General features: G+C 65.5%; 50 protein-coding genes (2 of these 50 only partly in view). 41 read left to right on the top strand and 9 right to left on the bottom strand.

Annotated elements, in window-relative coordinates; all coding sequences use genetic code 11:
• The 10 genes from urtD to MUU56_RS14980 form a co-directional block, all read left to right on the top strand.
• A protein-coding gene (gene urtD, locus MUU56_RS15025) for an urea ABC transporter ATP-binding protein UrtD (protein WP_244768085.1) crosses the window boundary here: on the top strand, window positions 1–569 show its 3' portion. The gene continues 196 nt to the left of window position 1, outside the view; only the last 569 of its 765 coding nucleotides appear in the window; the start codon falls outside the window, past its left edge; the stop codon is at window positions 567–569.
• Window positions 562–1,257 carry an urea ABC transporter ATP-binding subunit UrtE gene (gene urtE, locus MUU56_RS15020; protein ID WP_244768084.1) on the top strand — a complete coding sequence of 232 codons (696 nt, stop codon included), beginning with the start codon at window positions 562–564 and terminating at the stop codon, window positions 1,255–1,257. Before urtD ends, urtE begins: the two co-directional genes overlap by 8 nt.
• An 11-nt stretch (window positions 1,258–1,268) precedes the next feature.
• Entirely contained in the window at window positions 1,269–2,303 is a 1,035-nt protein-coding gene (locus tag MUU56_RS15015) for an aliphatic amidase (protein WP_244768083.1), read from the top strand.
• Window positions 2,304–2,373: 70 nt separating this feature from the next.
• Complete coding sequence (locus tag MUU56_RS15010; RefSeq protein WP_244768082.1) at window positions 2,374–3,705, top strand: purine-cytosine permease family protein; 1,332 nt, start codon at window positions 2,374–2,376, stop codon at window positions 3,703–3,705.
• Window positions 3,706–3,763: 58 nt separating this feature from the next.
• Entirely contained in the window at window positions 3,764–4,783 is a 1,020-nt protein-coding gene (locus MUU56_RS15005; RefSeq protein ID WP_244768081.1) for an alpha/beta fold hydrolase, read from the top strand.
• Window positions 4,784–4,828: 45 nt separating this feature from the next.
• Window positions 4,829–5,641: a CbbQ/NirQ/NorQ/GpvN family protein gene (locus tag MUU56_RS15000; RefSeq protein WP_244768080.1), complete on the top strand. Its 813-nt coding sequence runs from the start codon at window positions 4,829–4,831 to the stop codon at window positions 5,639–5,641.
• A gap of 25 nt (window positions 5,642–5,666) precedes the next feature.
• On the top strand, window positions 5,667–7,856 hold the full coding sequence (locus tag MUU56_RS14995) for a nitric oxide reductase activation protein NorD (RefSeq protein WP_244768079.1): 2,190 nt from the start codon (window positions 5,667–5,669) through the stop codon (window positions 7,854–7,856).
• Window positions 7,857–8,129: 273 nt separating this feature from the next.
• A complete protein-coding gene (locus tag MUU56_RS14990) occupies window positions 8,130–8,786 on the top strand; it encodes an ABC transporter ATP-binding protein (protein WP_244768078.1) in 657 nt (218 codons plus the stop codon).
• Window positions 8,783–11,182, top strand: coding sequence for an ABC transporter permease (locus MUU56_RS14985; RefSeq protein WP_244768077.1), 2,400 nt, complete (start codon window positions 8,783–8,785; stop codon window positions 11,180–11,182). Before MUU56_RS14990 ends, MUU56_RS14985 begins: the two co-directional genes overlap by 4 nt.
• The gene (locus MUU56_RS14980) at window positions 11,172–12,218 is read left to right on the top strand and encodes a lipocalin-like domain-containing protein (RefSeq protein ID WP_244768076.1); all 1,047 of its coding nucleotides are present in this window, start codon (window positions 11,172–11,174) and stop codon (window positions 12,216–12,218) included. The genes MUU56_RS14985 and MUU56_RS14980 overlap by 11 nt, the downstream gene beginning before the upstream one ends.
• Before the next feature lie 495 nt (window positions 12,219–12,713).
• On the opposite strand, the gene MUU56_RS14975 is transcribed toward MUU56_RS14980, so the two are convergent.
• Together MUU56_RS14975 and MUU56_RS14970 are read right to left on the bottom strand one after the other, a co-directional pair.
• Window positions 12,714–13,601: a PfkB family carbohydrate kinase gene (locus MUU56_RS14975; protein WP_244768075.1), complete on the bottom strand. Its 888-nt coding sequence runs from the start codon at window positions 13,599–13,601 to the stop codon at window positions 12,714–12,716.
• 124 nt (window positions 13,602–13,725) lie between these two features.
• The gene (locus MUU56_RS14970; RefSeq protein ID WP_244768074.1) at window positions 13,726–14,814 is read right to left on the bottom strand and encodes a LacI family DNA-binding transcriptional regulator; all 1,089 of its coding nucleotides are present in this window, start codon (window positions 14,812–14,814) and stop codon (window positions 13,726–13,728) included.
• Window positions 14,815–15,075: 261 nt separating this feature from the next.
• On the opposite strand from MUU56_RS14970, the gene MUU56_RS14965 reads away from it, so the two are divergent.
• The 3 genes from MUU56_RS14965 (at window position 15,076) to MUU56_RS14955 (ending at window position 17,755) form a co-directional block, all read left to right on the top strand.
• Window positions 15,076–15,921 carry an ABC transporter substrate-binding protein gene (locus MUU56_RS14965; protein ID WP_244768073.1) on the top strand — a complete coding sequence of 282 codons (846 nt, stop codon included), beginning with the start codon at window positions 15,076–15,078 and terminating at the stop codon, window positions 15,919–15,921.
• Between the two features lie 125 nt (window positions 15,922–16,046).
• Window positions 16,047–16,970: an amino acid ABC transporter permease gene (locus tag MUU56_RS14960; protein ID WP_244768072.1), complete on the top strand. Its 924-nt coding sequence runs from the start codon at window positions 16,047–16,049 to the stop codon at window positions 16,968–16,970.
• Window positions 16,970–17,755, top strand: coding sequence for an amino acid ABC transporter ATP-binding protein (locus MUU56_RS14955; RefSeq protein ID WP_244768071.1), 786 nt, complete (start codon window positions 16,970–16,972; stop codon window positions 17,753–17,755). Before MUU56_RS14960 ends, MUU56_RS14955 begins: the two co-directional genes overlap by 1 nt.
• Before the next feature lie 93 nt (window positions 17,756–17,848).
• Here MUU56_RS14955 and MUU56_RS14950 read toward each other — a convergent pair whose 3' ends face one another.
• From MUU56_RS14950 to MUU56_RS14940, 3 genes are read right to left on the bottom strand one after another with little or no spacing between them, the layout of a single operon-like run.
• Entirely contained in the window at window positions 17,849–18,787 is a 939-nt protein-coding gene (locus tag MUU56_RS14950; RefSeq protein WP_244768070.1) for an ornithine cyclodeaminase, read from the bottom strand.
• Between the two features lie 10 nt (window positions 18,788–18,797).
• Complete coding sequence (locus MUU56_RS14945; protein WP_244768069.1) at window positions 18,798–19,508, bottom strand: GntR family transcriptional regulator; 711 nt, start codon at window positions 19,506–19,508, stop codon at window positions 18,798–18,800.
• Between the two features lie 18 nt (window positions 19,509–19,526).
• Complete coding sequence (locus MUU56_RS14940; protein ID WP_244768068.1) at window positions 19,527–20,528, bottom strand: SIS domain-containing protein; 1,002 nt, start codon at window positions 20,526–20,528, stop codon at window positions 19,527–19,529.
• Between the two features lie 151 nt (window positions 20,529–20,679).
• Here MUU56_RS14940 and MUU56_RS14935 point away from each other — a divergent pair, with 151 nt between their 5' ends.
• On the top strand, window positions 20,680–22,206 hold the full coding sequence (locus MUU56_RS14935; RefSeq protein ID WP_244768067.1) for an FAD-dependent oxidoreductase: 1,527 nt from the start codon (window positions 20,680–20,682) through the stop codon (window positions 22,204–22,206).
• A 41-nt stretch (window positions 22,207–22,247) separates the two neighbouring features.
• Complete coding sequence (locus tag MUU56_RS14930) at window positions 22,248–23,087, top strand: sugar phosphate isomerase/epimerase family protein (protein WP_244768066.1); 840 nt, start codon at window positions 22,248–22,250, stop codon at window positions 23,085–23,087.
• Between the two features lie 196 nt (window positions 23,088–23,283).
• Here the strand turns inward: MUU56_RS14930 and MUU56_RS14925 are convergent, their stop codons facing one another.
• Window positions 23,284–24,354, bottom strand: coding sequence for a LacI family DNA-binding transcriptional regulator (locus tag MUU56_RS14925; protein WP_244768065.1), 1,071 nt, complete (start codon window positions 24,352–24,354; stop codon window positions 23,284–23,286).
• 225 nt (window positions 24,355–24,579) lie between these two features.
• Between MUU56_RS14925 and MUU56_RS14920 the strand changes: the two genes are divergently transcribed.
• From MUU56_RS14920 to MUU56_RS14900, 4 genes are read left to right on the top strand one after another with little or no spacing between them, the layout of a single operon-like run.
• Entirely contained in the window at window positions 24,580–25,416 is an 837-nt protein-coding gene (locus MUU56_RS14920; protein WP_244768064.1) for an ABC transporter substrate-binding protein, read from the top strand.
• Window positions 25,417–25,472: 56 nt separating this feature from the next.
• Window positions 25,473–26,981 carry an amino acid ABC transporter permease/ATP-binding protein gene (locus tag MUU56_RS32670; protein ID WP_280531054.1) on the top strand — a complete coding sequence of 503 codons (1,509 nt, stop codon included), beginning with the start codon at window positions 25,473–25,475 and terminating at the stop codon, window positions 26,979–26,981.
• A 13-nt stretch (window positions 26,982–26,994) separates the two neighbouring features.
• Complete coding sequence (locus tag MUU56_RS14905) at window positions 26,995–28,002, top strand: Gfo/Idh/MocA family protein (RefSeq protein ID WP_244768063.1); 1,008 nt, start codon at window positions 26,995–26,997, stop codon at window positions 28,000–28,002.
• A gap of 45 nt (window positions 28,003–28,047) precedes the next feature.
• Window positions 28,048–29,172, top strand: a complete 1,125-nt coding sequence (locus tag MUU56_RS14900; protein ID WP_244768062.1) for an NAD(P)/FAD-dependent oxidoreductase — start codon at window positions 28,048–28,050, stop codon at window positions 29,170–29,172.
• Between the two features lie 6 nt (window positions 29,173–29,178).
• Here the strand turns inward: MUU56_RS14900 and MUU56_RS14895 are convergent, their stop codons facing one another.
• Window positions 29,179–30,174, bottom strand: a complete 996-nt coding sequence (locus MUU56_RS14895; RefSeq protein WP_244768061.1) for a LysR family transcriptional regulator — start codon at window positions 30,172–30,174, stop codon at window positions 29,179–29,181.
• A 162-nt stretch (window positions 30,175–30,336) separates the two neighbouring features.
• On the opposite strand from MUU56_RS14895, the gene MUU56_RS14890 reads away from it, so the two are divergent.
• The 12 genes from MUU56_RS14890 (at window position 30,337) to MUU56_RS14835 (ending at window position 43,665) form a co-directional block, all read left to right on the top strand.
• Window positions 30,337–31,917, top strand: coding sequence for an ABC transporter substrate-binding protein (locus tag MUU56_RS14890; protein WP_244768060.1), 1,581 nt, complete (start codon window positions 30,337–30,339; stop codon window positions 31,915–31,917).
• A 41-nt stretch (window positions 31,918–31,958) separates the two neighbouring features.
• Entirely contained in the window at window positions 31,959–32,681 is a 723-nt protein-coding gene (locus tag MUU56_RS14885; protein WP_244768059.1) for a maleate cis-trans isomerase family protein, read from the top strand.
• A 26-nt stretch (window positions 32,682–32,707) separates the two neighbouring features.
• Window positions 32,708–33,592, top strand: coding sequence for an ABC transporter permease (locus MUU56_RS14880; RefSeq protein WP_244768058.1), 885 nt, complete (start codon window positions 32,708–32,710; stop codon window positions 33,590–33,592).
• A 4-nt stretch (window positions 33,593–33,596) separates the two neighbouring features.
• Window positions 33,597–34,544: an ABC transporter permease gene (locus MUU56_RS14875; RefSeq protein WP_244768057.1), complete on the top strand. Its 948-nt coding sequence runs from the start codon at window positions 33,597–33,599 to the stop codon at window positions 34,542–34,544.
• Between the two features lie 11 nt (window positions 34,545–34,555).
• Complete coding sequence (locus MUU56_RS14870; RefSeq protein ID WP_244768056.1) at window positions 34,556–36,076, top strand: aldehyde dehydrogenase family protein; 1,521 nt, start codon at window positions 34,556–34,558, stop codon at window positions 36,074–36,076.
• A 23-nt stretch (window positions 36,077–36,099) separates the two neighbouring features.
• Window positions 36,100–37,125, top strand: a complete 1,026-nt coding sequence (locus MUU56_RS14865; RefSeq protein ID WP_244768055.1) for a dipeptidase — start codon at window positions 36,100–36,102, stop codon at window positions 37,123–37,125.
• Between the two features lie 119 nt (window positions 37,126–37,244).
• Window positions 37,245–38,009, top strand: a complete 765-nt coding sequence (locus MUU56_RS14860; RefSeq protein WP_244768054.1) for an ABC transporter permease — start codon at window positions 37,245–37,247, stop codon at window positions 38,007–38,009.
• Window positions 38,010–38,019: 10 nt separating this feature from the next.
• Window positions 38,020–38,799: an ABC transporter ATP-binding protein gene (locus MUU56_RS14855; protein ID WP_244768053.1), complete on the top strand. Its 780-nt coding sequence runs from the start codon at window positions 38,020–38,022 to the stop codon at window positions 38,797–38,799.
• Window positions 38,800–38,821: 22 nt separating this feature from the next.
• Complete coding sequence (locus tag MUU56_RS14850; RefSeq protein WP_244768052.1) at window positions 38,822–39,796, top strand: ABC transporter substrate-binding protein; 975 nt, start codon at window positions 38,822–38,824, stop codon at window positions 39,794–39,796.
• A 60-nt stretch (window positions 39,797–39,856) separates the two neighbouring features.
• Window positions 39,857–41,467, top strand: a complete 1,611-nt coding sequence (locus MUU56_RS14845) for a phytoene desaturase family protein (RefSeq protein ID WP_244768051.1) — start codon at window positions 39,857–39,859, stop codon at window positions 41,465–41,467.
• 11 nt (window positions 41,468–41,478) lie between these two features.
• Window positions 41,479–41,772, top strand: a complete 294-nt coding sequence (locus tag MUU56_RS14840; RefSeq protein WP_244768050.1) for a muconolactone Delta-isomerase — start codon at window positions 41,479–41,481, stop codon at window positions 41,770–41,772.
• Window positions 41,773–41,844: 72 nt separating this feature from the next.
• Entirely contained in the window at window positions 41,845–43,665 is a 1,821-nt protein-coding gene (locus MUU56_RS14835) for an ABC transporter ATP-binding protein (protein WP_244768049.1), read from the top strand.
• A gap of 167 nt (window positions 43,666–43,832) precedes the next feature.
• On the opposite strand, the gene MUU56_RS14830 is transcribed toward MUU56_RS14835, so the two are convergent.
• On the bottom strand, window positions 43,833–44,861 hold the full coding sequence (locus MUU56_RS14830) for a LacI family DNA-binding transcriptional regulator (protein WP_244768048.1): 1,029 nt from the start codon (window positions 44,859–44,861) through the stop codon (window positions 43,833–43,835).
• Between the two features lie 160 nt (window positions 44,862–45,021).
• Here MUU56_RS14830 and MUU56_RS14825 point away from each other — a divergent pair, with 160 nt between their 5' ends.
• From MUU56_RS14825 to MUU56_RS14780, 10 genes are all read left to right on the top strand, one after another.
• Complete coding sequence (locus MUU56_RS14825) at window positions 45,022–46,737, top strand: IlvD/Edd family dehydratase (protein ID WP_244768047.1); 1,716 nt, start codon at window positions 45,022–45,024, stop codon at window positions 46,735–46,737.
• A 63-nt stretch (window positions 46,738–46,800) separates the two neighbouring features.
• Complete coding sequence (locus MUU56_RS14820) at window positions 46,801–47,454, top strand: RraA family protein (RefSeq protein WP_244768046.1); 654 nt, start codon at window positions 46,801–46,803, stop codon at window positions 47,452–47,454.
• A 91-nt stretch (window positions 47,455–47,545) separates the two neighbouring features.
• Window positions 47,546–48,643 carry a substrate-binding domain-containing protein gene (locus tag MUU56_RS14815; protein ID WP_244768045.1) on the top strand — a complete coding sequence of 366 codons (1,098 nt, stop codon included), beginning with the start codon at window positions 47,546–47,548 and terminating at the stop codon, window positions 48,641–48,643.
• 11 nt (window positions 48,644–48,654) lie between these two features.
• The gene (locus MUU56_RS14810; protein ID WP_244768044.1) at window positions 48,655–49,725 is read left to right on the top strand and encodes an ABC transporter ATP-binding protein; all 1,071 of its coding nucleotides are present in this window, start codon (window positions 48,655–48,657) and stop codon (window positions 49,723–49,725) included.
• The gene (locus MUU56_RS14805; RefSeq protein WP_244768043.1) at window positions 49,718–51,424 is read left to right on the top strand and encodes an ABC transporter permease subunit; all 1,707 of its coding nucleotides are present in this window, start codon (window positions 49,718–49,720) and stop codon (window positions 51,422–51,424) included. Before MUU56_RS14810 ends, MUU56_RS14805 begins: the two co-directional genes overlap by 8 nt.
• Window positions 51,421–52,509, top strand: coding sequence for an aldose epimerase family protein (locus tag MUU56_RS14800; protein ID WP_244768042.1), 1,089 nt, complete (start codon window positions 51,421–51,423; stop codon window positions 52,507–52,509). Before MUU56_RS14805 ends, MUU56_RS14800 begins: the two co-directional genes overlap by 4 nt.
• The gene (locus MUU56_RS14795; RefSeq protein WP_244768041.1) at window positions 52,506–54,206 is read left to right on the top strand and encodes a phytoene desaturase family protein; all 1,701 of its coding nucleotides are present in this window, start codon (window positions 52,506–52,508) and stop codon (window positions 54,204–54,206) included. The genes MUU56_RS14800 and MUU56_RS14795 overlap by 4 nt, the downstream gene beginning before the upstream one ends.
• A gap of 49 nt (window positions 54,207–54,255) precedes the next feature.
• Window positions 54,256–55,038 carry an SDR family NAD(P)-dependent oxidoreductase gene (locus tag MUU56_RS14790; protein WP_244768040.1) on the top strand — a complete coding sequence of 261 codons (783 nt, stop codon included), beginning with the start codon at window positions 54,256–54,258 and terminating at the stop codon, window positions 55,036–55,038.
• Window positions 55,039–55,079: 41 nt separating this feature from the next.
• Window positions 55,080–55,733, top strand: coding sequence for an HAD family hydrolase (locus MUU56_RS14785; RefSeq protein ID WP_244768039.1), 654 nt, complete (start codon window positions 55,080–55,082; stop codon window positions 55,731–55,733).
• Between the two features lie 195 nt (window positions 55,734–55,928).
• Window positions 55,929–56,954, top strand: a complete 1,026-nt coding sequence (locus MUU56_RS14780) for a LacI family DNA-binding transcriptional regulator (RefSeq protein ID WP_244768038.1) — start codon at window positions 55,929–55,931, stop codon at window positions 56,952–56,954.
• On the opposite strand, the gene MUU56_RS14775 is transcribed toward MUU56_RS14780, so the two are convergent.
• On the bottom strand, window positions 56,935–57,671 hold the 3' portion of the coding sequence (locus MUU56_RS14775) for a nuclear transport factor 2 family protein (RefSeq protein WP_244768037.1). The gene runs 340 nt beyond the window's last position; only the last 737 of its 1,077 coding nucleotides appear in the window; its start codon lies beyond the right edge, outside the window — the gene reads right to left on this strand; its stop codon occupies window positions 56,935–56,937. The genes MUU56_RS14780 and MUU56_RS14775 overlap by 20 nt on opposite strands.

Genomic DNA, 57,671 nt, shown 5'->3' with positions numbered 1-57,671 from the left:
CCTTCCGCGGCGCTCCGATCCACGTTCTCAAGGAATTCCGGATCGCACGCACCGGCATCGGCCGCAAGTTCCAGGTGCCGAGCGTCTTTCGCGAACTGACCGTTCGGGAAAACCTGGAGATCGGCTGCTCGCGCGATCCGGGCGTCTGGCGCAACCTGTTCCGCTTCACCGGCGGGGTGGACACCGAGCGGCTGGAACGCCTCGCGGTCCTCGTCGGGCTGGAGGATCATCTCGAAACCCAGGCAGCGCAGCTTTCGCACGGCCAGACGCAATGGCTGGAGATCGCCCTCATCCTCGCCCAGGATCCGGCGCTCATCCTGATGGACGAGCCGACGGCCGGCATGACGGCGCAAGAGACCAACATGACCGCCGAGCTCTTCAACCGGCTGCGCGGCAAGCACACGCTCGTCGTCGTCGAGCATGACATGGGCTTCGTGCGCGACATCGCCGAGACCATCTCGGTCATGCATCAGGGCAAGCTGCTGGCGCAGGGCACTGCCGACGAGGTTTCGCAGGATGCGAAGGTCCGCGAGGCCTATCTCGGTTCGGGAGGCATCGGCCATGCTTGAGCTTTCCGATGTCGACGGCTTCTATGGCCGCAGCCGCGCGCTCCAGTCCGTCTCGCTCTCGGTGCGGGAGGGGGAGTTCCTGACGGTGCTCGGGCGCAACGGCGTCGGCAAGACGACGCTGCTGCGCACCATCCTCGGCCTCATGTCGCGCTGCGCCGGCTCGATCCGGCTCGACGGCGCGGAGATCAACCAGCTCCCCACGCACATGAGGGCACGTGTCGGGCTCGGCTACGTGCCGCAGGGGCGGGGCATCCTGCCGAGCTTCACCGTGCGCGAGAACCTTCTCATCGGCACATTCGCGGCGGAGAAGCCGGCGCGCACGATCCCCGACCACATCTTCGATCTCTTCCCGATCCTCAAGGAATTCCTCGGCCGGCGCGGCGGCAACCTCTCGGGCGGCCAGCAGCAGCAGCTCGCCATCGCGCGGGCGCTCCTGTCGGAACCGAAGATCCTGCTGCTCGACGAGCCGACGGAGGGCATCCAGCCCAACATCGTCGAGCAGATCGAGGACGTGCTGATCGACCTCAACCGCAAGCACGGCCTCGCCGTGATCCTCGTCGAACAGAACATCAAATTCGCGCGGCGGGCCTCGCACCGCTTCGCGATCCTCAATCGCGGGAGCGTGGCCGTGTCCGACGACATCGGCGCGCTCAGCGATGAGCTCATCCAGAGCCACCTCGTCGTCTAAGGAGACTTGAAATGTACCATGGTGACATCAGCAGCAGCAAAGATACCGTCGGCGTTGCTGTCGTGAACTACAAGATGCCGCGGCTGCACACCAGGGCCGAAGTGCTGGAGAACGCCCGCAAGATCGCCGCGATGGTCGAGGGCATGAAGATCGGCCTGCCGGGCATGGATCTGGTCGTCTTCCCGGAATATTCGACCCACGGGATCATGTACGATTCCAGGGAGATGTACGAGACCGCCTCGCAGATACCGGGCGAGGAGACGGCGATCTTCGCCGAGGCCTGCCGCAAGGCCAATGTCTGGGGCGTCTTCTCGCTGACGGGCGAGCGCCACGAGGAGCACCCGAACAAGGCGCCCTACAACACGCTCATCCTCATGAACAACAAGGGCGAGATCGTCCAGAAATACCGCAAGATCATGCCCTGGGTGCCGATCGAGGGCTGGTATCCCGGCGACTGCACCTATGTCTCCGAGGGGCCGAAGGGCCTGAAGATCAGCCTCATCATCTGCGACGACGGCAACTATCCGGAAATCTGGCGCGACTGCGCCATGCGGGGCGCCGAGCTCATCATCCGCTGCCAGGGCTACATGTATCCGGCCAAGGAGCAGCAGGTGCAGATCTCCAAGTCGATGGCCTGGGCGAACAATGTCTATGTCGCGGTCGCCAATGCCGCCGGCTTCGACGGCGTCTACTCCTATTTCGGCCATTCCGCGATCATCGGCTTCGACGGGCGCACGCTCGGCGAATGCGGCACGGAGGAGAACGGCATCCAGTATGCCCAGCTCTCCGTCTCGGCCATCCGCGACGCCCGCCGCAACGGCCAGTCGCAGAACCATCTCTTCAAGCTACTCCACCGCGGCTACACCGGCACGATCAATTCCGGCGACGGCGACCGCGGCGTCGCGGCCTGCCCTTACAACTTCTACGCCAGGTGGGTGAACGACCCGGACGGGACGCGCGAGATGGTCGAGGCCATGACCCGCGGCACGGTCGGCACGGACGAATGCCCGATAGACGGCATCCCGCACGCGGCCGCCCATCGCTGATGCCAGCCGGGCCATCCGGTCCTGGGAACCGGATGGCCTTCCTCAACAGAAAGACATGAGGGGAACGAACATGTCTACACACTCCAAAGGGCCCGGCGATCTGTCGCCGCTCGATGCCGACCATGTGCTCGGCGAGGAATACGAACATGCGCCGGTGCCGCTTTCGGCCCGGCACAGCCTGTTTTCCATGGTGACGGTGTGGGCCGGCTTCCCGGCGATCATCACCGGCTCCATGACCGGCTCGATCCTCGTGCTGGGCATGGGCTTTTCCCGCGCGCTCGCGGCGATGGTCATCGGCAACCTGATTATGTTCGCCTATGTCGGCGCGCTCGGCCTTTCGGCGACGCGGAGCGGCCGGAATTTCGCGCTGATCGCGTCGGAAGTCTTCGGCACGAAGGGCTATGCGCTCGCCTCGGGCCTGCTCTCGACGCTGCTGCTCGGCTGGTTCGCGGTGCAGACGGGTATTACCGGCGCGCTCATCGCCAGCACCTACGAGATGAACTATGTCGCCATGACCATCGTGGCAGGCCTGCTCTACATCGCCATCACCTTCATCGGCGTGCGCGGCCTGCACCTGATCGGCCTCGTCTCGGTGCCGCTGTTCTTCGTGCTCGGCCTGTTCGTGGTGTTGCATTCGGCTTCGACCACCACCTTCGACGCGATCTGGAGCTATGCCGGCAACAACGGCGTCGCCACCATGTCCATGGGGGTCGGGCTGACGGTCGTCATCGCCCTCTTCATCGATGCCGGCACGGTCACCGCGGACTTCAACCGCTGGGCCCGGACCGGCACCCATTCCCTCATCGCGACCTTCTCGGCCTTTCCGGTCTCCAACCTCGTCGCCATGCTGGTGGGCGGCATTCTGACCGCGGCCCTTGCCGTGCCGGATGCCAACCCGTTCGGGGCGGACAACATGTTCGGCTACATGAACACGCTGCAGATCGGCTGGCTGAGCGCGCTCGCCTTCCTGTTCCTCTACATCAACCTCGGCTCGGTCTGCTCGCATTGCCTCTACAATGCGGCGACGGGCTGGTCGCGCATCCTCGGCTCGAAGATGCGGCTGCTCGCCGTCGTGCTCGGCATCCTCGGCATCGTCATCGCCGCGGGCAATGTCTGGGCCTTCTTCATCCAGTGGCTGTCGCTGCTCGGCATCGTGGTCCCGCCCATCGGCATGATCCTGCTCGTCGAGGCCTACATCTTCAAAAGCGGCGGCGGGGTGGAGAAGGAATGGCGCTCGACGCCCTTCATCTCCTGGGTGATCGGCGCGGCCGTGGGCTTCATCGTCGAGTTCTATGCGCCGCAGCTTTCCACCGCGATCAGCGCGGGCATCGTCGCCGGCATCGCCCATTTCGCGCTCTCCTCGCTGAAGGACCGGCGGTCCGCCGTGGATGCATCCGCTTGAAAGCGGCGGCGCGCCTCGGCGCGCGCCGAACGCGCATTTTCAATGAAGGAAAACAGACATGACGCTCGATTACGAGATCTTCGAACTCGGCGATTTCGCCCTGCAGAACGGCGCGATCCTGCGCGAGGCCAAACTCGCCTACAAGACCTTCGGCACCCTCAATGCCGCGAAGGACAACGCCATCCTCTACCCGACCTGGTATTCCGGCCAGCACTACGACAACGAATGGCTGGTCGGTCCGGGCATGGCGCTCGATCCCGACAGGTATTTCATCATCATCCCCAACATGTTCGGCAACGGCCTCTCCTCCTCGCCGAGCAACACGCCGGAGCCCTACAACGCCGCCCGCTTCCCGAAGGTGACAGCCTATGACAATGTCCGCGCCCAGCACCGGCTGGTGACGGAGCATCTGGGGATCTCGCATCTGCGCCTGGTGACGGGCTGGTCCATGGGCGGGCTCCAGACCTTCCATTGGGGCGCGATGTACCCCGGCATGATGGACCTGCTCGCGCCCTTCTGCGGCTCGGCGAAATGCTCGCGCCACAACTTCGTCTTCCTCGAAGGCGTCAAGGCGGCCCTGACGGCGGACGGTGCTTTCCAGGACGGCTGGTACAAGGAGAAGCCGCACAAGGGCCTGCGCGCCGCCGCCCGCGTCTATGCCGGCTGGGGCTTCTCGCAATCCTTCTACCGCGAGGAGCTCGACTTGAAGACGCTGGGCTACGCCTCGCTGGAGGATTTCCTCGTCTCCTTCTGGGAAGGCTTCTTCCTGCCGAAGGATCCGAACAACCTGCTTGCCATGCTCTGGACCTGGCAGAACGGCGACATCTCGGCAAATACGCTTTACAACGGCGACTACAAGGCCGCGCTCAACGCCATCAAGGCGAAGGCCTATGTCATGCCCGGCAGAACCGACCTCTATTTTCCACCGGAGGACAGCGAGAACGAGGTCGCGAACATGCTGAATGCGACCTACGTGCCGATCCCCTCGATCTGGGGGCACTTTGCCGGCGGGCCAGGCACCAACCCCGTCGACGTCAAGTTCCTGGACGACAAGCTGAAGGAACTGCTGGCGTCCTGAAATCCCCCGCGCCGCGATGGCCGGGAGCATCGCGGCGCCAACTCCATGAGGTCTATCGTGACGAACCTGGATGCCTATCGCATTTCCAGCGAACCCTTCTATCGGCCGGTCGAAAGCGAGATCTCGCTGTTTACGGCCGCCCACAAGAGCCGCATGCCCGTCATGCTGAAGGGGCCGACCGGCTGCGGCAAGACGCGCTTCGTCGAGCACATGGCCTGGCGGCTGGGCAAGCCGCTGATCACCGTCTCCTGCCATGAGGACATGACCGCCTCCGACCTCGTCGGCCGCTACCTGCTCGATACGGACGGCACGGTCTGGCACGACGGACCGCTGACCCTTGCCGTGCGCGAGGGGGCCATCTGCTATCTCGACGAGATCGTCGAGGCGCGGCAGGACACGACCGTCGTCATCCATTCCCTGACCGACGACCGGCGTATCCTGCCGCTCGAGAAGAAGAACGAGGTGGTGCAGGCGCATCCGGATTTCCAGGTCGTCATTTCCTACAATCCCGGTTACCAGAGCGTGCTCAAGGACCTGAAGGAATCGACCAAGCAGCGCTTCGGCGCCATTGCCTTCGGCTATCCGTCGCCGGATATCGAGGCGGAGATCGTCGCCCGGGAGGCGGGCATCGACCGGCGCACGGCGGAGACCCTGGTGCGCATCGCCGAGCGGTCGCGCAACCTCAAGGGGCAGGGCCTCGAAGAGGGAGCCTCCACGCGCATGCTCATCAATGCCGGGCTGCTCGTTGCCGCCGGCATTGCCATCGAGGCGGCCTGCCAGGTGGCGATGGTCGTGCCGATCACCGATGATCCTGATCTGCGCGATGCGCTCTCCGGCGCCATCGCCGCCTGCCTTTGAACGTTTCATGCAGGAGGCGGCAATCATGAATGCGCCCGATGGATTTCCGCCCGAATGGCGGGAGCGCTGGCATGTCGCGCATGGCCGCATCGACCGGGCCGGTTACGGCGACCTCGTCGCCGATGCCTATCGCCGCGCCGGCCCCGCCCTTGCGGCGCTTGCCGGCCCGGCTTTTGCCGTTCGGCTCGCCTCGGCGGTATCGCAGGTCGCGATCCGCTCGGGCCGGCTGGCCGCAAGCCGCGTGCCGCAGGCGGCGCTTGTCGCATCGCGCCATTTCGATGAGTCGGGGATGAACGCCTGGGCGGCGGCGATTGAGGATGTCGCGCGCCGGGCGCCGGAGGCCGCGTTTCCCCTTCTGGAAAACACCGGCCGGCTCCTTGAGGCATTGGACGCGCCGGATTTCGTCGCCTTCGTGCGCATGGGCCTGCATATCGGCGCCAAGGACGTGGCGCGCCGGCGCGCTTTCTTCGCATTGGAAAGCGGCGAAGCGATCCGCCTGGTCGAGGGGCGCGGGGCGGGAGGCGGCCTTGCCGAATGGCGCCATGGCCTCGGCCTTTACCTCAAGGCTCTCTGGGGCATGGCGCCGCCGATTGCCGAAGCGCCGTCGGATGCGCCGGAGCAGATGCGGCGCAGGCCCGGCTTCGGCGGCGGCGGTGTGCGTCTGCCGGTCGCCTTCGCCGGCTTCGAGGGTGGCGAGGCGAAGCTGCTCTACCGCGCCGCCGTCGCGCATATCGGCGCGCACCATCGCTTCACGCGGACAAAATTTCCCGCCGCCGGGCTGAAGCCGCTGCAGATCGCCCTCGTTTCCCTCGTCGAGGACGCGCGTGTCGAAAGGCTCGCCGCCCGGACGATGCCCGGCCTTGCCGCCCTCTGGCGGCGTTTCCATGTCGCCCGGCCGGAAGGCCCGCCCATCGCGATCGCCCTGATGGCGCGGCTTGCGCGGGCGCTGGCGGACCCGGACTATGCCGATCCGCATGGCTGGGTGGAGAAGGGGCGGACACTCTTCGCCGAGGCCGTCCGCGAAAATATCGGCGACCAGCAGCTCAGCCGACGCATCGGCGGGCTGCTCGGCAACGATATCGGCCAGATGCGCCTGCAGTTCGACGCCAGGACCTATGTGGTTCAGCCGGCCTATCGCGACGACAATATCGGCATCTGGGATTTCGGCCCGGACGACAGCCAGGCGCCGGTCGAGATCGAGGCCATGCTCGAAGGCGCGCGGATCGAGCAGCAGGCCGGCGATGATGGCCGCCGCGAGGAGGGCGAGGATGGCGAGACCGCGGCCGGGCGGCTGGCCGAGGCGCAGGACGAGGACGGCCTGCTCGTTGCCCGCTACCCGGAATACGACCATGTCACCGGCCGCTACCGGCCCGAATGGTGCCGGGTGCGCGAAATGCCGGGCCAGATCGGCCCGCCCCGTGTCGCGTCGACCTTGAGCGAGGCGCGGTCCGACCTCGTCGACCGGCTTTCGACGCTCATCAAGGCCTCGCGGATCAGCCGCCAGCAGCGGGTCCGCGGCCAGACCGAAGGGGAATTCCTCGACATGGACGCGAGCATCGCCGCCATGATCGCGCGGCGGGCGGGCGAGGTGCCGGATACGCGGGTCTACGGCCGCTACGAGCGGCGTTCGCGCGATATGTCGGTGCTCGTGCTGATCGATTCATCTCGCTCCACGACGGAGAGGGTGCGCGGTTCGCAAGGCTCCGTGCTGGAGATGGAGCGGCTTTCGACGGCGCTGCTCGCCCGCGCGATGACGGATGTCGGCGATCCCTTCGCCATCGCCGCCTTCTGCTCCAATGGGCGGGAGGACGTGCGCTACATGCGCATCAAGGATTTCGGCCGACCCTTCGACCGCTTCGCCATCGCCCGCCTCGCAGGGCTCACGGGCGACTATTCGACCCGGCTCGGCACGGTCATCCGCCACGCCGGCAGCGATCTTCGCCGGCAGCGCAGCTACCGCAGGCTGCTCCTCATCGTCACGGACGGCGAACCCTCCGACATCGACGTCGACGACCGGCGCTATCTGGTGGAAGATGCCCGCATGGCGGTGCACGAACTCGGCCGCGAGGGGATAGACACCTTCTGCGTGGCACTGGATTCGGACGCGGATTCCTATCCGCAGCGCATTTTCGGGCCGCGCGGCGCGATATGCATCGATTCAATCGACCGGCTCGACACGCTGCTGCCCGCGATCTACCTGAGGCTGCGGGCCTAGAGCATTTCAAGCCGAAGCGAAGCCGCTTCGGCGTTGGATAATGCGGAAATGCTCTAGCGGGCCGGCCGGCAGGGTGCTTCCGGCGGTCCGGAAGCTCGGCGGGAAAGAGCCATGATTGGCGCCGGGTCCTTGAGGAATATGCCTGTCGCTCGAAATTCGGATCGTTGCGGCCAACGATCCGACGCGATGCGGCCGGCCGTCGTTTGTGTGCCTTGTCGACGGATCTTGCGACTTGGCCTTTTTACTTTCCGCCGCATGCGATAGCTGTGTTGCATGCTGCTTTCGATCGAGGACCTGCGGAAATCGTATTTAGGCCCGGAAGGCCCGGTGCCCGTGCTGCGCGGCGTGACGCTCTCGCTCCAGGCCGGCGAGACGCTGGCGCTGACCGGCGAATCCGGTTCGGGCAAAAGCACGCTGTTGCACCTCGTGGCGGGGCTGGACGCCGCAGACGGCGGGCACGTTCTGCTCGACGGGCAGGAGGTCACGAGGCTCGACGACAGCGGGCGCGCGCGACTGAGGCGAAGCGCGGTGGGCATCGTCTTCCAGCAGTTCAACCTCATCCCCTCTCTGGACGTCGCCGCCAATATCGCCTTCCAGGCGCGCCTGAACGACACGCCGGAACCGCGGGCGCTTTCCCGGCTGGCCGGCGCGCTGGGCCTGGAGCCGCACCTGCGGAAATATCCGGAACAACTGTCCGGCGGTCAGCAGCAGCGCGTGGCGATCGCCCGGGCGCTCGCGGCGCGGCCGAAGCTGATCCTGGCGGACGAACCGACCGGCAACCTCGACGAGGCGACCGCGGACGAGGTGATGGAGCAGTTCCTCGCGCTCGTGGCGGAGACCGGCGCTGCGCTCCTGATGGTCACGCACTCCCCGCGCCTTGCCGCGCGGCTCGGACGGCAGGCGCATCTCAGCCAGGGCCGCCTCCTGTGACCGGCGCGATCCTTTCGGCACTGGCGTCGCACTGGCGACGCAACCGGCTCCAGTTGCTGACGCTGGTGCTCGGCCTCGCGCTGGCGACGGCGCTGTGGTCCGGCGTCCAGGCGATCAACGCCGAGGCGCGCGCGAGCTACGACGCGGCCGCCGCCACGCTGGCCGAAGGCCGGTTCGACCAGCTCATGCCGCCCGAGGGGGATGCCATGCCGCAGGCGCTTTTCGTCGCGCTGCGCCGCGCCGGCTGGCTGGTCAGCCCGGTGGTGGAGGGCAGGTTGCGCGTGGGCGGGACGGCCGTGCGGCTGGTCGGCGTCGATCCGCTGACCGCGCCGCCGGGTTCGGCGGCGCGCGCGGCACTGGCGCGCGCCGACCTCGACCGTCTCGTGCGCGCCGACACGCTGGTCGCCGGGCCGCAGACGGCCGCGCTCCTTGCGGCGAACCTGTCCAACCCGGTCCTGGTCGATCAGGCGGTCGCACCAGGCACCGTGCTTGCCGACATCGGCGTTGCCCAGAAGCTGCTCGGCCGCGCGGGGCGCATCAGCCGCCTCATCGTCCTGCCGGACCAGCCGCTGCGGCAACGGCCGTTGGCCGAGATCGCGCCGAACCTGCTGCTCCAGCGCGCCGACGGTGCGACCGATGTCGGCCGGCTCACCGACAGCTTCCACCTCAATCTCACGGCCTTCGGCTTGCTCAGCTTTGCGGTCGGCATCTTCATCGTCCACGGGGCGATCGGCCTCGCATTCGAGCAGCGGCGAGGCATGGTCCGCACCCTGCGCGCGCTCGGCGTGCCGCTGCGCCGCCTGATTGTCATGATGGTGCTGGAGCTTGTCGTGCTGGCGACGATTGCGGGCGCGCTCGGCATCGTGCTCGGCTATCTCATCGCGGCGCTCCTGCTGCCGGACGTTGCCGCCACGATACGGGGCCTTTACAGCGCCGACGTCGCCGGCACGCTGCAGATCCGTCCGGCATGGTGGCTTTCGGGAATGGCCATGGCGCTCGGCGGCGCCTTGCTCGCCTCGGCGAGCGCGTTGTGGCGGCTGGCGCGGATGCCGGTCCTGGCGAGTGCCGGCGGACGCGCCTGGGCGCTGGCCACGGGGCGGACGCGCAAGCTGCAGGCCGCGGCGGCAGCCCTGCTGCTCGCGGCGGCAGGGGTGCTGGCCGTCACCGGGACCGGGCTCGCCGCCGGCTTCGCGCTGCTCGCCTGCCTGATGCTCGGCGCGGCCCTTGCGCTGGCGCCGTGCCTGGGGGCGATCCTGCGCCTTGGCGAAGCACGGGCAGCCCGCGCCATGGCGCAATGGTTCTGGGCGGACACCCGCCAGCAACTGCCCGGTCTCGGGCTTGCGCTGATGGCGCTGCTGCTCGCCATGGCCGCGAATGTCGGCGTTTCAACCATGGTCTCGAGCTTTCGCCTGACCTTCGTCGGCTTCCTCGACCAGCGCCTGTCCGCCGAACTCTACGTCGATGCGGAGGCTGTGGCGGACCGGGCAGGCCTGGAGCGTTTCCTCGAGACGCGCTCCGACGCGGTGTTGCCGATCATGTCCGTCGATGCGACGCTCGCAGGGTTGCGGGCGGAGATCTTCGGCGCGCGCATCGGCTACACCTATCGTGAGAACTGGCGCTTCCTTGACGCCGTCCCGGCCGTCTGGGACGAGGTCGAAGCGGGCGGGGCCGTCATCATCAACGAGCAGCTTGCCCGCCGCGCCGGGCTGAGCGTGGGCGATGCGCTCGCACTTGGCCCCGGACTTTCGATGCCGGTCGCGGGCATCGTCGGCGACTACGGAAACCCGATCGGCCAGGCCATCGTCGGCGAGGCGCTGTTCCGCCAGGCCTTCCCCGGCGTCGTGCCGCGGCGCTACGGTGTGCGCACCGACGACCCGCAGGGCCTGCGCCAGGCGCTCGTGGAGGCGTTCGACTTTCCCCCGGCGCGCCTCGTCGACCAGGCGGCGCTCAAGGCGTTCTCGCTGTCGGTCTTCGAGCGCACCTTCTCGGTGACCGGGGCGCTGAACGTGCTGACGCTGGCGGTTGCGGCGTTCGCGATCCTGATGAGCCTGCTCACGCTGGCGGCGATGCGGCTGCCGCAGATGGCGCCCGTCTGGGCGATGGGAACGACCCAGCGCCGTCTCGCCGGCATGGAGATCCTGCGCACGGTGCTGCTCGCCGCGCTCACCGCGGTGCTGGCCTTGCCGCTGGGCCTGGCGCTCGCCTGGGTGCTGCTCGCCATCGTCAATGTCGAGGCGTTCGGCTGGCGCCTGCCGATGTACCTGTTTCCAGCCGAATACACCCGCCTGATGCTCTTCGCGCTCGGCGCCGCGCTTTCCGCCGCGCTCTGGCCGGCCTGGCGGCTGGCGCGCATGGAGCCTGCCGCGCTGCTGAGGATCTTCGCCAATGAACGTTAGGGCCCTGCTCTTTCTGCTGCTGGGTGTCGGCAACGCCTTCGCCCAGGGTTTTGCCGGGCTCGGCACCGACGCCAAGGGCTTCGCCGTGCCGGAGCGGGGCAGGCATCTCGCGTTCCCGCAGGATCACGGAGCCCATCCGGACTACCGGATCGAGTGGTGGTACGTCACCGCGAACCTCACCGGGCCGGACGGTGCGGACTACGGCCTGCAATGGACGCTTTTCCGCTCGGCGCTCGCGCCGGGCGAGGGCGCGGCATGGGAAAGCCCGCAGGTGTGGTTCGGCCATGCCGCCGTCACAAGCGCCGCCGTGCACCGCGCCACGGAGCGTTTCGCGCGCGGCGGCACAGGCCAGGCGGGCGTGACGGCCGAGCCCTTCGCGGCCTGGATCGACGACTGGCAGATGGCGGGCGACAGCCTGGACCGCCTGCGGCTCACGGCGACGGGCAAGGATTTCGCCTACGATGTCGCCATGCGCGCGGAAGGCCCGATCGTGCTGCACGGCGAGCAGGGCTATTCGGTGAAATCGGCGAAAGGGCAGGCGAGCCACTACTATTCCCAGCCTTTCTTTGCCGTGGAGGGAACGATCACCCTGCCGGAAGGCGAAATCCCGGTGCGCGGCACCGCGTGGCTCGATCGCGAATGGTCGTCGCAGCCACTGGCGGAGGAACAGTCCGGCTGGGACTGGTTCTCGCTCTCCTTCGACACAGGCGAGAAGCTGATGGGTTTCCGCCTGCGCGATGCTGCTGGCGGCGACTTCACCTCCGCCACGTGGATCGCGGCGGACGGTACGGCGACGCCCTATGGAAACGGCAGGCTCGTCGCGACCCCGGTGGAGACGAGCCGGGTGAAGGGGCAAGACATCCCGACGCGCTGGCGGCTCACCCTGCCCGACCGTCGGCTCGACGTCACTGTCGGCGCGCTCAACACGCAGGCCTGGATGGATCTCGGCATTTCCTACTGGGAAGGCCCCGTGCGCGTGGCCGGCAGCCATCCCGGCAAGGGCTATCTGGAGATGACGGGCTATGGGCAGCGATAAGCATGACCCACGGCCGGCCTCGGTTGCCGCGCGGTGGCGATCCCCGACCCGTTCCAATATCCGGCGCGTTGGTGGGAAGATGGATGAATGGTGACAGGCAGAAGCGGTTGCAAGGTTGCCTTGAGGCCGGCTCCTGCCAAATTCACCGAATCGCGGCTCGCGTCGCGACCGGAAAGGGCTGAGATTTGGTGGGAAGCGGGCGGGTGGCTTTCGCACCCTTCGTGTCGATGAACGCAAAGGTATCGGCCTGCGTCTTCGTGCACAGTGGCAAGGTGCGCCAATCGACTGTCGGATCGTGCCAGGCGTTGCAGCCATATGCCTGCCGCTCGCCTCGTGGCAGAAGCGCAGGCCCGAGGGGCGCGGACCATCGGCGCCGAGACGGGCAAGGCGAAAGCGCGGGCATCGCCGATTGCGAAACCGGCGTGCAAACGGAATGCCTTGAAACGGAGCACACGGGTAGAGAGCTCCGGCCGGATCAGCATGGAACCACGTCCGTCAGGCGTCTTCGGGCACTTTTGCGGGACGGGTGGTGCGGTAGATCTCCTCGAGGCTCATCATGTTCGAGAGGTCGACGCTCATGGTGGCGGCATGGCCGAAGGCGCCGCGTATCAGGCAGGTCCGGGCCGCCGCTTCTGCCGCATCCTTCAGGATCGTTTCGGAATCCCGCTTGCCGAGCAGGCCGACGAGGACGTTGGCGATATAGGTGTCGCCGGCGCCGAGCGTGTCGATGGCGTCGACCGGTTGGGCCGGCGCCTCGAACACACCGGCTTCGCCGGCAAGGACGGCTCCGTCGATACCCCTGGTGACGAGGCTCCAGTGCGCACCGGCCGCTCGCGCGGCCAGCGCCAGCGCAAGGGCCTCCTCATGGCGCGTGCCTCCCGCGGAAAAGGCGAGGAGGAAGCAATGGGGCGCGACCTGGGCGATGCGCTCGGAGTCGTGGACGGTTGCAAGATCGTAGGAAACCTTCGTCGCCGCCGCAAAGCGCGGCAGCCAGGCATCGACATGGCTCGACCGGCCGGTATGGACGGCATCGAAATCCGAAAGCCGCGCGAGGTCCGCCCGCAAAGGCGCGATGATCGACACGCCGAGATTGGCGCCGATGAACACCCGCTCGCCCTCCTGCGTCTCGATCACGCAATAGGCCGTCTGTCCCGGTTCCATCCGCAGCGAGGAAACATCGACGCCTTCCTCGATCAGCGCCTGGCGGATCAGCCGCCCGGCGTCGTCGTCGCAGACTGCGCCCGCATAAGCCGTCTCGGCGCCGGCGCGGCGCGCGAAGACGGCATGGTTGACGCAGTTCCCGCCGGGGAACATCAGGTTCTGGTCGCGGTAGCAATCGACCACATTGTCTCCGAAGGCGAGGATTCTGGTGCGGCGCGACATCGGGCAGGCGTCTCCTGATAAGGAACTGAGAACGTTCTCATTTATAGGACCGCCCCCGGAATGGCAAATGGTTTCCTCCGGCCGGTGCGGCTGAAACGGCGCCCCGGACCGTTTTGCGGGGGGATCAGAGCCGGGCGACGGAACCGCGCTCGACCAGTTCGGCGGGCATCAGTACCGTGCGCGGCGGAAAGGCTTCGCCGCGAATGCGCTCCAGCAGCATTCGCGCGGCGGCCTCGCCCATGGCAAGGCGCGGCTGCGCCACGGTCGTGATGCCGGGGCGGTGGAAGCTCATCCAGTCGAGATCGTCGAAGCAGATGAGCGAGAGATCCTGCGGGATCGAGAGCTTCAACTCGGTGAGAGCCCGCATGGCGCCTTCGGACATGGTGCCGTCCGTGGTGAACAGCGCCGTCGGCTGGCCGGGTGTCGTCATCAAGCGGGACACGACCGCCTGCGCGGCAAGGGCGGAATAGCTTCCCGCCCGAAGGGTCAGGCGCGGATCCACGGGCAGGCCCTCGATCCGATGCGCCCGGATATAGCCGAGAAGGCGCTGCCAGCTCGGATAGAGCGTTTCGCTCTCGATCGGATCGCCCGCCACGGCGCGCGCCAGGAATGCGTCCAGCTTGCCGCTCTCCTCGTCGACGAGCTCCGCCACGATGCCGATCCGGCGGTGTCCGGCCGCGATGAGGTGGCGGACGGCCTGTTCGGCGGCGGCGATGTTGTCGGTCGCCACCCGGTCGACCATCAGGCCGGCGACGGCGCGGTCGATCAGCACCAAGGGCATGCCCATGGCCTTGAGATTGTGCAGGTGCCGCGCCTTGCGCGTGTCGCTGGGGGTAACGATCAGGCCGTCCACCTGCTTCTGGGCGAGAAGCTCGACGGAGTGGACCTCCTTTGCCCGGGCCTCGTCGCTATTGGTGATCAAAAGACCGAATCCGTTGGCCTCGGCGACGTTGGAAATGCCGCGCAGGACAGAAGCATAGAACGGATTCTGGATATCGCCGGCCACCACGCCGAGCGTGCGGGTCTTGCCCGTGATGAGGCTGCGGGCGAGCGCGTTGGGCCGGTAGCCGAGGTCCTGGGCGGCCTTGAGAACGTGCTCCTTCTTCTCCTCGCTGGTATAGCCATAGCCGCCGAGCACGCGCCCCGCCGTTGCCGTGGAAACGCCTGCTGCGCGCGCTACATCCGCGATGGTTGCCTTGCTTTTCGGGGTCACGTGGCACTTCCCTCTCACATTTCGGGCCTGCCGACTGAGAATCCGATCATGCGTATTCCGGTAGAAGACGACAGGCTTTTTCAGGTGTTACCAGATCGATGGCCGTTTTCAACGTCTTTACGCCCTCGATCGGTGCGGGAGGCGCTTGACGGATGGGCCATCTCCGTGTCTCATATGTGAGAACGTTCTCGCCATTATCTGCAAGGGGAACCAGAGAACGCAATCGCGGACCCGCCGGTTCGCCACGACAAGGAGGTTGTCATGTTCAAATCCATTCTCGCCGGATGTGCCCTGAGCGCGGCGCTGGCAATGCCGGCGCTTGCCGATGTCATTCCCGCCCTGCACGATGCCCTGCCGCAGGAATACAAGGACAACGGTATCAAGGCCGCGGTCTTCAACGACTGGGCGCCCGACGAATTCCTCGATTCCGATGGTCAGCTCAAGGGCTGGAGCGTCGATATCGCCAAGGAGATGGAAGATCGCCTCGGCGTGACCTTCACCTTCGAGGGCACCAGTTTCGACGCCATCATTCCGGGCCTCCAGTCGAAGCGTTTCGACGCGGGCTTCTCGTCCTTCGGCACCACCGCGGAACGCCTGAAAACGCTGGATTTCGTCTCCCAGCGCAAGATCGGCACCTCGTTCGCCTATCCGGCGGACAGCAAGCTCGACATCAAGACGGCCTCCGACGCCTGCGGCCTGACGGTCGCCGTGCTGAACGGCTCCTGGGACCTCGGCCTCTTGGAGAAGCTGAACGCCAACGAATGCAAGGACAAGCCGGTGATCATGCAGACGCACGGCACGCAGGCCCAGGCGGAACTGGCCGTGCGCTCGCAGCGCGCCGAGGCGACCGTGGCCGGCTCCGTCAAGCTTGCCTACATGGCCAAGCAGACCGGCGACCTGAAGGTGTCGGAACTGGTTCTGTCGCCCGTCAACAGCTGCATCGGCGTGCGCAAGGGCGATCCGCTCGGCCAGGTCATGACGGATGCGATCCAGTCGATGATCGACGACGGTACCTATGAGAAGATCATGGCCAAGTGGGGCCTGAACGATTCCGGCATGCTGAGCAAGGCGCTTCTGATCACGGAAGAAAATCCGGCGGACCTCTAGGCGTTTGCGCTTTTCTTCGAAACGCCAAAACTGCGCACGCTTGCTGGATTGCTCCAGCGCCGCTTTCCCGGCCCGGGGCTTGCCTCGGGCCGGGGCGAGGTCCGCGACCGGCACAAGGAACAACGATGTCTGAAGAACCGCCACACCGCCCCTCGATCCACGATCTCAAGCCCATCGCGGTGCCGAAGATAGGCCACTGGATCGGCGGCGTGGTTCTTGCCGTCCTTGCGGTCGTCTTCCTGCAGGTGCTCGTCACCAACAAGAACATGCAGTGGGCCGTCGTTGCCGAATACATGTTCAACCGGGCCATCCTGTCGGGTCTCGGCATGACGCTGCTGCTGACATTCCTCGCCATGGTGCTCGGCCTTGCAATCGGTGTCGTGCTGGCCATCATGCGCCTGTCGGCCAGCCGCGTCTTCCAGTCCGTCAGCTGGGGCTGGATCTGGTTCTTCCGCGGTGTGCCGCCGCTGGTGCAGATGATCTTCTGGTACAATCTGGCGCTTCTCCTGCCAGAAATATCGATCGGCATCCCGTTCGGCGGGCCGAAGCTCCTCTCCTGGAATACCAACCAGCTCATCACCCCCTTCAGCGCGGCCATCATGGGCCTTGCCTTCACCGAAAGCGCCTATGCCGCCGAAATGATCCGCGCCGGCATCCAGGCCGTGAATGTCGGCCAGACGGAAGCAGCCGCCACGCTCGGCATGACGCGCGCCCAGATGCTTCGTCGCATCGTCTTGCCGCAGGCGCTGCGCATCGTCATTCCGCCCATCGGCAACGACACGATCTCGATGCTGAAATTCACCTCGCTCGTCTCCGTGCTGGCATTGCCCGATCTGCTCTATTCGGCGCAGATGGTCTATGCGCGCACCTACCAGACGGTGCCGCTGCTGCTCGTCGCAACCATCTGGTATCTCGTTCTCACCACGATCCTGACGGTCGTCGAACATGCCGTCGAGCACCGATTGAAATCCGAGCACCGGGCCGGCGCGACGAAAGCGGGCGGGATCTTCCCCTTCCGCCTGTTCGCGCGCCAGCAGGAGGCCGTGTGATGAGCCAGACGAACGGCGAGCCGCTGCTGAAGGTCGAGCGCCTGCGCAAGAGCTTTGGCGCGCACGAGGTGCTGCGCGGCATCGATGTCGCGGTGATGCGCGGCGACGTGACCTGCATCGTCGGGCCCTCGGGCTCTGGCAAGAGCACGTTCCTGCGGTGCCTCAACTATCTCGAAAAGCCCACCGGCGGCGCAATCTTCCTGCATGGCGAACCCGTCGGCGTGCGCTGGAAGGGCGACAAGCTCTACGAGATGAGCTTCAACGAGCTCTCCCGCCAGCGCCAGCGCATGGGCATGGTGTTCCAGGGTTTCCATCTCTTCCCGCACAAGACCGCGCTCGAAAACGTCATCGAGGCGCCGATCCTCGTCAAGCGCGTGCCGCGCGCCACGGCGATCGAGGAGGCGATGGTGCTTCTGGAGCGCGTCGGCATGAAGGAGCGGGCGCACTATTATCCGGCCCAGCTTTCCGGCGGCCAGCAGCAGCGCGCGGCCATCGCACGCTCGCTGGCGATGAAGCCCGACGTCATGCTGTTCGACGAGCCGACCTCGGCCCTCGACCCGGAACTCGTCGGCGAGGTCCTTGCCGTGATGCGCAAGCTTGCCGACGACGGCATGACCATGGTCGTCGTCACGCATGAAATGGGCTTTGCGCGCGATGTCGCCGACCACCTGATCTTCATGGATGGCGGGGTGATCGTGGAGCAGGGGCGGCCGGTCGACGTGCTGACGCGCCCGCAGCACGACCGTACGCGGGCTTTTCTGGCGCGTGTTCTGGCGGACGCGTGACGCGTCAGGGCATTTCCGCTTTTCTCCGAATCGCGGAAATGCCCTGACGCAATTCCGGACGCAAAACCGCTTCGCCCTTTTGCTGGTATTGCTCTAGCCGAGCGTCTGCGACAGTGCGGCGGCGGTGAAGAGGTCGAGATGCGCGCCGCCGTTGTTCTTGAACACGGTGATCTGATCGGCGCCGGTGCGGCCTTCCCTTTTGCCCTGGACGAGCTCGAAGAGGTCGGCCTTCACGGCATCCCAGGTGATCGCGCCGGATGCGACGGCCTGCGAGAGATCTCCGCCGCCCGCCATGTTGTTGCGGCTGTCGACGAAGATCGTGCCGCGGGTGAGCGCCGCGTCGTCGGCTTCGCGGAGGGTGGGCAGATAGGCACCGACGAGATCGAGATGGGCGCCCGGCCGCAGGCGCGCGCCCTTGACCAGCGCCCTGTCCGACATGGTGACGCAGGACACCACGTCGGCGCGGGCGACCGAGCCGTCGAGGTCTTCGCTGACCGTAGCGTCGATGCCCTTTTCGCGAAGGTGCGCGGCCACCGCCGCGGCCCGGGGCGCGGTGCGGTTCCAGATCGTGACCCGGCGCAGCGAGGGCCGCGCCGCCAGATGCGCCTCGGCGAAATGCGGGGCGAGCGCGCCGGCACCGACGATCAGCAGGTCCTCCACGTCTTCCCGCGCGAGGATGGCCGCGCCGAGGGCGGAATCGGCGGCGGTCTTGCGTGCCGTCATCGCCGCGCCGTCCGCCGCAAGGAGCGGCCCGCCGGTCGTGCCGTCGAACAGCGCCACCAGCCCCTGGACAGCGGGTTGCGGCGGCTGGAGGGCCGCGTTCTGCGGAAAGACGCCGACCATCTTCACGACGATCGGGCCGCCGGGCGCCCAGCCGGGCAGGGTGACGAACTGCGCTTCGCCGCCCATGGGATCGGACTGCACCACGACGTCGGAGGCGGGCATCGGCCCGAGATGCGCCTTGCGCAAGGCCTCGATCAGAAAAGTCCACGGGAGCGCCGCGTGAACGGCGGGCGCATCGAAAACGTGCATGGCGAACCTTTCAGGTCTTGATCGTGTAGGTGACCAGATGGCTTGGGGTGACGAGCTGCGACAGGGCGAGCGGGCGCCCTTCGGCGTCGGTGACGATCTTTTCGATCCGGTAGACCGGCTGGGCGGCGGTCACGGCCAGGATGGTGCGCTCGGCGGCCGAGGCGAGGCCGACATCGATCTGCCGCTCCGCATGGGCCGGCACGATGCCCGCCCTGTCGCGCAGCGCGGCGAAAAAGGAGCCGCCGGCGGCGACCGGCGCGATCACCTCGGGAAAACGTGAGCCGTCGAACCAGAGCGTTTCGAGCGTCATCGGCCGGCCGTCGTCCTCCAGCAGCCGGTCGAAGCGGATCAGCGCCCCGGCCTCGAGGCGCTCGCGGATGGCCGGCGCGTCGGGATTGTCGTCGCGGGCGAGGATGCGATGACCGGCCTTTCGGCCGAGACCGTCCATGGTTTCGGAAAAGCCCGACAGCGAGACGAGCGTCTGGCGCACCTTGCCCGGCATGATCACGGTGCCGCGCCCCTGTTGCCTTTGCAGGCGGCCACCGGCGCAAAGCTCGCCGATCGCGCGCCGCAGCGTGATCCGGCTGACGCCGTAGAGTGCCATCAGTTCCGGTTCGGCGGGCAGGAAGCTGCCTTCGGCGAACCGGCCGGACTCGATGCCGGCCAGGATCGAGCGCCGGACCTGTTCATAGAGCGGCAAGAGATTTGCTTGGTCGTCCATCCGCCCTTCCAGCCCCGGTCAGTAGGCGATCTTCTTCATGTAGCGCCGTGCCTCGAGCATCTCGTGCTTGCGCAGGTCGGCGATCTTATAGGCGAAACGCCAGAGCGTGTCGAAGAAGATCAGCGGCACGACATTGCCGCGGAACTGGGGGGCGATGCCGGAGAGGTCGAGCTTTTCGGCATCGAGAACGAGGATGTTCTCCGCCGCGCCGAACCGGTGCAGGAATGCGTCGGCGCGCTCCTCCAGCGGCCGCGTGCTGTCGAGGCCCTTCATGAGGATGAAGGCGCGGTCCTTGTCGAGCACCTCGAAGGGGCCGTGGAAGAACTCGTTGGCATGGATCGCCTGGCTGTTGATCCACTGCATCTCCATGAGCACGCAGATGGCGAAGGAATAGGCCGCGCCGTAGCTCGCGCCGCTCGCGACCGTATAGACCACGTCTTCCTTGGCGAAGCGCGGCGCATAGTCCTCGAACATCGGCGCGAAGGCGGCCTGCGCGCGGTCGATGGCCGGCTGCAGGGCGAAAAGGCTTTCGATCAGCGCCTCGGTCAGGTCCTCGCCGCCGGTGAGGGCAACGAGACCCATGACGATCTGGTAGATCCGCGAATAGTTGCTGTTCTTCGCATCGATCGGCACACCGGTCGTATAGGGCGCCTCGAAGCCGACGACATGGTCGACCGCCTTGCCGAGCGGGGAGGCGGGCTCGACCGTCAGGCCGATGGTCGTCGCGCCCCTGGAGCGGGCGAATTCGGCCGCGGCGGTGGTTTCCTTCGTGGTGCCCGTCATCGAGCAAAGGACGACCAGCGATTTATCGTCCAGCGACCGCGGCGCGCGGGCGACGAATTCGGCGGCGTTGTAGACATCCGACGGCAGCGGCGAGTGCTGGTCGAGGAGGAACTTGGCCGGATGCATGATCGACAGCGAGCCGCCGCAGGCGATGAAGAATACATGTTTTACCGATTTCGCATCGAGGGCGGAGAGCGCGGCGACGACGCCGGCGTCGAAGGCGGAGGGGAAGGGCATGAATGGACCTTTCTGATATGACGTTATAATACGTATTATAATCTTTCCGCGCGCGTCAAGCGGACTTGACACCGTCGCCAGAATTTTGCGAACGTTCTCACATCAAACGTTGAGCGCATCGCCTCATGGGGCGGCAGGGCGGGGATGGACCGTGACCCAGACTTACGACACCGTGGTTGTCGGCGGCGGCATCATCGCCGCGGCGGCAGGGCAGCATCTGGCGGCGGCGGGCTATGGCACGCTGCTCGTCGAGCGTGACGATTATGGCTCCGGCACCTCCAGCAGGACCTCGCGCCTTCAGCATTGCGGGCTCGGTTATCTGTCCGCTGCCAGCGGATCGATCGCGGCCTTTCTCGCCCGCCCGCGCAGCGCAATCGAATGTTTCAGCCTCATGCGCCGGGCGATGCGGGGGCGGGCGGAATTCGTGCGGACCGCGCCCGAGCGGGTGAAACCCGTCACCTTCGTCGTTCCGCTGACGCGGGAAAACGCCATTCCCCGCTGGAAGGCGCGGCTCGCCTTCCGCCTGATGGCGGCGAGCGACGGCGGTCGTGTCCCGCTGGACCTGCAGATCCTTTCCGCCGGGGAGGCGCGGGCGCATCCGGCGCTGCAAGGTATGGCAGGGCTCGACGGCATTCACGGCGCGATGACCTTCACGGAATATCAGTATTGCTGGCCGGAGCGCATCGTGGTCGACACGGTCATGAAGGCGCGGGCGATCGGCATGGAGGCGCTGAACCACACCGCGGTGACGGCGCTTGCGCGTGATGGCGACCTGTGGCGGGTCACGCTGACGGCGGCGGGGGGATCGCGCGATGTGCTGGCGCGTGCGGTAGTCAACTGCGCGGGCGTCTGGGTTGACGAGATCACCGCGCTTGCCGGCGCGCCGCATATCCGCAGGAACACCGGCGAGAAGGGTACGAACATCGTCGTGCGCCTGCCGGAAAGTCTTCGTGGCATCGGCTTCGAGACCGTCACCGCGGCGGGCGCGCCCTTCTACCTGATCCCGTGGGGCGCGCTTCACTATGCCGGCCCGTGGGATTCCGCCTCGGACGGCCGGCCCGAAGGCTTCCGGGCGAGCGAGGCGGAGATCGCCGCCATCCTCGACCAGCTGGGGCGATTGTTTCCCGGTTTCGGGCTGCGGCGCGAGGACGTGCTCTATTCCTGGGCGGGCGTGCGGCCGCGCAGCCTCGCCCGGGACGGCAAGGGGCCTGCGCCCGCCGTCCGCGAGCACGACCTGACCGATGAGGGCCTGCCGAACCTTTTCACCTTCACCGGCGGGCTGCTGATGACCCATCGCGACGCGGGGCGGCGGCTGAGGCGTGCGGTCGCCCGCCGGCTGAAGCCGTCCGGCCCGCCGCGGCCGCTCGACACGGCATCGCCGCCCGTCGAGGACATGGACCGCGTCACGCAAGCCTCCGTCGCCCATGCGGTGCTGAACGAGCAGGCCCGCACGCTGTCGGATATCCTGCGCCGCCGTCTTTCCGTCGGGTGGGAGCCGGATCTCGGCCTGCGCCATGCAGAGGCCGCCGCAAGGTTCGCCGCCCCGCATCTCGGTTGGACTTCGGAGGAGACGGCGGCCCAGATCGCCTGCTTCATCGACGAAACCGTCACCGAATTCGGCCTTCGTTGGCCATCTCCCGATTTGGCATGCCGAAATGAGAACGTTCTCATGAAATAAATGAAATCGTCGCTTCGGCGACCACCGGCGGAGGACATGCGATGGCACTCGACGAACGCAATATCAGCGTGATGAACTTCCACTATGTGCGGCATACGCTGGATCGGTTTCTGGCCGATGTGCGCGAGGCCGGGGTCTCGCGCATCGAGCTGTGGGCGGCTGCCCCGCATTTCTACATCGGCGACAAGACGCTGGCCGATGCGCGGGCGCTGGGGCGGACCGTGCGGGGAATGGGCCTCGACATCGTCGCCTTCACGCCGGAACAGTGCATCTATCCCATCAACATCTCGGCGAGGGAGCCGGAGCTGCGCGACCGTTCGGTGCGCTATTTCCTGGAATCGATGGAATTCGCCGTCGAATGCGGCGCGCCCGCCCTGCTGGTGACGGCCGGCGGCGGCTATCGCGACGAACCGGCCGCGGAAGCGCTGGAGCGCTGCGTCGATTCCATGGGCATCCTGTGCGATCGTGCGCAGAAACTCGGCCTTGACCTCTGGATGGAGGCGCTGCCGGATTCCTTCGCCAACATCGTTCGCTCGGCAAAGGAGATCCGCGCACTGATGGACATGCTCGCAAGTCCCGTGCTCCATGCGGTCTACGATGTCGCGGGCGCCGTGATGACGCGAGAAAGGCCTGAGGATTATTTCACCCACCTTGCAGGCCGCGTCGCGCATGTGCATTTCACCGACGCGGATGCCGGCGGCAGCCATCTGGCGTGGGGCGAGGGCATCGTCGATCTCGACACGCTGGTCGCCTATCTCCGCAGCCAGAATTACGAGGGCTCGCTGACGGTCGAGCTGACCAACTGGAAATACAATGTCGATCCCACCCCGCCGCTAAGGCAATGCGTCGAGGCCATGCGCAAGGCCCTCGGCCCGGCTTGAGAAGCGAAGGGAAGGAACGGAAGCCCGCCGCCGCAGCGCCGAAGAGACAGGAATCCGCTGCTGCGCCCATTGCCCAGGCCGCGGTGCTGGGTGTCCTGTGGCTTGGCGGGCGTACTTGGCCCGCGCGGAATGCCTGGAGCATTTCCAGCCGAAGCGAAGTCGCTTCGGCATCGGATAATGCCGTACCGGAAATGCTCTAGACGGGCGCCTCGGCAACGGAGGCGCGCTCGATGACTTTCGTCTGCAGGACGACGCGGCTCGCCTCCGCGTGGTTGCCGTTCAAGCGCTCGACCAGCAGCTTCGCCGCCGTCTCGCCGAGACGGTAGACGGGCTGGCGCACCACCGTGACGGGTGGTGTGGTGACGGACGTCCAGTCCGCATCGTGGAACGACACCAGCGACAGGTCGTCCGGTATGCTGAGGCCGAGCGCGCGGCACACCTTGAACACTTCGAGCCCGATCACGCTGTCCGACGCGATGATCGCCGTCGGGCGCTGCGAGGACTGGAGCATCCCCGTGACGATGCGATGCGTATGCTCCGGCGTGACGGCGCCAACATGCACCCGGTCTTCCATTCCGTCGAGGCCCGCCTCACGACAGACGCCGAGAAAGCCCTGGATGCGCCGCCGCACCGAGCCGGTATTGATGTCGGACGGCGTGCGAAAGCGGTGGTCCGGCGTGTCGCAGGCTGTCAGATAGGCGATGCGCCGGTGGCCGAGCGCGATGAGCCGGCGCGTGATGCCCTCGGCGGCATGCCGGTCGTCGGCGATCACCATGTCGACGTCGAGCATTTCGCTGCCGCGGTCGAGCAGGACGAGCGGCCGGCCGGCGCGGGCGGCTTCCCTGAGATGGCCGACATCGCTCTCCTTGGCCGGCGAGACGATCAGGCCGTCCACCCGCTTGGCAAGCAGGGTGCGGATCGCGGCCTTCTCCGCCTCGGCGTCCTCGCCGGAATTGATGAGGACGACGGTGAAGCCGGCCTGCCGGGCGACATCGGTGATCCCCCGCATGGCGAGGCTGAAGAACGGGTTCTCGATGTCGCCCACCACGACGCCGATCGTGCCGGAGCGGCCCGTCGTCATGCTGCGGGCGAGCTCGTTCGGCTGGTAGTCAAGGGCGCGCGCGGCGGCGGTCACGGCATCGCGCACCCGGTCGCTCACGGTGCCGTAGCCACCCAGAACGCGCGCGGCGGTGGCCTTCGAGACGCCTGCCTTGCGCGCGACGTCGGCAACCGTGACGGAGGGGGAACGGGGCGGGCTCTGGTCCATGGGCGCTAGCCTTACAAGAGATATTGACGACTGGCAAATGCGAAGATAACAATTGCGAAACGTCAAAGAGACCGGTCTCTTTTAATATGAGACCGGTCTCAAAATGAGAAGAGCAGAATCCCGGCATGCAGATGGCATGGGCCGGACAGCGGGTTGCCGCTGCCCGGGTGGGACCCGTGCGCCTTGAAGTCATTGCAGACACCACCACCAGAGGAGACGAGACCAATGCGATTTTCCAAAGCCATCACTTCCCCCCTTTCCCGAATGCGCGCCGCCGCCGTCGCGCTCGCCCTCGGCGTCCTGGCCGGCGCCGCGATGCCGGCTGCCGCCGCCGACAATCCGCTTGGCCTGATCGATCCTGCCGTCATCAGCGTTGGCACGATGGGCGATGCCAAGCCCTATGCCTTCACCACCTCCGACGGCAACTTCACCGGCTTCGACATAGAGCTCTTCCTCAACGTCGCCGAGCGTATCGGCTTCAAGAAGGAACAGGTGATCTTCACCGGCCAGGAATTCGCCGCGCTGATGCCGTCGGTCGCCAACAGCCGCTTCGACGTCGCGGCGGCCGCGATCGGCACGACGGACAAGCGCAAGGAGACGGTCGATTTCACCGACGGATATCTCGCAGGCTATCTATCGATCCTGACGCCGGACGCCGCGATCAAGGACGCCGCCAGCCTGCAGGGCAAGCGTCTCGGCGTCGTGCAGGGCACGCTGCAGGAGATTTACGCCGAGAAGAATTTCGCGGGCGCCGATCTCGTCAAGTTCCCCGACAACAATTCGGCCGTCGCCGCGCTCAACAACGGCACCGTGGACGCGCATTTCCTCGATTACGAGGCGGCGAAGGACTATTCGGGCCGCTATCCCGAGTTGACGATCGCGGTCAACATCCCGAGCTTCGACGCACCGGCCGGCTTCGTCGTGCGCAAGGGCAACGACAAGCTGCGCGAGGCGCTGAACAAGGCGCTGCATGACGCCATGCAGGACGGAACCTGGAAGAAGATCCACGAGAAGTGGTTCCCCGGCACGCCGATGCCGGCTGAATACCTCCCCAAGACGTGACGCCGGCTGCCGCCCCGGCTGCGGCCGGGGTGGCCTTTCCCTGAAGGGCCTTGTTGATGAACTGGCTTGAAAACCTGCGCCGCAGCTTCCTCGACTGGAACGCGATGGCCGAAGTGCTGCCGACCATGATCACGGTCGGTCTCAAGAACACGCTGATCCTTGCTGCGGCCTCGACGGTGCTCGGCATCATCATCGGCATGGTGCTCGCCATCATGGGCATTTCCCGCTCGCCGTGGCTGCGCATCCCCGCCCGAATCTACACGGATGTCTTTCGCGGTCTGCCGGCTATCGTTACCATCCTGTTGATCGGGCAGGGTTTTGCGCGCATCGGCCGCGAGCTGTTCGGCCCCTCGCCCTATCCGCTTGGCATCCTGGCGCTCAGCCTGATCGCCGGCGCCTATATCGGCGAGATCTTTCGCTCGGGGATCCAGAGCGTCGACCGGGGCCAGATGGAGGCCTGCCGGGCGCTGTCGATGAGCTACGGGCAAGGCATGCGGCTCATCGTCGTGCCGCAGGGCGTGCGGCGCGTGCTGCCGGCCCTCGTCAACCAGTTCATCGGCAACGTGAAGGATTCGAGTCTCGTCTACTTCCTCGGCTTGCTCGCCTCCGAGCGCGAGATCTTTCGCGTCGGCCAGGACCAGGCGGTGGTGACCGGCAATCTTTCGCCGCTCCTTCTTGCCGGCGTCTTCTATCTCGTCGTGACCGTGCCGCTTACCCACGTCGTCAACGCGATCGACAACCGCCTGCGGCTCGGCAAGCAGCGCCCGGCAGCCGTCACCAGCGGGCTTGAGGAGGTCAGCGAACTCGATGGCGCCGGCCGCGCTTCCGAAGCGTCTTTCAAGGGCGGCAGTCTCGACGTGCGCAACCTCGGCATGGCCTATGGTGAGCTCGACGTGCTGAAGGGCGTGGACCTTTCGGTCAAGCCGGGTAGCGTCACCTGCGTTATCGGCCCGTCCGGCTCCGGCAAGTCCACCCTGCTGCGCTGCCTGAACCGGCTGGTCGAGCCGAAGAGCGGTGATATCCTTCTCGACGGCGACAGCATCCTCGCCATGAAGCCCGAGCGGCTCCGCCGGCGTGTCGGCATGGTCTTCCAGCACTTCAACCTCTTCCCGGATCACACGGCGCTGGAAAACGTCATGCTGTCGCTGACGAAGATCAAGGGCCTGCCGAAGGCGGAAGCGGAGCGGATCGCCAAGGCGCGGCTTGCCGATGTCGGCCTTGCGGGCCGCCAGCATCATCGCCCCGGCGGGCTTTCCGGCGGCCAGCAGCAGCGCGTCGCCATCGCCCGCGCGCTCGCCATGGAGCCGGAGGTCATACTCTTCGACGAGGTGACGAGCGCACTCGATCCGGAACTGGTCAAGGGCGTGCTCAACCTGATGGCCGACCTCGGCAAGCGCGGCATGACCATGGTCGTCGTCACGCACGAGATGGGCTTCGCCCGCCGCGTTGCCGACCAGGTCGTCTTCATGGATGAGGGGCGCGTGGTGGAGGCAGGCACGCCCGAGGCGATCTTCGACAACCCTGAGAGCCCACGCCTGCGGCGTTTCCTCGCGGAAGTCCTTTGAACGAGGAGACACGATGACACGAACGATACGATGGGGCATCCTCGGCTGCGCGGGCATTGCCGCCAAGGCGGTCATTCCCGCCATTCAGTCGAGCCGCCTGGGGCGGGTCGAGGCGATCGCCTCGCGCGATCCGGACAGGGCGACGGCGATGGCGGCGCGCTTCGGCATCGCCAAGGCCTACGGCGACTATGAGGCCATGCTGGCCGATCCGGACATCGACGCGATCTACAATCCGCTGCCCAATCACCTGCATGTGCCCATGACGATCAGGGCGCTGGAGCAGGGCAAGCCGGTGCTGTGCGAAAAGCCCATCGCACTCGATGCTGCGCAGGCCATGAAGCTTGCGGCCGTGCAGGAAGCCGTCGGCCTGCCCGTCGCCGAGGCATTCATGGTGCGCCATCACCCGCAATGGAAAAAGGCGCGCGCGCTGATTGCCGAGGGGCGACTCGGCGAGGTCAGGGCCATTCAGACGATCTTCTCCTACTATCTCGACGACCCGCAGAATGTGCGCAACCAGGCAGATATCGGCGGGGGCGGCCTGTTCGATGTCGGATGCTACGCCATCAACACGGCCCGTTTCCTGTTCGATGCCGAACCGTTGCGGGCGATCGCACTCATGGAGCGCGATCCGGTCTTCGGCACGGACCGGCTGACGAGCGGGCTGCTGGCGTTTCCCGGAGGGCGGCAGCTCGCCTTCACCTGCTCCACGCAGCTTGCCCTCACGCAGAAGGTGACGGTGCTCGGAACGCGCGGACGCCTGGACATCCCCGTCCCCTTTAATGCACCAGCCGACGAGCCGACTGTGCTCGTCCTCGACGATGGGCGCGACCTTGCCGGCGGCGGGCGCGAGGAGATCGCCATCGGGCCGGTCGACCAGTACCGCGAGCAGGCCGACGCTTTCGCCGAAGCCGTTCTCTCCGGCAAGCCGCTCGAAACGGGGCTGGACGATGCGATCGCCAACATGAGGGCCATCGACGCACTGTTCCGCTCTGCCGCCCACGGCCGCTGGGAAGCGCCCTGAACCGCTCGCTCCATCTGCATGACCAACCGATTGAAAGACACCCCCATGACAGACAACACCATCTCCTCGGCAGTCATCATCGGCGCCGGCATCTTCGGCGTTTCCACCGGCGTCCAGCTCGCCCGCCGCGGCATCCGCGTGACGATCCTCAACGATGGTCCGCCGGCCAATGGCGCCTCCGGCCGCTCGCTCTCCTGGCTGAACTCGGCGCGCATGCGCTCGGAGCCCTATCACCGCCTGCGCATGGCTGGCATCGACCGCTACCGCACCCTTTTCGCGCAACGCCCCGATACGGACTGGCTTCGTTTCGACGGTGGCCTGACCTGGGATGCTGACGACGAGCGCAACGAGATCGACGCGGCCTATCGCCACGAAGTATCGCTGGCCTATGACGCGCAGCGGCTTGCCGCCGGCGAGATCGCCCGCCTCACACCGGGCGTCGATGCGCGCGCGATCGCGCCCCAGGGTGCGATCTTCAATCCGGGCGAAGGCTGGGTCGATCTGCCGGCGCTGATCGGCGTGCTTCTCGAGGAGTTTTCGCTGCTCGGCGGCACGCTGGTGACGGATCAGGGGGCTGCGCGGGTGACGGTCGAAGGCGGCTGCGCCGTCGGGGCGGAGACGGCGACAGGTGGCCGTTTCAAGGCCGATGCCGTCGTGCTCGCAACAGGACCCGCCGTGCCGCGAATGGCGGCGGAAAGCGGCCAGCTGATTGGCGACGATACCCCGATCGCCCTCCTCGTGCAGACGAAGCCGCTCGCCCATCCGCTGCGCGCCGTCCTCAACACGCCGCGCGTCGCCGTGCGCCCGGCGCCGGGCGGCACCTTCTCGCTGGATGCCGACTGGGCGGCGGACGAAGGCCTCAGGCTGCGTCCTGACGGCGGGTATGACATTGACGAAGCCGTGGTGGACGCCCTGCTTGCCGAGGCCGCGAAGGTGATGGACGGCAACCCAAAGCTCGAAGTCGCCTCCATCGGCGTTGGCGGCAAGCCGATCCCCGGCGATGGCGAGCCGGTGATCGGCGCGCTCAAGGCCATTCCCGGCTATTATGTTGCCTTCAGCCATAGCGGCGCAACGCTCGGCCTCATCGTCGGTGAACTGCTCGCCTACGAGGTTGCGACGGGTGCCGAGCATCCGATGCTCGCGACTTTCAGGCCGGAGCGTTTTTCATAGCTGCGGTTACCATTCTTCGGAAACCGGTATTCCGGACGTCGTGATCCTTGAATGGCCGTTGGAAATCGCGGCAAGTTCCGCCTCGACCGTTTTCACGAGGGCAGTTACCATCGGAGGGAAGGCGCGCCCGAGCCGGCTGACAATATAAACGCTGCGCCACGCGACCGGATCGGTGAGCCCGAGGAAGGCGATGCGGTTGTCTGGAAGGAACTCCGCCGCCAGCGCCGGCGCGGTGGTGATGCCGAGGCCGTTTTCGATGAGTGCCCAGAGCGTCGGATAGGTCGACACCTCGTATTTCGGCACGCGGATGGATTCGGGAAGGTGCTCCATCTGCGAGAGGATCGGGCCGGTCGCCGTGTCCAGCGTCAGGCCGACGAAATTGTGGTTGGCAAGGTCGGCCCAGCGCAGCACGCCATCCTTCGCGGCGGCGTGCAGGGGATGCGTGTGGCGAAGGAAAAGGCCGAGCTGGTCCCTGAACAGCGGCTTGAACACGAGCTCGGCATCGGGACCGTCCATGCTGGCAAAGCCGATGTCCACCTCGTTGCGCCGCACGAGCCGGCGCACGTCGTTCGAGTTTCCCTCGCGCAGCTGGACGCGTAGGCCCGGCCGGGAGGCGAGGAAGCCTTCCAGGATGCGGGGCATGATCTTGGTCGCGATCGAGCTGACGACGCCGACGCGGATGCAGCTGTTGCGGCTCGAGGCCGTCAGCCGGATGTTGCGGATCGCCAGGTCGAAATCGTCGACGACGCGTTCGGCGACCGGGAAGAGATCGGTTCCCTCCTGCGTCAGGATCACGTTGCGCGTCGTCCGGTCGAACAGCGTTCCCCCGACGATGTCCTCCAGCTGCTGGATCGTCATGGTCAGCGAAGGCTGCGACAGATGCAGCTCCGTGGCCGCGCGCGTGAAACTACGATGTTTCGCGACGCTGAGGAACGCCCGCAGGTGGCGGATGGTCGCGGTGTAGGACGGGGAGGGCAGAGCCTGTGGTTGTGGGCCGGCCATCGAGTATCTCCAGACGTTTATTTATAGATCATTGTGATCAATCCGGAAAGTTTTTCAATTTGATTTATTGAACCCTGGCACCTTTAATGATGGCCACGGGTCGCAGCCACTCATCCTCGGCGCGGAAGAAACCCAACCAACAAGGGGAACAGGATGTTGAATATGTTGACGAAACGCCGCCTGGCGACGGCCCTCGCTTGCCTTGTCGCCAGTTCCGCCCTCGTGGCGCCGGTTTCCGCGCTGGCGCAGACTGTCGTCATCGGTTCGGAAGGCGCCATACCGCCGCTGGATCCGCACCGCATGACCGGCACGCCGGGTCTTCGGGTGATCGACGCGATCTACGATCCGCTCGTCCGCGAGGATCTTTCGGTTGTGACCGACACGGCGCCTGCGCTGAAGGGCAGCCTCGCCGAAAGCTGGACGGTGAGCGATGACGGCCTCGTCTACCGCTTCACGCTGCGCTCCGGCGTCAAGTTCCATGACGGCACGGATTTCAACGCGGAAGCCGTTCAGGCGAATTTTGCCAGGATCATGGACAAGGCCTCGCCGCTCTATGACGAGCGCGCCGCCGGCAACATGACCTTCCTGACCCGCTGGATAGCCGGTACGGCGGCGATCGATGCGCAGACCTTCGAGATCAAGGTGAAGGAGCCGTTTTCGGGTCTGCTGCGCCTTCTCAGCGACCGGCGCTCCGGCATCATCAGCCCGACGGCGATGGCCGCCCACAAGGGGGACGCGATGGGGTTGAACCCCGTCGGAACCGGCCCCTTCCGGCTGGAGGCCTTCCGGCAGGGGCAGCAGCTCGACCTGAAGCGGAACGACGCCTATTGGGGTGGCGCGGCCGCCGTCGATACCCTCATCTTTCGGCCCGTGACCGACCCGACCGCCATGGCGATCGCCATGCAGACCGGCCAGGTCGACATCATCCCGAGCGCAAGCTCGCAGCAGATCGCCCAGCTGTCCGTCGATCCCAGCCTGCAGGTCCAGTATCCCGAGCCGGCGAACCAGTATTTCGTGCGGCTCAACACCAAGGCGCAGTACACGGACAACAAGCTGTTTCGCCAGGCGCTGAACTACGCGGTCAACCGCGACAACCTGGCGGCCCTGCTCAACGGGCAGGTCACGCCGCTCGGCGGTCCGGTGCCTTCGGGCAACGAGCTGCCGGGCACGACCGGATCGACCTATGCCTATGATCCGGCGAAGGCGAAGGCGCTGCTGGCCGAGGCCGGTTTCTCGACCGGCGTCACCATCAAGCTGATGGCGCCGAACAGCGGCCCCGGTTTCGGCCAGGCCTCCGAAGTCATCGCTCTCCTGCAGCAGGATCTCGGCGAGGTCGGCATCACGCTGGAGCCGCAGTTCCTGGAATTCGCGACGCTCGTCTCGACCGAGGGGCCTGGTTACAAGGATGACGTCCAGGGCTCGTTCAACGGCTGGACGACCGGTGCCGACAGCGCCTACTGGCTGGAGCGCATGTTCGCCGGCGACCAGCAGCCGCCACGCGGCGTCAATCGCGGCTGGTTCACCAATGCCGAGGCCGACCGGCTCTTCACCGAGGCGCGCGGCGAAAGCGACGAGGCCAGGCGCCTCGACCTCTATCGGCAGGCGGCCGAACGCATTGCCGACGATAGCCCGTGGATCTTCCTCTACCAGGATCGCCTGCCGCGCGTGCTGAGCGCCCGTGTCGGCGGCGTCCTGCCGGCAAGGTCCGTCTTCATCGACTACCCCCGCATCCAGGTAAAGTAACCTGCTGTTTTAATTAGGATTTGAAAGAGGAGAATACACAGATGATGTTAGGTTGGCGCGCGCGTATCGGGCAGATGAGGCCGGCGACGGCGATCGAGGGAGCCGAGGAATGGCGGTCGGTGGCGCCCGTCGGCGTCGCCTTCGCCGATGCCCGGACCATCGTGCCGCGGGTCGACGAGGACGGCCTCAAGGTGATGATGTCGCAGGTGCTGGAGGCCTCGCGCCAGCTGGCGACCGCCAAGGTGGATCTCATCGTCCAGTGCGGCGCGCCGGGCACGTTCCTGCGCGGCGTCGGCCACGACGAGGAGGTCTGCGCCCAGATCGAGGCGGAAACCGGCATTCCGGCCATCACGATGATGGCGGCGCAGATGGATGCGCTGAAGGCGCTGGGTGCGACCTCGATCGCCGTCGCGACGATCTATTCCGACGAGGTCAACGAGAAGATGGGCGCCTTCATGGAGGCCAAGGGCTTCAAGATCGCCTCCATGCTGGGCCTCCAGATCACCGATCCCTTCGATGCCAGCGTGCATGACGCCGACAGCGCCTACAAGCTGGGCAAAGAGGCTTTCAAGGCCGCCGGCACGTGCGACGCGATCCTGATTTCCTGCGGCACCTACCGCACCTTCCCGATCCTCCCCTATCTCGAAATGGATACGGGTGCGGCCGTCGTGTCGAGCAACCAGGCGACGCTCTGGCGGGCGCTGCGCGCTGTCGGCCTGAAGGACCAGATCCCGAACCTCGGCAAGCTCTGGTACGCCGCCTGATCGCAGAACCGCGACGGAAGAGAACGATGACGACCGTGATCGAACAGACAGTCAGGCCCGCACGCAGATGGCGAAGAGCCCTTGGCGGCATCCTGGACAATCCCGCGCTGGCCATTGGACTTGGCATCCTGGCCGTCATCGTCTTCGCCGCCGTCTTTGCCGACTGGATATCGCCGTTCGACCCGTTGAGAGCCAATCCGCTCGCCCGCTACAAGGGTGTGTTCTCCGGATGGAACCTCCTCGGCACGGACGAACTCGGGCGCGATATCCTGAGCCGCCTCATCCACGGCACGCGCTATGCGCTGCTGGTGGCGATCGTCCCGACGGTCATTGCACTCGGCATCGGCGGCCTGCTCGGGATGATTGCCGGTTACATCGGCGGGTTCGTCGATACCGTGATCATGCGGTTCTTCGACATCATGTTCGCCTTTCCGGGCATCCTGCTGGCGCTCGGCATCAGCGCGGCGCTCGGGCCGGGCCTGTCGTCGATGATCATCGCGATGGTCGTCGTCACCGTGCCCGCCTTCGGCCGCATCGTTCGCGGCGCGGTGCTGCAGGTCAAGGAAGAGGTGTTCATCGAGGCGTCCCATGCCCTCGGCTTCCGTGCCCGGCGCATCGCGCTCCGGCACATCCTGCCGAACATCCTCGGGCCGGCCATCGTCTACGGCACGCTGCAGACCGGGCGGAACGTCATCCTGTCGTCGAGCCTCAGCTTTCTCGGCCTCGGCCCGCAGCCGCCCGCTCCCGAATGGGGCCAGATGCTGTCGAGCGGCCGCACCGCGCTGGCGACCGCCGCCCATGTCGCGACCATTCCGGGTCTTGCCATCGTCGTCCTCGCCGTCGCCTTCAACCTGATTGGTGATGGTGCCCGCGACTATCTCGATCCACGTTTCAACAAGCAGCGGGACTGAAACGATGCTCGTGTTCGCCCTCAGACGCGCGTTCCAGATCGTTCCCGTGATCATCGGGGTCACGATCGCGACCTTCCTGCTCGCCAAGATCATTCCCGGTGATCCGGCCGACATGCTGCTCGGCGCCACGGCCTCCGAAGAGGCAAAGGAAGCTCTGCGGCTCAGCATGGGGCTGCATGAACCGGCCTATGTCCAGTATCTGATCTATGTCGGCAACCTGCTGCAGGGCGATCTCGGGCAGTCCTTCACCTTCGCGCAGCCTGTCGCGACCGTCATCCTCGATCGCCTCGGCAACACGGCTCTTCTCGCCGTCGCCGCCATCATCCTCGCCGCCATCGTCGGCGTTGCGGCGGGCACCTGGGCTGCGCTGAAACCGGGTTCGCTGCGCGACCAGTCGCTTTCGGTCGTCGTCCTGTTCTTCAACTCCATGCCGTCCTTCTGGCTCGGTCTCGTGCTCATCATGATCTTCGGCCTCCATCTGCGCCTCCTGCCGGTCGCCGGCATGCAGAGCGTCGGCGGCGGCGATGGCGTGCTCAGCCTCATAGCCCACATGATCCTGCCGTCGATCACCCTTGCCGCCTGGTCGCTGGCCACGATCGCCCGCATGACCCGCTCCTCGCTTTTGGAGGTCATCAACAGCGATTACGTCCGCACGGCGAGGGCGAAGGGCATGCGGGAGTCCCGCGTGGTGCTGCGCCATGCGCTGCCGAACGCCATGCCGCAGATCATCACGGTGATCGGCATGCAGATGGGCTTCCTGCTCAGCGGCGCCGTGCTGACCGAGACGATCTTCTCCTGGCCCGGCATCGGCCTTGCCATGTACCAGGCGATTTCGACCCGCGACATTCCGCTGATCCAGGGCGGCATCCTGATCCTCGCTCTGGCCTTCGTGCTGATCAACTTCGCCGTCGACGTCCTCTACTCGTACTTCAACCCGAAAATCAAACTGTGAAGGAGCCGGCCATGTCTCTCCTCGCGCTGCAAACGGACCCGACCCCGACAATGCCCACATCCGCCCAACAGGACCTTTTCACCTCCTATGTCAGCGGCGCCGCGATCGCGCCCACCGGCCGGAAGACCCCGCTTCATGACCCCTCGACCGGTGCGGTCTGGGCAAGTGCCTTCGTTTCCGACGAAGCCGTGGAACTTGCCGTCGCCAGCGCCGCCAAAGCCTTCGCCTCGGCGCCGTGGGCGTCGATGACGGGATATGAGCGCGCATCGCTCCTGCGCCGGCTAGGTGCCCTGATCGCCGCCAATGCCGATCGCCTCGGCGCGCTGGAAAGCCTCGCCAACGGCAAGAGCCATGCCGCCACCGCTGCCGAAATGAAGGCGACCGCCGCCTGGTACGACTATTATGCGAGCGCCCTCGACACCCATGACGATGTCTTCCGCACCGTTTCGCGCACCGCGGATGCCCGCATCGTTCGCGAGCCGCTCGGCGTCGTCGTCGCCATCACGCCGTTCAACGGCGCGCTCTCGCTCGGCTCCTGGAAGCTGGCGCCGGCGCTCGCCATGGGCAACGCGGTCATCCTGAAGCCGCCGGCGGAAGCGCCGGGCTCCAGCATCGCGCTTGCGGAACTGGCGATGGAAGCGGGTTTCCCGGCCGGCATCGTCAATGTGGTGATCGGCGATGCGGTGGCCAGCGAGGCGCTCGCGACCCATCCCGGCGTGCAGATGGTGAGCTTCACCGGCAGCACGGCGACGGCCAAGGTCCTGGGCGCGAAGGTCGCCGCCGGCATGAAGCGTTTCGTCTGCGAGGCGGGCGGCAAGTCGGCCCATATCGTCTTTGCCGATGGCGATGTCGACAGCGCCGTGATTGCCGCGACGCAAGGGGCCTTTTCCGGCAGCGGCCAGACCTGCGTCGCCGGTTCGCGCATCCTCGTGCAGGCCGAAATCTACGACAGCTTCGTCGAACGCTACATCGCCTCCGTGAGCCGCATCCGCCTCGGCCATCCCGCCTCGCCGAAGGCACATATCGGCCCGGTCGCGAACAGGCGGCAATACGAGCGCATCAACGGCTTCGTGAACGAGGCCGTGGCGGCGGGTGCGCGCCTTGCCTCCGGTGGCCTAAAGCCCGATCTCGGACCGGAATTCATCGATGGCTACTGGATCGCGCCGACGATCGTTCTCGATGTTTCGAGCGACATGCGGATCTGCCGTGAGGAGATCTTCGGGCCCGTCGTCACCGTGCAGCGCTTCGAGACGGAAGAGGAGGCGATTTCCATGGCGAACGGCGTGGAATACGGCCTTGCCGCCGGCTTCTGGACCCGCGACGTCGGCCGCGTGCGCCGCGTCTCGCGGCAATTGCAGGCCGGGACCGTCTGGGTGAATACCTATCGGGCGATCAACCTGCGTGTCCCCTTCGGCGGCTACAAGCAATCCGGCATCGGCCGCGAGAACGGCGTCGAGGCCATGGACGAGTTCTCTCAGGTCAAGGCGATCGTCGTCGAATACGGCCCGGCGGCCGACCCCTTCGCAAACTGACATTCGAACGGAAAGGAAATCCGATGACACTATCGGCAAGAAAGCCCCTGTTGATCGACGCCCTGCAATACAACAAGCCTGAGCGCGCCCGCTTCGAGGAGTGGAAGCGCGGCGGCGTCGGCTGCGTGCATGTCACGCTGTCGATCTGGGAGAATGCGCGCGAAACGCTGACCGTGATCGGCGAATGGAACCGCCTTCTCGAGCAGAACGACGACCTGATCGCGCTTGCGACGACGGGCGAGGACATCGAGCGCATCGCCGCCTCCGGGCGCACCGCCGTTGTCTACGGTTTCCAGGATACCTCGCCCTTCGAAGACGACATCGAGCTGATCGAAATCTTCTACCAGCTCGGCGTGCGCATCGCGCAGCTCACCTACAACGTCCAGAACCGCGTCGCCTCGGGATGCTGGGAGCCCGACGAGGCCGGCGTTTCGAAATTCTTCGGCCGCAACGTCATCGCGGAGATGAACCGCGTCGGCATGGTGGTGGACGTCTCGCATTGCACAGAGCGCACCTGCTTCGACGCGATCGAATATTCTTCGCGCCCGATTGCCGTCACCCACGCCAATCCGCAGGAATTCGTCGGCACGGACATCGAACTGAACCGGCGCAACAAGTCGACGGCGCTGATCAAGCGCCTCGCCGAAACCGGCGGCGTCATCGGCCTCAGCAACTATCCGAAGATCATGAAGAACGGGTCGGACTGCACGCTCGACACCTTCCTGGACATGGTCTCCTGGACGGTCGATCTCGTCGGTACCGATCATGTCGGCCTCGGCACGGACTTCTATGACGGCTGGCCGGAAAGCCAGATCAAGTGGTGGCGCGCCGGCCGCTGGGCGCGCGAGAGCGCCATCCCGATCAAGGGCTTTTCCAAGTGGCCGTCCTGGTTCCAGTCCCCCGTCGACTTCCCGAACATCCTGGAAGGTCTCGAAAAGCGCGGCTTTTCCGGCGAGGAGATCGCCAGGATCGCCGGCGGAAACTGGCTGAAGCTCTTCCGCGAAGGCTTCGTTCCAGCCGCCTCGGCGAGAACGGCAAACGCCGCTTGAAAAGGCGGTGATGGCGGGAGGCACCTGTCGTCCCGCCATCACCCATCAGGATCGACCCGGAGAGCACGATGAGCCAGACGGATATGACAATGCAGGCGAGCGGAGGCACGGGATTTCCCATGAGGATATCCCGCGTGGTCTACCCGCTCCTGTCGCTGATCGTGATCATCGTGCTGTGGCAGGTCGTCGTTTCGGTCGCAAAGCCGGCGCCCTATCTCCTGCCGTCGCCCGGTTCCGTGGCCTCCACGCTGATCTCGCAGTTCCCCATGCTGATCTATCATTCGGGCATCACAGCGTTCGAGACTCTGATCGCCTTCCTGCTCAGCATCGTCATCGCGCTGCCGCTGGCGGTGTTGATCGCGCGGTTTCGCTGGTTCGAGGATGCGGTCTATCCGCTGCTCGTCACCAGCCAGGCCGTGCCGAAGGTCGCACTGGCGCCCCTCATCCTTGTCTGGCTCGGCTTCGGCCTGCACACCAACATCGTCGTCGGCGTGCTGATGGCCTTCTTCCCGGTCGTCATCAGCGGCGTGGTGGGGCTGAAGAGCGTGCCGCAGGACATGATCTTCCTCGGCAGGACGATGGGGCTTTCGCAGGCGCAGATGTTCCGCAAGATCTATCTGCCCCATGCGCTGCCGAGCCTCTTCGGCGGCCTGAAGGTCTGCGTGACGCTCGCCGTGGTCGGGGCCGTGGTTGGCGAGTTCGTCGGCTCGGATCGCGGCCTCGGCTATCTGATCCTGCTCTCCAGCGGACAGTTGCAGACGGCGCTGATGTTCGCCGCCCTCATCCTTCTGGTCCTGATCGGGGTCGTCAGCTTCGCCATCGTGCAATTCGTCGAGGCGCGCGTGATGCCGTGGCATCGCTCGCAGCGCAGCGACGGACATTGAGGAGCGCGCCATGGGCAAATCCATCACCATCGACAAGGTCTCGCGGTCCTACGCCGGTCTGGAGGCGCTGGTGCCGACCTCCATCGATATCCAGCCGGGCGAGTTTCTCTCCATCGTCGGGCCGAGCGGATGCGGCAAGAGCACGCTGCTGCGCATCATCGCCGGTCTCGATTTCCCGACTTCGGGCACGCTTCGCATCGGCGGCCGGCCGGTCAGCAAGGCGGAAACGGACCTCGGTTTCGTCTTCCAGTCGCCGGTCCTCCTGGAATGGCGCAGCGTCATCGACAATATCCTCCTGCAGGCGGAAGCGCGCGGGCTGCCGGATGCCGAATACCGCGCGAAGGCGAAGGACCTCCTGGCCGCAGCTGGTCTGGCCGGCTTCGAGAATGCCTATCCGCACCAGCTTTCGGGCGGCATGAGCCAGCGCGTCAGCGTCTGCCGTGCCCTCGTGCACGATCCGTCGCTGCTGCTGATGGACGAGCCGTTCGGCGCACTGGATGCGCTCACCCGCGACCAGATGATGGTCGACCTCCAGTCGCTCTGGCTGCGCTCGCGGCCGACCGTCGTCTTCGTCACGCACTCCATCCAGGAGGCCGTGTTCCTGTCCGACCGCATCGTGGTGATGGCGCCGCGCCCCGGGCGCGTGGAGGCAGTGCTCGACGTGGCCTTGCCGCGCCGTCGCCGGCTCTCCGTGCGCGGCACGCCGGAATTCAACGCGATCGTCGACGAGATCCTCATTCATTTCGAACGCATGGGCGTCATCCGTGACGACGCCGAAGACGCAGCCTGACATCCTTGGAAAGGAACCGGACATGAGACATTTCAAGCAGACGGGCGGCACGCTCCTTGCCCTTGCCCTGATGAGCACGACGGCCCTTGCTGCCGACAGCATTCGCCTGCGCCTCGACTGGAGCTGGTGGGCCGGGCAGACGCCGATGATCCTCGCCAAGGAGAAGGGGTTCTACGATGAGGTCGATCTCGACGTGGAGATCGCGCAGGGGCAGGGATCGAAGACCACGACCATGGTGGTCGGGGAAAATGCCGATCCGATCGGCCATGCCAACCTTTCCACCGTCGCCCAGTCGGTTTCAGCGGGCGTGCCGATCACCGCCGTCGCCGGCTGGTGGCAGCAGGGCCCGATCTCGCTGATCTGCACCGACCCGTCCATCAAGACGCCGGCCGATGTCAAGGGCAAGCGCATCGGCTCCACGCCGACCGGCTCCGACGGCCAGATTCTGCCCGCCTTCCTCAAGGCCAACGGCCTCGAACTGACCGACATCTCGCTTGTCAACATGCCCGGCGACGCGAAGTTCGCCGGCATCGCCTCCGGCCAGCTCGATTGCATCAGCGGCGACGATTATTTCTACGCCCCGCAGCTCAAGGCGCAGGGCAAGGAGGTCTCGGTCCTGAAATATGCCGATTGGGGTGTAACCAATCTCGGCTTCGGCATCGTTGTCAACAACGATTACCTGGCGCAGAATCCCGACATCGTGAAGCGCTTCCTCGCCGCGACGCGGAAGGGCATGGAATATACGTTCGCCCACAAGGACGAAGCCGTCGGGATCTTCCTCAAGGTTTCCGGCAACACCCAGCCGGCCGAGTTCCACCGCAGCGTGCTCGAGGCTTACGAGGCCTCGCTCCACACCAGGCACAGCGAGGGCAAGCCGCTCGGCTGGATGGCCGAGGCGGACTGGGAGGCGATGAACGAGACACTCGCCGAATTCGGCTCGATGCTCGGCAAGAAGGAGGCGACCGCCTACTTCTCCAACGACCAGCTGCCGCAGTAGCCCCGCCATGTACGCGGGCGGTTCGGCCGCCCCCACTTTCGCAAGCAAAATGGAAATCGCATGTCGAACATTGCCGATATATCGACTGGCACATACGACGCCATCGTCGTGGGGGGAGGGCACAACGGTCTCGTTGCGACCGCCTATCTCGCCAAGGCCGGGCTGCGGCCGCTGCTGATCGAGGCGCGGCCGACGCTCGGAGGCCCCTGCGGAACCTTCGAGTTCCTGCCGGGCTACCGCTGCGCCTTCACCAATTCGCCCGGCAGTTTCGAGCCGCGCTTCATCGCCGAGCTGCAGCTGGAGCATTTCGGCCTGAAGTTCATTCGCACCGACCCGACCGTCGTCCACCCGTTTCCGCGCGGTGCCTTCATCGGCTGGCGCGACAGGGACCGGCTGGCGGCGCAGTTCGACGCCTATGCGCCGGGCGAGGCGGAGCGCTATTTCGGCCTCCTATCCGATCTGGAGGAACTCGGACGGCATCTCGGTGCGTCGATGTTCGCGCCCTCTCCCGATCTGGTCCATGCCGCCCGCGACGTGCCAGGCCATCTCGCCGGCCTCTTCGACCGCGTGATGTGCGGCAGCCTGCGCCAGCTGCTCGACGAGCGGCTGAAATCGGAGGAAACCAAGGCGTTGCTCGGCATGCTGGCGCTCAACGCGACGCTGACCCCGCCGTCTGCGCCCGGCTCGGCCGTGGGCCTGATGATGCGGCCGATCTCGCTCGCCTCCTATGCGGCGCTGGACGACGACGATCCACGGCGTGCAGCGCTTCGCGGCTCCACCGGCCTTCCGGTCGGCGGCATGGGCGCCATCATCGACGCGCTCGAAGCCTGTTGCCTTGCGCATGGTGCGACCATCCTCAAGGATGCGCCGATCGAGCGGATCCTGCATGCCGGGGGCAGGGCCCGGGGTGTCGTCACTGTCAAGGGCGATGAATTCCTGGCACCGGTCGTGCTGTCGGCGATCAACCCCAGGACCCTCTTCGGCAAGATGCTCGACGACGAGGCCGTGGGCGCCGACGTCAGGCGCGAGATCGCCGCCGTGCCGATGCGGGGCTCCGCTTTCAAGCTGGTGCTGGCGCTCGACGGGGTGCCCCGCTATGCCGGCCTGCCGGCGGATGTCGACCCGGCGCAGGCGGCGCAGGTGCAGTTCCGCATCGCGCCCTCGCTGGACTATATCGAGCGGGCAATTGCGGACGGATTGGCCGGCAGGCTGGCGGAACGTCCGATCATGTGGGGCCTCATTCCATCGGTGACCTCGCCGGACATGGCGCCGGCGGGCTGCCACCTCCTCAGCGTCAACGCCTGGCATGCGCCCTATGCGCTAGCGGAAGGCAGCTGGCCGGAGGCGGGCAAGCGCTTCGCCGACATCTGCATAGACGCGCTTGCCAACTACATGCCGGACCTGCGCCGGCGCCTCATCGGGCTTCGCTACTTCAATCCCGTCGAAATCGAAGACGAGCTGGGTCTCGTCCAGTCGAACATCACGCATGGCGACATGCTGCCGAATGCACTTTTCGGTGCGCGCCCGCACCGCAAGGCGCACGATTACCGCACGCCGCTTTCCGGGCTTTACCTCTCGGGCGGCGGCACCTGGCCGGGTGGCTATGTCACCGGCATCCCCGGCTACAACGCCGCAAACACCATCATCAAGGATCTGGACGTCACATCATGAGGGAACATGCAATGGAATTTCTGGTCAACATCAAGCTGCGCTGGTCTGACGACATGGATCCGGAATTGAAGGCGAAGGTGATCCGCGACGAGCGCGCTCATGCCGCCGAGCTGATCAAGGAGGGGCACCTGGTGCGCATGTGGCGTGTGCCCTGCCGCTTCGAGAACTGGGGTCTGTGGCGCGCAGCGGATGCAACGCAGCTGCACGAGATCATCACCAGCCTGCCAGCCAACCCCTGGATGTACGATATCGACGTGCTTCCGCTGGCCAAGCATCCGGTCGATCCGATCCACACCGCCGCCTAGCGCAGTTCAGTTTGCCGCATTGTCCGACCGCCGAAGCGATTTGGCTTCGGCCGCTCCAGAAGGGAAAACAGGATGGACATACCTTCCGCCCAGCCGCCGGTTCTGTCCGTCAGCGATCTCACGACCGCGTTCAGGTCGGGCGACCAGTGGAAGCCCGTCGTCCGCAACCTCTCCTTCTCGATCGCCCCGCGTGAGACAGTGGCGATCGTCGGCGAGTCCGGATCCGGCAAGAGCGTGACGTCCCTGTCGATCATGCGGCTGCTTCCGAAACATTCGAGCCGGATCGAAGGCAAGGTTTCGCTCGGCGGGCGCGACCTGCTGACGCTCGGCGAGGAGGAGATGCGCAAGGTCCGCGGCAACGACATCTCGATGATCTTCCAGGAGCCGATGACCTCGCTCAACCCGATCTTCCCGATCGGCAAGCAGATCGCTGAAGCGATCACCTGCCATCGCGCCCTCTCCCGGGGCGAGGCGCGGGCAGAGGTGACGCGGCTTCTGGAAAAGGTGCGCATTCCGAACGCCAAGGGCCGGTTCGACGACTATCCGCACCAGTTCTCCGGCGGCATGCGCCAGCGCGTGATGATCGCCATGGCGCTCGCCTCGAAACCAAAGCTCCTGATCGCGGACGAGCCGACGACGGCGCTCGACGTGACGATCCAGGGCCAGATCCTCGACCTCATCAAGACGCTGCAGGAAGAGGAGGGCATGGCGGTGCTCTTCATCACGCATGACATGGGCGTGGTGGCCGAAGTCGCCGACCGGACGATCGTGATGTTCCGCGGCGATGCGGTGGAAACGGGCGCGACCGGGGATATCTTCAGCCGCGGAAGGCATCCCTATACGCGGGCGCTGCTCTCGGCGGTTCCGCGCCTCGGCTCGATGGCGGGACGGCCCAGGCCCATGCGTTTCCCGGTGATCGACATCGTGACCGGCGAAACGCGCCAGGCGGAAAGCGAAGGGCCTGTGCCCGTTGCCGGTGAGCGACCCGTTCTGGAGGTGAAGAACCTGACGACGCGCTTCGACATCCGCTCGGGCCTCTTCGGTCGCAAGAGCGGTGCGGTGCATGCGGTCGAGAACGTGTCTTTCGACCTGAAAGCCGGTGAGACGCTGTCGCTTGTGGGTGAATCCGGCTGCGGCAAGTCGACGACGGGGCGCTCGATCATACGGCTGGTCGAGCCGACGGGCGGGGCGGTCTCGTTCAGCGGGCATGATGTGATGGGCCTCGACGGCAGGTCGCTGCACAAGATGCGGCGCAATATCCAAATGGTGTTCCAAGATCCGTTCGCCAGCCTTGATCCACGCATGACGGTGGGGGCGGCGGTGATGGAGCCGTTCATTGAGCATGGCCTCGGCACCAAGCAGCAGGCGCGGGACAAGGCGACCGACCTCCTGCGGCGGGTCGGGCTCGGCCCGGAGATGATGCGGCGCTTCCCGCACGAATTCTCCGGCGGCCAGCGCCAGCGCATCGCGATCGCGCGGTCGCTGATACTCGATCCGAAGGTGATCATCGCCGACGAGGCGGTCTCGGCGCTCGACGTGTCGGTCAAGGCGCAGGTGTGCAACCTCCTCCTCGACCTCCAGCAGAGCTTCAACCTCGCCTATCTGTTCATCAGCCATGACATGGCCGTCGTGGAGCGGGTCAGCCACCGGGTGGCGGTGATGTATCTCGGCGAGATCGTCGAGATCGGCCCGCGACGGGAGGTGTTCGAAAACCCGCAGCATCCCTATACGAAGAAGCTGATGGCTGCCGTCCCGATACCCGACCCCGCCCGGCGCACCCTCCGGCGATGCCTTTCCGGCGACGAGACGAGAAGCCCTGTCCGCCCCCTTGGCTATACCCCGCCCAGGCGCAGCTACCACGAGGTCTCGGAGCGGCATTTCGTTCAGGTTTAGTCCGGGTGCGGGAATGCACGTAACCGCGATTTCAAGTTGCTGATGGATGCTGCTGGACGAACCTGGGCGGCAGGCAAGATATCGCGCCGGCCGACCATCGGCCTCATGGAACTGACTATGGAAACCGCCTTGCCTGGCCGCGAGGCCAGCCATTGCGGGGATTGCCGTCAGGCGCAGGTATCGCCCGGCAGGAACTCGACGTTCAGCACTTTGCCACCCGGGAAACTTCCCTTGGTGATCCGCTTCAACAGCGCCGCCGCCGCCGCCTCGCCGATTTCATAGGCAGGCGAGCGCATGGAGGTCAGGAGCGGCATCGAATATTCACGGAAGGCAAATCCGTTGAAGCCGGTGATCATCAGATCCTTCTTGATGGAGAAGCCGAGCTGAAGCGCCGCCTGTGTGGCGGCAATGCCGAACAGGTCGTTGCCGCCCATGACGAAATCCGGCGGGTTGGCCGATAGCCGCGTCTTCACCTGGCTCACGACGGCCTGGAAGTTGATTTCCGTGCAGATCATGGTTTCGACATCGGCGCGTCCGGCCGCTGCCTTGCGGGCCCCGAGTTCGCGCTGCGCCATGGCCGGCCAGAAATGGTCCGGGCGCATGAACAGGATCTTGCGGGCGCCATTCGAAAGCCCAAGCTCGGCCAGCTGAAATGCGCCTTCCTCGTTCGTCTGGCGTACGAAACTGGCATCCGCCAGGCTGTCGTTCGCCTCGTCGCCGATGAGGAGCATGGGCAGGCCGAGCGCGGCGAGCTTGGTATAGACAGCATCGCGCTGAGCGGTGTCGCCGAAGATGTAGACGGCAAGGGCATCCAGCTGCGAAATGCGCGGCAGCTTGTTTTCGAGATCCTTCGAATTTTGCGCTCCGAAGATCAGCAGGCCGTAACCGTTCTGTGCGAGCTTGTTGCTCATGCCGGCCGCGACCTCGGTGTTGAAGGGGTCGTTGAGGAAGCGCCGCTCCGGATGCAGCATGACCAGGCCGATCGCAAAGTCTTTCGCCAGCCGCAGGCCGCGGCCGCGCAGATGCGGCACATATTTCAGGTCTTTGATCTTTTCCTTGACGAGAAGCCGGATTTCATCGCTGACGCGGGCGGTCTTTCCGTTCACGACGTTGGACACGGTCATGATGGAAACGCCGGCGGCGTCGGCGACGTCCCGAAGGGTTGCGCGTCCCTGACCCTGTTGATTTTTCTTCATGATCATCGCCTGCACATATTCGGTCCGATCGCTGGCGGCAACAATACAACTCAACTCGATGTTTACAATCTCGCCCGCCGGAACGAGAACAATCTGGCCTGTTGACAGGAAATAGGTTTAACGTTAAATCTAATCCAACAGAGGCGTGGAGGCGCATGTCGTGGAGCGCAAGCAGAGACTGAGAAGCCAGGATTGGTTCGGCAGCGGCGGGAAGGATGGTTTCATCCATCGCAGCTCGATGAAGATGCAGGGACTGCCCGATCATGTCTTCGATGGCCGGCCGGTCATCGGCATCTGCAATACCTGGTCGGAGTTCAATCCGTGCAATGCGGGCCTGAAGGGCCTCGCTGAGGCCGTCAAGCGTGGCATCTGGGAGGCGGGTGGCCTGCCGCTGGAATTTCCGGTCGGCTCGCTCGGGGAGGACCAGATGCGCCCGACCGCCATGCTGTTTCGCAACCTGCTCGCCATGCAGGTGGAGGAGTCGATCCGCGCCCATGGAATGGACGGTGTCGTTCTGCTCGCCGGCTGCGACAAGACCACGCCGGCCCAGTTGATGGGGGCTGCCAGCGTCGATCTGCCGACCATCATGGTCTCGGCCGGACCGGCACTCAGCGGCAATTTCCGGGGCAGGACGATCGCCTCGGGCACGGATGTCTGGAAGTTCTCCGAAGAGGTGCGGGCAGGCACGATGTCCATGAAGGACTTCGTTGCAGCTGAAAGCGGAATGAGCCGCTCCGTCGGCGTCTGCAACACTATGGGCACGGCATCGACAATGGCCTCGCTGGTCGAGGTTATGGGCGTGGCACTGCCGATGAATTCGGCCTATCCCGCGGTCGATGCGCGCCGCTTCGCGCTCGCGCATCTCACCGGCAACCGCATCGTTGCGATGGTGCGCGAGGATCTCCGGCTTTCGAAGATCCTGACAAGGGCGAGTTTCGAGAATGCGATCCTTGCGAATGCGGCGCTGGGTGGTTCGACCAACGCGATCGTCCATCTGCTTGCAATTGCTGGAAGAATTGGCGTCAACCTGAAGCTGGACGATTTCAACCTCGGCTCCGAGGTGCCGCTGCTCGTCAACTGCCTGCCGTCGGGCAAGCACTTGATGGAAGAGTTCTGCAATGCCGGTGGCGTGCCGGCGGTTCTCGCGCAGATCAAGGGCTTGCTGCGCGATGCGCTGACGGTGGAGGGGCGCTCGGTCGTCGAGGTCGCCGCCGAGGGCGAGTGCTTCAACGACGACGTGATCCGCGCGCTGGACAATCCGGTTCGGCCAAAAGCCGGCATCCGCGTGCTGCGGGGAAACATCGCGCCCGATGGCGCGGTCATCAAGCCTTCGGCGGCGACGGAATCTCTTCTCGTGCACGAGGGGGAGGCCTATGTGTTTTCCTCCGTCGAGGAGATGAAGACGAAGATCGACGATCCCGACCTGCCGGTCACGGCCGATACGGTGCTGGTGCTCCAGGGCTGCGGGCCGAGGGGATATCCCGGCATGGCTGAGGTCGGGAACATGCCGATCCCGGCGCGACTGGTGCGCGAAGGCGTGCGCGACATGCTGAGAATTTCCGACGCGCGCATGTCGGGCACCGCCTTCGGTGCCGTCGTCCTGCATGTCTCGCCGGAAACCTCGGTGGGCGGACCGCTCGCTCTGGTGAAGACCGGCGACCGCATCCGGATGAATGCCTATGAAGGAACGCTGGAGCTTCTGGTCTCCCAAGACGAGCTTGAGAAACGCGCGAAGGCGTGGGTGCAGCCTCGAACGGTCACCCCGCGCGGCTTTGTGAAACTCTACCAGGATCATGTGATGCAGGCCCATACGGGTGCCGACCTGGACTTTCTCGTCGGCGCCAGCGGCGACGCTGTCGTCAGGGAAGCGCATTAGCCGTACGCCCCTTTTGGCACTATTTCCGGCTTCAAGGTTTATCGTTAAAGTAAGGAACAAGCGATGCAGTTCGAAACTTACGCAAAGCAGCTCTACACCGGCGTGCTGTCCGACGTGATGGACAGTCTCGGCCAGACCAGCCAGGCGATGCGGCCATTCATCCGCCCCGTCGACGATGCATCGGTCCTGATGGGCCGTGCGCGGACCGGCCTTTACGCGACCGTCTACGGCAGGCGCGACAACGACAACCCCTACGAACTCGAAATGGAGCTTGTGGACAGCCTGACGAAGGACGATGTCGCCGTGCTCGCCTGCAATGGCCCGACCGAGCGCATCGCTCCCTGGGGGGAGCTTCTGTCGACAGCGGCCAAGATGCGGGGCGCCAACGGGTGCGTGACGGATGGTCTCGTGCGCGACACCAAGCACATCAAGCACCTCGGATTTCCGGTGTTCCACGGCGGCATCGGCCCGCTCGACAGCATCGGCCGCGCAAAGATGATCGAGCATGACACGGAAATCATCTGCGCGGGTGTGATCGTCCGCTCCGGCGACATCGTGTTCGCCGACATCGATGGTGTCGTTGTCATTCCGCAGGACATCGAGCAGCAGGTGCTCGATCTCGCCATGACCAAGGCCACGAGCGAGAACAATTCCAGGAACGAACTCCTGGAGGGCAGGCTGCTGCGCGAAGTCTACGAAAAATACGGCGTTTTGTAAGTCATCGAAAGGGGAGCGGCCGAAAAGAGCCGAAGGCGAAGCCGTCGCCGGAAGTTGCTCCCCCGCTAACCGACCAGAGAGGATTAAAAGCATGGGCAACTACCAATTTGACCGCCGAACCTTCCTGAAGAGCGCCGCGGGTCTCGGCGCTCTGGTGACACTGCCGGGCCTTGCGAAGCGGGCTTTCGCCGACCAGGGTGAGATCACCCTTCTGACGTGGGAAACCTATCAGGACGACCCGTGGATTGCCGAGTACACGGAAAAAACCGGCGTGAAAATCAAGGCCGTCCGCTCCGGATCGATCGACGAGATGTTCGCGACCGTCCAATCGGGCGCCATTTCGCCCGATGTCATCTATTTCGACACGGGCACGGCCAATCGCTTCAAGAACTCGGGCCTGATCGCGCCCTTCGACGCCTCCCAGGTTCCCAACAGGTCGAACATCGCCTCGTCGATGGACTGGGAGGCGAAGGCCACGATCGACGGCACCCTCTACGCCCTGCCGTACAACTGGGGCAACCAGCCGCTGATGTACGATGCCGATGCCACCGGCGGCGAGCCGCAGAGCTGGGACGCGCTCTGGGATCCGAAATACGCCGGCAAGGTCAACCTGTTCGACGACGGCTACGTCGTCATGCAGATGATCGCGCTCAAGATCAAGGCGGCCGACCCGTTCAACCTGACGGACGAGGAGTTCGAGGCGTGTGCGGATGCGCTGCGCACCCTGCGGCCCCAGGTCAACACCATCGCCCGCGGCTTCGACGATGCCCTGACGATCTATGCGGCGGGCGACGCGGTGATCGGCTACTGCCAGAACATCTCGATCGTCAACAAGCTGAAGTCGCTCGGCAAGAACTTCGCCTATACCTTCCCGCAGGAAGGCACGCCCACCTGGCTCGACTGCGCCGTCCTGACCGAGCGGGGCCGCAGGAAGGAGGTGTACGATTTCATCAACGAGACGCTGACGCCGACCTGGCAGGCACGCTTCATCAGCACCAACAGCAACAACGGCGTTCTCAGCCCCGAGGCGGCCGCAAAGGCCGGCGTCTCGCCGGAGGCCCTGGCGAATACGAACATTCTTGACCAGACGGAGGACGGCTTCTGGAACAAGATGGTCATATCGAAGCTGCCGGAGGACATCGACCGCCGTGTGGCGATGTGGAACGACTTCAAAGCCGGCACCCTGTGAGGACACGTTCGATGAGCCCAGTCAACGCTTCCGGGCCGTTCCTGCGGCTTTCAGGCCTGTCATTGTCGTTCGGTGCGTACAAGGCGCTGCACGATTTGTCCCTGGACATCGGGGAGGGGGAGTTCTTCTCCCTCCTCGGCCCCTCCGGCTGCGGCAAGACGACGACGCTACGGCTGATCGCGGGCTTCGAGGCGCCGGATCGGGGCAACATATGGCTGGCAGGCGACGACATCACGACGTTGCCGCCAAACCTGCGGGATACCAACACGGTCTTCCAGTCATACGCCCTCTTCCCGCACATGACCGTGTGGGAGAACGTCGCCTATCCGCTCCGCATGAAGGGCGTTGCGAAGGCGGAGATCGCAACGCGCGTCGATGATGCGATCGCCAAGGTCAATCTCGGCGCCTTTGCCGAGCGCCTGCCCCATGAGATGTCCGGTGGCCAGCGGCAGCGCGCCGCGCTCGCCCGGGCCATCGTCGGCCGCCCGAAAATCCTGCTGCTGGATGAGCCGCTGGGTGCGCTCGATCTCAAGCTGCGCGAACAGATGCAGCACGTCCTCGTCGACCTGCAGAAGTCGCTCGGCATCACCTTCATCTACGTCACCCACGACCAGGGCGAGGCCCTGTCCATGTCCGACCGCATCGCCGTGATGAGCGGCGGGCTGATCCAGCAGATCGGCACGCCGGAGGAGATCTACTACAGGCCGGCCAACGCCTTCGTTGCCGACTTCATCGGAAAGTCGAACAGGATTTCCGCTTCGCCGAATCCGGGGGATGCTGCATCCTTGCGGTTCGGGCCGGTCGACATTCCCCGCAGCCGCGTGGCCGGCAGGGCGCAGCCGAGCGCCGTCGCCCTGCGCTTCGAAGCGCTCGACGTGCAGCCGGAAGGCCGCTGCGATGTGACCTTCGACGCAAGGATCGCTCGGGTCATGTTCCTCGGCAGCGTCATCGAGGTCGTCATGGAAAGCGGCGGCCAGATGCTGACGAGCCATGTTCCCTCCCGCAAGGGGCTCGCTCTCAAGGTCGGTGACACCGTGCCGGCGGGCCTGCTCTTCGACGACGTGGTGTATCTCGATGACTAGGTCCTCCGAAAAACTCGTCAAGCTGGTCTCCTCCGCCTCGCCGGGGCTGATCTACCTCTGGCTGCTGGCGCTCGTCGTCGCCCCCAACCTCGTCCTCTTCGGAACCAGCTTCTTCAAGGCGTCGGCGGGTCTGGTGACGGACGAGGTGACGCTGAGGAACTATGCGGCCGTGTTCCAGTCGAGGACCGTGCTCGTCCTCGTGATGCGGACGCTGGTCACCGCCTTCGTCGCCGCCGCGCTCGCCTCGCTCGTCGCCTATCCGCTGGCATTCTACGTCAGCCGCTACATGCGCGGGATGAAGCAGGTCGCCGTCATGCTGGTTGTCATCCCGCTCTGGATCTCGCTGCTGATGCGCGTGTTCGCCTGGCGCGTCATCCTTGGCGAGAACGGTGCGATCAACTCGCTGCTCGTCACGCTCGGCATCCTGTCCGAGCCGTCCGACGCGTTCCTCTATACGCGGTTTGCCGTCGTCCTCACGCTTGCCTACATGGCCATTCCCTATGTGTTCGTCTCCTCCTTCACGGCCCTGGAGCGTGTTCCGGAAAGCCTGCTGGAAGCAAGCCGGGATGCGGGCGCGAACCGGTTCCAGACGTTCACGAACGTCGTCTGGCCGCTCTCCAGGCAGGGGCTTGCGATCGGCTTTTCCCTCGCCTTCCTGCTGGCCGTCGGGGATTATGTCAGCCCGTCCATGGTCGGCGGCCTCAACGGCACGATGCTCGGCATGGTCATCGCATCGCAGTTCGGCATGGCCGGGAACTGGCCGCTGGGCGCCGCGCAGGCTGTCATCCTCATGCTCGCGGTCGCCCTCATCCTCGCCGTCATCGGCTATCTCGGCCGCTCGAAGGGGATCATCCAGGCCGTGGATTCGGGCGCGGGTGCGACGCTGAAGCGCGCGGCCACGCTGCGGGGGCGTATCGGCCAGATCCTGCTGAAGCTGGCCGTCACGCTGCCCTATCTGTTCCTCTATGCGCCCCTGGTGGTCACGCTCGTCTTCTCCTTCAACGACAGCCGTGTCCAGACATTCCCGCTGACGGGTTTCACGCTCCAGTGGTATCGGGAACTGTGGACGAACACCGCCCTCATCGAGGCGTTCCAGCGCACGCTTTTCGTGGCCGTCCTGTCGACGGCGGCCGGCACGGTCATCGGCGTCGCTTTCGCTCTCATCCTCGCCTATCGTGTCCGGGCCTTCGGCAACGTGCTGCAGCTTGCCCTGGCGGTCCCCGTCGCGATACCCGGCATCGTGCTCGGGATTTCGCTGGCCATCGTGGCGCAGTTCTCGGGCCTGCCGCAGGGGCTGCCGCGGGTGATCGTCGGGCATCTGAGCTTCGTCATGCCGGTCATCATGCTGATCGTGCTGACGCGCCTGAGGGCGCTCGACCCGAGCTTCGTCGAGGCATCGCTCGATCTCGGCGCCACGCGGATGAAAACGTTGCTGCATGTCCTGCTGCCGATGATCCGCTCGGCCATCATCGGCGGCGCCATGCTCGGCTTCACGCTTTCCGTCGACGAGGTCATCGTGACGCTGTTCCTGACGGGCACCGAGCCGACGCTTCCGGTCTATGTCTGGAACCAGATGCGCTTCGGCTTCACGCCCTCCATCAACGCCATTTTCACCCTGATCGGATTGATCTCGGTCGCCTTCGTTCTCTGCGGGCTCTGGGTCATCAATCGCACCAATGCAAGGACGCTGCGAGCATGAACACCACCGCCAGGAAACAAGAAGCCGATGCCGCCGAAGTGTTCGGCACCTATGAAGGGCAGGAAATCCTCGCCGTCACCATCGCTAACGGCAACGGCCTCAGGGCGAAGCTGATCACCTTCGGCGCCCGGCTGACGGAGCTATACGTTCCCGATCGCAACGGCGATCTCGCCGACGTGGTCCTCGGCTTCGACACGATCGAGGAATATGCGGCGACGGACACCTATTTCGGCGCGACCTGCGGACGCTACGGCAACCGGATCGAGGGCGGCCGGTTCGTGCTTGACGGCGTCGAGCATCACCTCAACGTCAACGAGGGCGCCAATCACCTGCATGGTGGCGTCCAGGGCTTCGATCGCAAGGTCTGGGACATCGAGACAGTCACGGCGGACAGCGTCGTCTTCAGGACGACATCCGAGGATGGCGAAATGGGCTTTCCTGGCAAGTCGAACCTGCGGGCGACCTATACACTCGCAGCGGACAACACGCTGCGCATCGTCATGGAGGCCGACACGACCAAGCCGACGCTGATGAACATGGTGCACCATTCCTATTTCAACCTCGCCGGCCAGGGCTCCGGCGACGTGCTGCGCCACGACGTCAGGATATCGAGCCGCTTCTATACGCCGGTCGACGACGAGCTTCTCGCGACAGGGGAGATCCTGAGCGTCAGGGGCACGCCGTTCGATTTCACCGAATTCAAGGCCATCGGCGCCGATATCGACAGGCTGCCCTCCGTCGGTGCGACGATTTTCGAAGCTGGCGGCGGATATGACCACAACTGGTGCCTCGACGGTGGCCCGGGTCTGCGCAAGTGCATCGACGTGCACGAGCCTGTCTCCGGCCGGCGGATGACCATGCATACGACGGAGCCGGGCGTGCAGTTCTACACCGCCGGCTACCTGTCGGACAAGGTGATGGGCAAGAAGGGCAAGCGCCTGTGCAAGTATGGCGGCTTTACCCTCGAGACCCAGAAATATCCGGGCTCGCCGAACTTCTCCCACTTCCCGTCCTGCCGTCTCGATCCCGGCGAAACGTACCGGCATGAAATGGTCTTCTCCTTTGGAACGGATGCTGCGTCATGACCACGAGATATGATGTCGTCATTGTTGGCGGAGGCCATAACGGCCTCGTTGCGGCCAACTATCTCGCGCGGGCCGGAAAATCCGTTTGCGTGCTGGAGGCACGCCATGTGGTTGGAGGTGCCTGCGTCTCCGAGGAACTGGTGCCGGGCGCGACATGGTCGTCCTGCTCGTTCATCCAGGGCATGCTGCGGCAGGAGGTCATCGACGATCTCGAACTGGCAAGGTTCGGCTTGCGATCGCTCTCACCGGAAGTCCAGGGTGTCGCGCTCTGGGAAGACGGCGACCACTTCATGCTCCACCATGATGTCGACGAGACATTGAAGTCGATCGGCCGGCACTCGCCGGATGACGCGCGTCGGTTCTTCGAGTTCGGCTCGAAGCTGAAGCGATTTGCCGATATCTCACGCGACTGGCTGCTGTCTGATCCGCCGACCCGCTCGGAAGTGTTCGGGCGCTTCGAACGTCTGGGCGAAACTGAGCTTCTCAACGAGTTCATGGTCGTGTCGGCCCAGGATCTGCTCGACCGGTATTTCGTCTCGCCCCGGCTCAAGGCCTACATGACCTTCCTTGCCATGGTCTCGACCTGGGGCGGGCCGCAGACGCCGACGACGGCGCATGTCTACGGATACCATGCCTTCGGACAGTTCGAGAACGTATTCGGGCGGTGGGGCATTCCGGTCGGCGGCATGGGCTCGATCACCGCCGCGCTCCGCAAGGGTGCGGAAGCGTTCGGGGCCGTGGTGCGCACCTCCGCGCCCGTCGCGGAAATCCTCGTGCGTGGCGGCCGGGCGGCGGGCGTTCGCCTTGTCGGCGGCGACGTTGTCAACGCCGATATCGTCATGTCGAACGCCGCGCCGACGGTCGCCCTCGGCAGGCTGGTCCCGGCCGGGGCGATGAAGGAGGAATGGCGCAGGGAAGCGCTCCGCACCGACGTGCGGGGCTCCATGGCCCGCATCCACGTGCTGCTCGATACGCTGCCGCACTATAACGGCTTCGAGCCCGGCCTCGGGCCGCAGCATCTCGGCCACACGATCCTCAACGCATCAGCCGAGAACTACGAAGCCGCGGCGGAAGCCCAGCGGCGCGGGCGGTTTCCTGATGATTTCGTCATCGAAGGCCTCATCCATTCCGCGACCGATCCCAGCGTCTGCAAGCCGGGGCAGCACACGCTGCTGCTCGGTGTCCAGCAATTGCCGTTCCATCTGGAGAAGGGCGACTGGGACGACCACAAGGAAGCCTGGACCGACCGTGTCATGGAGACCTTCTACCGGTTTGCGCCGAACCTTCGCGGTCATGTCATCGGCCGAAATACGGTGTCGCCTCTCGATCTCGAGCGTACCTACGGCCTGCCCGGCGGCAACATCTTCCAGCGTTCCATCGTGGGCCTCGAAAACCTGTTCTCGGAGCGCAAGGCGCCGGGCGGGGACGGATACCGCACGGCGGTGGAGGGCCTCTATCTCTGCGGTTCCGGCGCGCATCCGGGTGGTGGCGTGACGGGGGCTCCCGGCCACAATGCGGCCAGGCGGGTGCTCGCCGACATGTCCGGCGATCGTGGCCCGGTGCGGCGCCATACGGAGCTCAGCAAGAGCCTGATGGATCGTGTCCTGGAAACGGGCGTCGGCAAGGATCTCGGTTACCAGGTCGCCCAAAGCAAGCTTCTGCGCGGCGTCACGCGCCTCTTCGCCAAATCGAAATGACAACAGGGGCGCCAAGGCGCCATCGTATCGATCAGACAAAGGACACAAGATGAACTACGATCTCATGGAAGGGCGCGCAAGCTACCCTAGTCTCAAGGACAAGCATGTCTTCATCACCGGCGGTGCATCGGGCATCGGCAGGTCGCTTGTGGAGCATTTCGTCGATCAGGGGTCTGTCGTCACCTTCGTCGATTTGAACGACGATGCAGCGGCGGATGTGATCAAGGGCTGCGTCGCCCGCGGCGGCCGTCCGCCGGTCTACCAGTATCTCAACCTGCGCAATGTCGAGGCGCTCGAGGCCTTCATCACGAAGAGCGGGGTCGAGCGCGGGCCGATCAGCGTTCTTGTCAACAATGCGGGCAACGACGACCGTCACCAGCTTTCCGAAGTAACGTCGGAATATTTCGACGATCGCATAGCGGTGAACCTGCGGCACCAGGTGTTCGCGGCCAAGGCCGTCGTTTCGCAGATGAAAGGGTTGGGTGGCGGCTCGATCATCAATCTCTCCTCCATAACCTGGATGGAGGCGGATGGCGACGGCGTGTGCTACGTCACGGCAAAGGCCGCGGTGCACGGAATGACGCGTGCACTGGCGCGCGAGCTCGGCCCGGACAATATCCGCGTCAACTCCATCGCTCCGGGCTGGATCATGACCGAACGGCAGGTGGACCTGTGGCTCACGCCCGAGGGCGAAAAGCAGATCGATGCGCGGCAGGTTCTTCCCGGCCGGATCTATCCGCCGGAAATCGCACGCATGGCCCTGTTCCTGGCCTCCGACGACAGCCGGATGATCTCGAAGCAGTCCTTCATCGTCGATGCGGGCTGGATCTGATCCGCAGGCGCCTTGGCGGCGGCTGGCAGGAGATGTTTTACGTGAAGACAAGATACCGATCGATCATCTACGATTTCGATGGCGTCATCCTTGATACGGTGACCGCCAAGGTCGATGCGTTCGCGCATGTCTACCGCGACGAGGAACCTGCGAAGATCGCCGCCATCAGGGCCTATGCCGAAGCCAATGGCGGCATGTCACGCTGCGAGAAGTTCCGATACTTCGAGGGTTCTGTTTTCCACCGGCCGCTCTCGGAGGCCCGGCTCGGCGAGCTCTGCACGCAATATCGCGCGGCCGTGGAGGCTGCCGTCGCATCGGCGCGCTTTATCGATGGCGCGCTGGAAGGGATAACGCGCCTTCACGGCATTGCGGCCCAGCATGTCGTTTCCGCCGCCCCCGAAGACGAGCTTCGGAGCGCTTTGGCCGAGCGCGGGATTTGCAACCGGTTCAAGTCGATCGGTGGTGCGCCGAAATCCAAGCTCTCCGAATTTCGCCGGATACTCGGCGAGGATGCCGTCGAGGCGGGGGAGGTTCTCGCCATCGGCGATTCCCTCATGGAATATCACGCCGCAGTGGACCTCGGCATTCCATTCCTGGCGATCGTCGCCCCCGGCGTGCCGGACAGGTTCCCGGACGGCGTTCAAAGGGAAGGCAACCTCTTGAACCTCGTCTCGCTCATCAACGGACAGGGATAACCGAATTGTCCGGCATGAAGGGGACGAGGACGAAATCATCGAGATCGGGACCGTCGCTTTCAGCGTCTACGGGGAAGGAGCCGCCCGGGTCTCTGCGGCCCACCTTTGCTCACGTAGTCAAAATTTCGGCGTCGGCCGTTGCCCGCACCGGCCCCCATGGGTTAATGGAAGTTACCTCCAAGGAACCGATGGGCAATGTCATCTCCAAAGAACCCGGCAAACTCGATTGAAGTTGCGCGTCTGGCAGGTGTGTCGCAATCGGCGGTAAGCCGGGTGTTTCGACCCGGAGCCAGCGTCTCGAAAAAAATGCGCGAAAAGGTGCTCAAGGCCGCCGCCGAGCTCGGCTACAGGCCGAATGCGCTGGCGCGGGCGATGAACAGCGGCAAGTCCAGGCTGATCGCGCTTCTGGTTGCCTATCTCGACAACCAGTTCTATCCCATCGTCCTCGAACAATTGTCGCGAAAGCTCCAAAGGCATGGCTATCACGTCCTGCTCTTCATGACGGAGCCGGGAAAGCAGGACGAAGTCGTCGAGCAGATCATGCAATACCAGGTCGAGGGGATCGTCATGGTCTCGGCCACGCTGTCGTCGTCGCTGGCGCGCGAATGCGCGCGGACGGGCGTGCCGGTCGTCCTGTTCAATCGATATGTTTCGTCTTCGCCTGCCAGTTCCGTGACGTCGGACAATGTGGAGGGCGGTCGGCAGATCGCGCATTTCCTGGTGGACGGCGGCCACCGGCGCATCGCCTTCATTGCCGGGGCCGAGGACTCCTCGACCAACCGGGACCGCGAGGCGGGCTTCAACAAGGGAATGGCCGAGCGCGGCGTACCGGTGTTCGCTCGCGCGGTCGGCGCCTATACGTTCGAAGGCGCGGCCGAGGCGACGCGCGCGCTCTTCAGGGGAAGCGAGCGTCCGGACGCCATTTTCGTCGCCAACGACCACATGGCCTTTTCGGTCATGGACGTGATCCGTGACGAACTGAATTTGCGGATTCCCGACGACGTGTCCATTGTTGCCTATGACGATGTTCCCGAGTCGTCCTGGAAGGGCTACAAGCTCACCACCGTGGCGCAGCCGGGAGAGGCGATGATCGATGCCACGATCGAGATCCTGCTCGCGCAGATCAACGAGGAGGTCGTCCGCCGGCGGAGCGTGGTGCTGCCGAGCCGTCTCGTCGTTCGCGCCTCGGCGAAGCTTCCGGTCACATCCGCCCCCGATTGAAGTGGCTTTGCGTCCGGTCGATGACATCGACCCCCATCTGCGTCAGCAGGTCGAGAATATCGAGCGGCACCCAGTTCTCGCGGATCAGGCCCTCGTGATGCAGATAGAAGTCCATCACGCGCATCGTGACGAGCCTGTCGGTGGCGCCGACGCCGAGAAAGCTTCCGCCGCTGTGATAGGCCATGACGCTCGGCCATCCGCCCGTCACGGAATAGGGCCCGTCGCCGACGCGGATGTAATGGCCGCCCTTCTTGGCGGACGCGGCCACGTCCTTCTCGGTCCACTGACCGCCGCCCTTGCGATTGGGGAAGGCCAGCCTGAAAGGCAGCTGGTGGTAATCGACGAAGCCCTGGAGCCCCCTCGTCGTACCGATCCCCGACGGCCCGTACCACATCATCTTCGGATGCCAATATTCTTTCTGCGGCATGTCGAGAAGGCCCTGCCTTCCGCGGCCGTCGAGATCGTTGTAGTCGCCGAGCGTCTTGTGCATCGCCAGCGTCTGCGCGATGCTGGCGGCGGACTGTCCGGGATCGGTCGCCGTCAGGACGATGCCGTCGCCGGTGATAGGCCCCGCCCAGTGCCCTTCGGTGCCCAGACTCGGCGCGATGGGCCAGAAGCCCGCCTGCCTGATGAGGTCGAGAATGTCCCAGAGGCAGGTGGCCTGGACGATCTTGCCGTCTTTGACCTCGTAGACCTCGCCGTAGCGCAGGAAGACGG

It is taken from the genome of Shinella yambaruensis (genome assembly GCF_022899355.1).
GTDB classification, from domain to species: domain Bacteria; phylum Pseudomonadota; class Alphaproteobacteria; order Rhizobiales; family Rhizobiaceae; genus Shinella; species Shinella yambaruensis.
This window is presented reverse-complemented; position numbering and strand designations above follow the sequence as displayed.

Excerpts from the sequence above, each read along its gene's own strand:
- urtE (WP_244768084.1), top strand. The coding sequence starts at position 562 with ATGCTTGAGCTTTCCGATGTCGACGGCTTCTATGGCCGCAGCCGCGCG.
- MUU56_RS15015 (WP_244768083.1), top strand. The coding sequence starts at position 1,269 with ATGTACCATGGTGACATCAGCAGCAGCAAAGATACCGTCGGCGTTGCT.
- MUU56_RS15010 (WP_244768082.1), top strand. The coding sequence starts at position 2,374 with ATGTCTACACACTCCAAAGGGCCCGGCGATCTGTCGCCGCTCGATGCC.
- MUU56_RS15005 (WP_244768081.1), top strand. The coding sequence starts at position 3,764 with ATGACGCTCGATTACGAGATCTTCGAACTCGGCGATTTCGCCCTGCAG.
- MUU56_RS15000 (WP_244768080.1), top strand. The coding sequence starts at position 4,829 with ATGAGGTCTATCGTGACGAACCTGGATGCCTATCGCATTTCCAGCGAA.
- MUU56_RS14995 (WP_244768079.1), top strand. The coding sequence starts at position 5,667 with ATGAATGCGCCCGATGGATTTCCGCCCGAATGGCGGGAGCGCTGGCAT.
- MUU56_RS14990 (WP_244768078.1), top strand. The coding sequence starts at position 8,130 with ATGCTGCTTTCGATCGAGGACCTGCGGAAATCGTATTTAGGCCCGGAA.
- MUU56_RS14980 (WP_244768076.1), top strand. The coding sequence starts at position 11,172 with ATGAACGTTAGGGCCCTGCTCTTTCTGCTGCTGGGTGTCGGCAACGCC.
- MUU56_RS14975 (WP_244768075.1), bottom strand. The coding sequence starts at position 13,601 with ATGTCGCGCCGCACCAGAATCCTCGCCTTCGGAGACAATGTGGTCGAT.
- MUU56_RS14965 (WP_244768073.1), top strand. The coding sequence starts at position 15,076 with ATGTTCAAATCCATTCTCGCCGGATGTGCCCTGAGCGCGGCGCTGGCA.
- MUU56_RS14960 (WP_244768072.1), top strand. The coding sequence starts at position 16,047 with ATGTCTGAAGAACCGCCACACCGCCCCTCGATCCACGATCTCAAGCCC.
- MUU56_RS14955 (WP_244768071.1), top strand. The coding sequence starts at position 16,970 with ATGAGCCAGACGAACGGCGAGCCGCTGCTGAAGGTCGAGCGCCTGCGC.
- MUU56_RS14950 (WP_244768070.1), bottom strand. The coding sequence starts at position 18,787 with ATGCACGTTTTCGATGCGCCCGCCGTTCACGCGGCGCTCCCGTGGACT.
- MUU56_RS14945 (WP_244768069.1), bottom strand. The coding sequence starts at position 19,508 with ATGGACGACCAAGCAAATCTCTTGCCGCTCTATGAACAGGTCCGGCGC.
- MUU56_RS14940 (WP_244768068.1), bottom strand. The coding sequence starts at position 20,528 with ATGCCCTTCCCCTCCGCCTTCGACGCCGGCGTCGTCGCCGCGCTCTCC.
- MUU56_RS14930 (WP_244768066.1), top strand. The coding sequence starts at position 22,248 with ATGGCACTCGACGAACGCAATATCAGCGTGATGAACTTCCACTATGTG.
- MUU56_RS14925 (WP_244768065.1), bottom strand. The coding sequence starts at position 24,354 with ATGGACCAGAGCCCGCCCCGTTCCCCCTCCGTCACGGTTGCCGACGTC.
- MUU56_RS14920 (WP_244768064.1), top strand. The coding sequence starts at position 24,580 with ATGCGATTTTCCAAAGCCATCACTTCCCCCCTTTCCCGAATGCGCGCC.
- MUU56_RS32670 (WP_280531054.1), top strand. The coding sequence starts at position 25,473 with ATGAACTGGCTTGAAAACCTGCGCCGCAGCTTCCTCGACTGGAACGCG.
- MUU56_RS14905 (WP_244768063.1), top strand. The coding sequence starts at position 26,995 with ATGACACGAACGATACGATGGGGCATCCTCGGCTGCGCGGGCATTGCC.
- MUU56_RS14900 (WP_244768062.1), top strand. The coding sequence starts at position 28,048 with ATGACAGACAACACCATCTCCTCGGCAGTCATCATCGGCGCCGGCATC.
- MUU56_RS14895 (WP_244768061.1), bottom strand. The coding sequence starts at position 30,174 with ATGGCCGGCCCACAACCACAGGCTCTGCCCTCCCCGTCCTACACCGCG.
- MUU56_RS14890 (WP_244768060.1), top strand. The coding sequence starts at position 30,337 with ATGTTGACGAAACGCCGCCTGGCGACGGCCCTCGCTTGCCTTGTCGCC.
- MUU56_RS14885 (WP_244768059.1), top strand. The coding sequence starts at position 31,959 with ATGATGTTAGGTTGGCGCGCGCGTATCGGGCAGATGAGGCCGGCGACG.
- MUU56_RS14880 (WP_244768058.1), top strand. The coding sequence starts at position 32,708 with ATGACGACCGTGATCGAACAGACAGTCAGGCCCGCACGCAGATGGCGA.
- MUU56_RS14875 (WP_244768057.1), top strand. The coding sequence starts at position 33,597 with ATGCTCGTGTTCGCCCTCAGACGCGCGTTCCAGATCGTTCCCGTGATC.
- MUU56_RS14870 (WP_244768056.1), top strand. The coding sequence starts at position 34,556 with ATGTCTCTCCTCGCGCTGCAAACGGACCCGACCCCGACAATGCCCACA.
- MUU56_RS14865 (WP_244768055.1), top strand. The coding sequence starts at position 36,100 with ATGACACTATCGGCAAGAAAGCCCCTGTTGATCGACGCCCTGCAATAC.
- MUU56_RS14860 (WP_244768054.1), top strand. The coding sequence starts at position 37,245 with ATGAGGATATCCCGCGTGGTCTACCCGCTCCTGTCGCTGATCGTGATC.
- MUU56_RS14855 (WP_244768053.1), top strand. The coding sequence starts at position 38,020 with ATGGGCAAATCCATCACCATCGACAAGGTCTCGCGGTCCTACGCCGGT.
- MUU56_RS14850 (WP_244768052.1), top strand. The coding sequence starts at position 38,822 with ATGAGACATTTCAAGCAGACGGGCGGCACGCTCCTTGCCCTTGCCCTG.
- MUU56_RS14845 (WP_244768051.1), top strand. The coding sequence starts at position 39,857 with ATGTCGAACATTGCCGATATATCGACTGGCACATACGACGCCATCGTC.
- MUU56_RS14840 (WP_244768050.1), top strand. The coding sequence starts at position 41,479 with ATGGAATTTCTGGTCAACATCAAGCTGCGCTGGTCTGACGACATGGAT.
- MUU56_RS14835 (WP_244768049.1), top strand. The coding sequence starts at position 41,845 with ATGGACATACCTTCCGCCCAGCCGCCGGTTCTGTCCGTCAGCGATCTC.
- MUU56_RS14830 (WP_244768048.1), bottom strand. The coding sequence starts at position 44,861 with ATGAAGAAAAATCAACAGGGTCAGGGACGCGCAACCCTTCGGGACGTC.
- MUU56_RS14820 (WP_244768046.1), top strand. The coding sequence starts at position 46,801 with ATGCAGTTCGAAACTTACGCAAAGCAGCTCTACACCGGCGTGCTGTCC.
- MUU56_RS14815 (WP_244768045.1), top strand. The coding sequence starts at position 47,546 with ATGGGCAACTACCAATTTGACCGCCGAACCTTCCTGAAGAGCGCCGCG.
- MUU56_RS14810 (WP_244768044.1), top strand. The coding sequence starts at position 48,655 with ATGAGCCCAGTCAACGCTTCCGGGCCGTTCCTGCGGCTTTCAGGCCTG.
- MUU56_RS14805 (WP_244768043.1), top strand. The coding sequence starts at position 49,718 with ATGACTAGGTCCTCCGAAAAACTCGTCAAGCTGGTCTCCTCCGCCTCG.
- MUU56_RS14800 (WP_244768042.1), top strand. The coding sequence starts at position 51,421 with ATGAACACCACCGCCAGGAAACAAGAAGCCGATGCCGCCGAAGTGTTC.
- MUU56_RS14795 (WP_244768041.1), top strand. The coding sequence starts at position 52,506 with ATGACCACGAGATATGATGTCGTCATTGTTGGCGGAGGCCATAACGGC.
- MUU56_RS14790 (WP_244768040.1), top strand. The coding sequence starts at position 54,256 with ATGAACTACGATCTCATGGAAGGGCGCGCAAGCTACCCTAGTCTCAAG.
- MUU56_RS14780 (WP_244768038.1), top strand. The coding sequence starts at position 55,929 with ATGTCATCTCCAAAGAACCCGGCAAACTCGATTGAAGTTGCGCGTCTG.